The following is a 44,949-nucleotide window of genomic DNA, read 5'->3' as shown; positions in this document are numbered from 1 at the left end:
CGCTGCTGAGGATCCTGAATTCGAAACCTTCTACACGAAGAACATTCTTCTGAATGAAGGTCTGCGTGCCTGGATGGCACCGGCTGACCAGCCGCATGAAAACTTCGTCTTCCCTGAAGAGGTTCTGCCCCGTGGTAACGCCCTCTGAGCCCTAAGTCAATCAGGCAGTTCCAGAGGATCAATTCAAATTTGGCGTCCTTCGGGGCGCCTTTTTTGTTGGGTCCCCAACTGTTGCCGATCTCTCAGGTTTTCTTCTAAGATCAATGGGTTGTGTCAGCAGTGCCGTGGGGCGAGGCTTCGGAGTTTTCTCCCTTGTTTCGCTCCGAAGGCGTCACCGGCTGGCGTTATCCCCCAAGGGAGGAGGTGCTTGTGAGCCAAAGTTCCATGTGCAAGGGTCTGTTGATCGCGGAGAATGCCGTCTGATGCCAGGCAGCTTGATCTGAGTTCATTCGGTTCCGCGCCAGAGCGGACCCGACGATGCCCCCATTCAGCAATCGGCTGAATGGGGGCATCGTTCATTCTGGAGACAGGTTATTGATTGAAGAGCAGTCTTTCTATGGAGAAAGACTGTTCATTTTCGAGCGGGTTCTTTGTTCAAGGGAATTCACTTTTTGGATTCCCGCTCCAGCTTGAATGATCCCACCAGGCGAGCAAGGCGCTCCTGGGCATCGGCATGATCCACCGCGCCTCTGGCCATTAACACGATGCCCCCATCAACATCGACAACCCCATAGCTGGGCGAAAGATCGGGGATCATTTCAAGGATGCGCCCCAGCTCTTTGCGATCACCATCAGACACCCTGAGATTCCTGTTGAGCATCTCAAGATCTGCAGCAATCCAGTCAACCTCCTTGGGCTTCCCTTGCCTGTCGAGATAGCGCCAACTGCGGGGAAAACGCACCAGCACCTCCCGCTCAGCAAGCAAAGGAACCAGCGGGGTGGTGGCTGAAACGGTTGCCGTTGGAGGGATCTGCTGGAGTACGCGCCGGGCCGCCTGGCCATGGGCCCAGAGCTGGGCTGGGTTGGAGTAAATCCAGGGCTGCACGCTGTCGGGAATGACGAACGAGAGGCTGCGATTGGGGTTGCTGCTGATCGTCAGCAGGATCGAAAGCCCGATTGCCCCGATCCAAACGGCACGAAACTTCGGTCGACGGAAGGTGTCCTGATGGTGCTCCCACCAGAGCACGGCCCCTGCAAACAAGCCCGGGACCACCAGCAGCGCGTAGCGCACATTGATGGCCAGTGGTGGTGGCTTCCCGTCTGCCAGCAGCAAACCTAGAAATGGCAACCCCATCAGCAGCCAGCTGTCCAGGGAGATCACGGGAATGAACAGCAGCGGCAGACTCTGGGCGAGCAGGTAGCGAAGCGTGTGCCCAGGTTCGCTGAACAGTTCCTTGATCAGCGCCATTGGCGTTGAAAGGATCCTTCCCGCCACCTCCAGGCTGCTGGCGCGATCCTGATCACCGAGGAAGTGGCCGAAGTTCTCCACCATGAACCGGCGTGAATTGTCTTCGCTGAACAGAGGCATCAACACATTGGTGACGATCAGGACCCAGCTGACCCCCACCCCACCAATCAGGATCGCCAAAGGCCACTCTTCCCTGCGTCGTCGCAGCAGCATCCACAGACTCACCCCCACCAGCAGCACGCCGGTGTCCTCCCGGATCAACGGAATCAGCAGGGTGCAGAGCGCCACCAGCCACCAGCTCCGTCGCCGCAATCCCCAGATCAGCAGAAAAAAGGCCAGGGGCAACTGGCAGAGATCCGTGAAGTTGCCCCAGGTGGGGCCGAGTACGGCATTGGCTCCGAAAAAGGAGCAGGCCAGCAGAGCGGCCAGCCGATCGTTGTTGCTCCCCAGGATCTCGAGGGCAAACCGATGCAGCGCCAGACCTGCCGCCGTCATCAGCCCCACCTGAACCAGGGGCAAGGCTGCCGCTCCCAGCAGACCCACCAAGGGAGCCCAGAGCAGCAGCACCGGGGTGAAGTGTTGCCCCAGGCGGTGATAGCCCAGGCCAGGCAACTGGCCGTCGTGGACCACGCTGGCAGAAAGCTGGGAGGAGAGGGTGCTCTCGAAGGGGTGGCCCCGCAGGCTGTTCCAGAGCACCTGCAGAAAGATGCCCTGGTCGTAGGAAGCGGCGAGAACCTGGAGGCGCCATGCCTGCAGAGCCAGGCCAACCACGGCAAAAAGCACGGCGGCAGCCAGAACCGCGCGGCTCCAGGAGCGTCGTTCAGGGGCGAGGGTCATCGGATTGAGACGCGAGTGTGCAGCGCCAGAGGCGCCAGTCCTGCTCGCCCAGCCCGCTCAGGCGGCAGCGGACGCCGGGCTGGAGAAGCATGGGCGGAGGGGGGGCGGAGGCTTTCTCAATGAACAGGAACGGGCTCGGAGAACCGGGGCTTGCCCGGGACGGCAACCGTTCGATTGGCCGTTGGGCATACCAGCTCAGGCTTGGACGTCGCCCGGATTGTCCGGCCATGTAGATCGGCATCGGGCGATGGTCCGGCTCGGTCGCCGCACCCCTGACCAGGCTGGCCACGGGGCGAACGTCGTCATATTCGTTCAACTCCCAGTTCCAGAGGGAACTATGGAAGAGCAGCAGCAGGGAGAGGCACCAGCCCGCGAGCAGCAGGACCAGGCCGCGGCGGCGCTGCCGTTCGGCCGGGCGCAGCAGCAGCAGCCCTCCCCCCAGCAGCCCCACGCCCGCCGGCAGAACAAGAAGACTGATCCCACTCGGCAGTCCGGTCCGGGCTGTTGCGGCCGCCAGGGCCAGCAGGATCAGGCCGCCACCCAGCCAGGACCACAGGATTGGAACGAGCTGGAGAGGCGGACGGGTCTCCCGAGCCTGCAGCATCTGCGCCAGCAGCGGCCCGCAGAGCAGGGCGAACGGCAGCCAGAGCGGGTGGCTGTACCAGGGGAGCTGGGTGCGCAGCGGCAGGATCGACCCGGCGATCACCAGCTGCAGCACCAGGCACCAGCGCCCCCAGCTGCGGTGGCGCTGCCGCCAGGCGATCACCACCGCCAGGGGCCAGAGCGGCAGCCAGGGCCAGCCACCTTCCAGCACCTCGATCACCGGCACCCGCCAGCCCAGCTGGCTGCCTTCGCCCGCATCCAGCAGCACCCGCGTCACCCCGTCGCCGCCCCAGAGCCAGAGCGCATCGCTGCCGCGCCTGAGTGCATGCCAGCCGTGCCAGGCCAGCCCGGGCAGCAGGCCCACGCCAAGGGCCGCCAGCAGCGGCGCCAGCGAACGGCGCGGCCGCTCCGGATCGAGCACCAGGGCGGCCAGGCCGGCGGCCAGCACCGGCAACAGGATCGGGGCCTTCAACATCAGCAGCGCACTGCCCGCCAGGCCGGCGACCAGCCCCCAGCGCCAACCCGCTCCAGTGCGGCCGGAACGGCTGAGCAACAGTGCCCACCAGAGCAGCCCCATGGCGGTGAGCTGCGCGCCGTCCAGCATCGCCAGCCGCCCGTGGCGCGCCACCGGCAGCAGGGTGAGCAGGATCGCCGCGGTCGCCAGGGCGGCGCGGTTGTCGCCTGGCCGCAGTTGAAGCTGCACCAGGGCCCCCACCGGCACCACCAGGGAGGAAAGCACTGCCGGCACCAGCCGCACCACCCATTCCGGCGGTAGCGCCTCCGCCGGCGCCTGGCTGAGCTGGCGCCAGACGGCGATGGCGGCAGCGATCAGCACATGCAGCCCGGGCGGCTTGTTGAGGTAGGGGCTGCCCCAGATCGTGGGCAGCCAGCCTTCCGGCAGCCCCCTGTTGGCGATCTCCAGCGACACCCGCGCCACGATCCCCTCATCCCAGTCGCGCAGGGGCAGGTTGCCCAGACCCACGACAGCCAGCACCACGGCGGCCAGCCAGAGCAGCAGCAGGCCCCGCCAGGGAATGGCGCGGGGCGGGGTCTGGGGGTGCAGGGCGGTCATGGGCTCAGCCTGCCGGCCGCTCGGCCCCGGGAGCCAGCGGAATCACGAAACCGGGCCCGCTCTGGCAGCCCGGTGGCTGGTCGCAGACCCAGCGTTTCAAGCGCGTTTTGGCCTCGCCTTCGGGGAAGGGCGCATAGCTTTCGATCACCGCATAACTGCCGGCCAGGGCATCGGCGCCGTCGGCTCGCCAGGCCGCCGCATCACGCCGCATCAGCCGCTTGGGACTCACAAGCCATCCCTTGCGGTTGGCGAGATAAAGAACAGTGGGGTCGGAACCGCTCATCACCACGACTCTGGCCCCGGGCGGTGTGCGCGCCTGGATCTGCTGCGCCAGCTCCCACACCGGGGATCCGGCCACCCGCTCCCGACTCCAGTAATCCACAGCCAGCACCGTGAGGCTCACCACGACCAGCAGCGTGAGCAGTGCCCAGGCCCCCTGCCGCCCCCAGACATCGGCCTGGCGCCGCAGCCGCACCCAGCCCAGGCCCATCAGTGGGCAGGCGAACAGCATCAGCGGCAGTTGGTAATACTCATGCACCACGCTGGATTCAGGCGCCAGAGCTCCGGCCAGCAGCACGGCCACCAGCCCCACCGGCAGCACGTGCGCCTGTGGCCCCGGCAGGGCGTCGGGGGGGGCAGCGGCGCCTCGATTGGCAGCGGCGTCGCCATTCCCGCGCGGCAGCAGGCCGAGCACCAGCAACGGCACCCCCAGCACCGCCAGGTTGCGCACGGCCACCCTCAGGCCAAGGCCGAGCCAGTAGCCAGGCGCGAACAGGTCGGCCCAGCTGTAACGGTTGGCCTCGCCGCCCCAGAAGCCGAAGCTGAGGCCGCTGGCCTGCCCCAGTTTGTGGGCATGCCAGTACCAGGCCGCCGTCACCACCACCGCCGACAGGGCAAACACCCAGCTGCCTGATCGCCGGAGGATCCTCCACTGGTGGGCCTGGCCCCATAGCCATAGCAACGGCAGGCCCAGCCATACGAACGGCAGAACTTTGATCAGACAGGCGGCGGTGAAGGCCAGCCAGGAGATTCCCAGGGCTGCCAGCCTGCCGGTGCGCAGCCAGGCCAGAAAGCGCTCCAGGGCCAGAGCCGCCAGCAGCATCAGCGCCGCCTCCGGCTGCACCGTGCGCCCGTAGAACACCGAAATCGGCAGCACCGCATAGAACAGCCCGCCCCACCAGCCGGCCCGCTCCCCCACCAGCTGGCGGCCGATCCGCACCACCAGCACGATCGTGAGCAGGCTGCAGAGCACGGAGAGGCCCCGCGCCAGCCACTCCTGCACCCCGAACAGGCGGTAGAGCAGAGCAACGCTGTAGGGATACAAGGGAAATTCCGCTTCCACCACGCCGCTGCCGGCGCCGCCCCAGTCGATCTGGGGCGTGAGCAGGTTCATGCCCTGCTCGGCGAAGTTGCGAGCCATCGCCGCCGTGTCCGCCTGCCTCCAGCTGTGGATCCCGAGGACCGGGGCCTGGATCTGGATCAGCCGCAACCCGGCACCCACCAGCAGGGGAAGCCACAACGGCAGGGCCGCGCCGGGCTTGGAAGGGGAAGCTGGCGCCGCAGGGGCCATCAGCAGAGTTCTGGCGTGGGCAGGAGGCTACCGGCCCTCTTTGGCGCCGGCCTCGATGCGCGCCTCCACCGAGGCGATCGCCGCCTCGACGGCGGCGCGGGTGCCAGGGATGCGGCGCAGATCGCCGCCGAGGACGCCGGCCACATGGATCAGCCCGTCCAGCACCGGTTCGTCGTGGTGCAGGCGCGCCGCCTCGGCCACCGCCGCCGCCTGCCAGGGGCGCCAATCGGCCAGCAGCACCACGGAGCGGTAGGCGCTCGGCCATGGGTTGGCCGGTTCCACCGCCTCCAGCTGTTTGAACCAGCCTTCCGCCGCGGCCGGCCGGTTGAGCAGCACGTCCAGCAGCGCCAGTGCCCAGAGCGCCTCGCGGTCGTTGGGGTTGGCGCTGAGGCGGGCCTCCGCCCAGCGGCGCACACGTGCTTGGTAAAGGAAATGCCCGTCCAGCTGGTGTTCCGGTCCGATCGCGTCGAACACGGCACCCAGGCCGGCCGGGCCCTGCTCCAGGCCGCGGGCGAGTGTGATGAAGCGGCGATCGAACGGCACGGCCGCGGGCGCAGCGGCGCGACGTTGCCAGAGTTCGAGCTGGCGGCCCTTGGTCCACGGCCAGCTGCCCACGCGCTCGAAGCGGCCATCGCTGCGCACGCTGCGGCTCAGCTGCCTGGATTCCTTGCGCTTCGTGCCCTGGTCGCCGCTGGCCAGCAGTAGCCATTGGGCCTGCTGCAGCACCAGGGCATGCTCCCGTTTCTGCTTCCCGCTTTCCCGCCCGAGGATCTGCCCGCCCCCCAGGCGTCCGAAGGTGCTCACGTTGTGCTGGTTGACCTCAGCGGTGCTGGGGATCACAAGCACGGTGGTGGGAGCTGTGCCCACGCGTTGACGCACCGCCTCGATCGCCTCAGGCACCGGGGACTCCGCGCGCCGCTCCAGCTCGCCGACACGCTCTGAGGCGGTGGTGGCACCCGTTCCCAGCAGGCCCACCCCCAGCAGCACGGCCCCCAGCCAGGGTCCGAAGCGGGCACGGGCCGCCTGCAGCAGCACCCACCAACCCCGTGCCAGCAGCAGCACCAGCAGCGGCAGCACCGGCGCGATGTAACGCGGATCCTTGTTCGGGCTGAGGCTGGTGACCAACCAGCCGGCGAGGGCGCAACCCAGCAGCCACCCCCAGCCGGAGCCCGTGCCACCGGATTCCGTAGGCGGCCCTGAGTCCTGATCGGGCGGCTCAGCAGCAGCACCAGTAGCAGCATCAGCACGGCGTCTGCGCTGACAAAGGGACAGTGCCCCTCCGGCTGCACCGACAGCGAGCATCGGCGCACCGAGCTGGGCCGGGAAGAGCCTGGGATACCAGAAGAGGCTGGCCAGGCTCAGGGGCGATGGATCCCCTTCGGCGGCGCCCGATTCGATCACCGCCCGGTTGGTCCCGCCGAGGGTGGTGATCCAGTTGTGCTTCAGCCAGGGCAGGGCCACGGTCAGCACCAGGGCCAGGGCGGCCAGGGTCTGCAGGCGGCGCTGCGGCTGGCCCAGCCCGGCGCCCGCCGCCCACAGGCATGGCAGCAGCAGCACCAGCAGGGCGCTCTGCTTCACCAGCACCGCAGTGGCTACCGCCGCTGCCGCCACCAGCGCCTGGCTCCAGCGTCCGCCCCTCGGGGCGGGGGCGTACCAGCACCCCAGCCGCCAGAGGGCAAGCATGGCGGTGGCGGTGAGTGGAAGGTCGAGGGTGAAATCCACCCGCAGCGCTGCCAGGGCCGGCGCCAGGCACATGAGCGCGGTGGCCAGCAGGCCGAAGCGCGGCCCGCCCAGCTGCCGGCCCCAGCACGCCACCACCACCAGCAACAGCAGCTGCCAGATAGCAAGCGCCCAGCTGGCCTGATCGGGGCTGTCGCCGCTGAAGGCCATCACGCTGCCATTGACCAGGCTGGCCAGCGGGGGAATCTTCGGGGAGAGATCGAGCAGGGCGCTCCACCCTTGCCAGCCGCCGCCGGCCAGCAGTCCCAGGGCCCGGCCATGGTCCACGGCGCTGTTGAGGTATTCGGCCTGATCCCAGGCAGGAAGCCGCTGGTCGAGCTGCAGCCAGAGCCGGTCGGCGAAGGTGGCCGCCAGCCAGATCAGGCCCAGACCCAGCCACCACGGCCAGGGGCGAGACGAACGGGAAGCCAGGGTCTTCGGGCCGGGCCCCTCACTCTGGACCGGCCGCTGCTCGCCCGATGGCGGCCTGGCAAGCCATGGCGCTCACTGTCCATTGTCATTTCTGTCACATCCGGCCTGGTGGCTGCTTGAACTGCCGTGAAGATGTGGTCGGCGCATTGCGCCCCTTTTGTGTGAGGACACAATGAAACTGTTCCAGCAACTGCTGCTGGCACCTGCCGCTCTGGGGCTTCTCTCCCCGATGGCCGTGTCTGCTGCAGAGCTCAACCTCGACGGCGTCAACCAGTACGCCTCTGAGGAGCAAGTCACCAGCATCAACCAGTTCTCCGACGTTCAGCCCACTGAGTGGGCCTACCAGGCGCTCTCGAACCTGATCGAGCGCTACGGCTGCGTCGCTGGCTATCCCGACGGCACCTTCCGCGGCAAGAAAGCCCTCAGCCGCTGGGAAGCCGCTGCTCTGCTCAACGCCTGCCTCGACCGCATCACCGAGGTGACCGACGAGCTGCGCCGCCTGCTCAAGGAATTCGAAGCTGAACTGGCCGTGCTCAAGGGCCGGGTTGATGGCCTCGAAGCCAAAGTGGGCGAGCTGGAAGCCAGCCAGTTCTCCACCACCACCAAGCTGAACGGTAAGGCCACCTTCGTCGTCGGCGCCAACTCCTACAGCGGCTCCAACAACGGTCTTGTTGACTCAGCCCGCGCTCTGCAAGGCGCCACGGCCTTCAACTACGACATCCAGCTCAACTTCGATACCAGCTTCACCGGCAAGGATCTGCTGCGCACCCGCCTGCGCGCCGGCAACTTTGCTGATGGCCCTTGGTTTGGCGGCCCGGTTGTCGGTCTGAACGCCCTTGAGGCTGGTTTTGAAGAGAACTGCGGCTCCGGCGCTGACTGCGGCGACGTGGTCGCGATCAACCGCCTCTTCTACCAATTCCCCATCGGCACCGGCTTCACCGCCACCGTTGGTGGCCGTGTCCGTCAGGACGACATGCTGGCCGTCTGGCCCAGCGTGTACCCCGCTGACACCGTTCTCGACATCTTCACCTACGCCGGTGCTCCCGGTGCCTACAGCCTGAACCTGGGTGCAGGTGCCGGTCTGTGGTGGAAGAGCGGTGGCTGGACCATCAGCGCCAACTACGTCTCTGCCAACGGTGACTCGGGCAACCCGAGCGAAGGTGGCATCGGCACCTCTGGCGCGGCCCAAACGGGTACTGCCCAGATTGCTTACACCCAGCCCAACTGGGGCCTGGCTGTGGCCTACGTCTACACCACGCCTGAGGGTGGTCAGGCTGGCCTCTACAGCGGCAATGGCACCCCTCTGGCCGTCACCGGCTTCGGGCTCTCCACCTCGGTGAGCTCGGTGGGCATCAGCGGTTACTGGCAGCCCTCCAACTCCGGCTGGATCCCCTCGATCAGCGCCGGTTGGGGCATCAACGGCCACAGCGCTGACTCTGCTTCCGCTGGTTCTCTCGAGAGTGTGATCGACGGTGCTCAGACTCAGTCTTGGTACGTCGGTCTTCAGTGGAGCGATGTGTTCATCAAGGGCAACTCCCTCGGCATGGCCGTTGGTCAGCCCACCTTCCTCACGAAGTCGGGCGACGACGACACCCTTTCACCCAATGACGGCAACTATGCCTGGGAGTGGTGGTACAAGTTCCAGGTCACCGATAACATCAGCGTGACTCCTGCGATCTACTACCTGAGCGCTCCTCTCGGCCAAGATCAGAAGTTCAACAACGAATCGTTCAGCAACTTCGGCGGTATCGTCAAGACCACCTTCAAGTTCTGATTCTGCCTTCCTTCACTTGAATCCTCTCCTCTGAGCCCCTCACACATTGCTCAGGCGACTACGTCGATTCAAGTGAACCTTGACGAAGCATTCAGTTCTTTCGCCCCGCCATCTGGTGGGGCTTTTTGTTGGCTGGATTCCAGACTGGGCCCCACTTCAGGGGAGGCATGGAATGTCGCCTGGGATACATGCTCGGGTAGCTCAAGCCGGGCTATCCGCGTTGTTATTTCATACAATTTGCAGGCTTCACTACAGAAGCATCCCCTCAATTGGTGTGAGGACTCTCATGAATCGCATTCAGCACTTGTTGCTGGCTCCTGCCGCTCTTGGCCTGCTCGCCCCCGTGGCGGCTTCGGCCTCAGAACTGAACATGGATGGCGTCAATCGCTATGCCAATGTCAAGGAACAAGTCACCAGCATCAATCAGTTTTCTGATGTTCAGCCCACCGAGTGGGCCTATCAGGCGCTCTCGAACCTGATCGAGCGCTACGGCTGCGTCGCTGGCTATCCCGACGGCACCTTCCGCGGCAAGCAGGCCCTCAGCCGCTGGGAAGCCGCCGCTCTGCTCAACGCCTGCCTCGATCGCATCACCGAGGTGACCGACGAGCTGCGCCGCCTGCTCAAGGAATTCGAAGCCGAACTGGCCGTGCTCAAGGGCCGGGTGGATGGCCTCGAAGCCAAGGTGGGTGAGCTGGAAGCTACCCAGTTCTCCACCACCACCAAGCTCCAGGGTCAAGCCACCTTCGTGCTGGGTGCTGTCAACGCCGGTGGCAACAGCACGAGTGGGCGCTTCAGGACATCCTCAATCACCAGTGGCAATGACAGCGAGAACTACAACGCTCGCTTCGGTGCCACCACCTTCAACTATGACGTTCGCCTGAACTTCATCACCAGCTTCACGGGGAAAGATCAGCTCTATACCCGCCTGCGCTCCGGCAACTTCAACAACGCCTTTAATGGCAACGGTGTCAACCTCACCGCTCTGGACATCGCCAGCAACGGCTTTGGCCAGACGAGCTGCACCGGCAACCGGAACTGCTCTGATGTGGTTGGCATCGACCGTCTCTGGTATCGCTTCCCTGTTGGTCGCGACGTAGCGATCACCGTTGGTCCCAAGGCCCGGAACACCGAAATGCTGGCGGTCACTCCGTCGGTGTACGGCAAGGGCGACAAGATCCTTGATCTCTTCACCCTCCACGGCGCTCCCGGCGTCTACAACAAGGCCACTGGTGCCGCTGCAGGTATCACCTGGCGGCAGAACGTTCCCAAGGGCAAAGGCCGCTTCAGCGCCGGCGCCAGCTATGTGGCGCAGCAGGGAGATTCGGGCACTTCGTTCGATGGCAACCCCTTCAGCTGCTCCAGCGATGAAGGTGGCATCGGCACCGATTGCGCCCGCGGCAACTTCCTCGCCCAGCTGAACTACACCACCCCACAGTGGAACATCTCAGCGGCCTACCGCTACGGCCAAGCGGCCACCAACTTCCGTCGCGGCACCAACTTCGCCGCTTCCAACAGCTGGTTCCTGGCCAACGGTGATTCCAACAGCGTGGCAGTCAACGCCTATTGGCAGCCCAAGAAGAGCGGTTTCATCCCCTCCATCAGCATTGGTTGGGGTCTCAACAGCCTCTCCGGCAACGAGACCCAAGCCAGCGGCGTTGAGTTCGCTTCCCCCTTCGTGAGCGAGTCGCAAAGCTGGTTCGTCGGCCTGGAATGGTCTGATGTGTTCGCCAAGGGCAACGCCGCCGGTATGGCCGTGGGCCAGCCGGTGTTCGCCACCCAGCTGAAGTCCGGCACCACCAAGGGCCTTGAAACCACCCCGAACGACGGCAACTACGTCTGGGAATGGTGGTACAAGTTCCAGGTGACCGACAACATCTCCGTCACCCCGGCGATCTTCTACCTCAGCCGCCCGCTCGGCCAGCAAACCGGCGCCGACCAGACCTTCAACGTGTTCGGCGGCCTCGTGCAGACCACCTTCCGTTTCTGAAGACCGGCACTCGGTTCAACCTGCCCTCACACACCACCTCACGGCCTCCCGGAAACGGGGGGCCTTTTTTCGCGTTTCCGCCCTCGGCGTGGAGATGATGGCTCCGCTACCGGGCTGTTGGATGGCCGCTTCCCCCACCTCCGCTAACCCTTATGCCGTGCTCGGCGTTGGCGTTCAGGCCAGCGCGGCGGAGATCAAGGCGGCTTATCGCCAGTTGGTGAAGCAGCACCATCCCGATGCGGGAGGCGATGCGGCCACGATCGTGGCGCTCAATGCCGCCTGGGAGGTGCTGGGAGACCATGAGCGTCGCCGGCTTTACGACAGCACTCACAGCCCGGCCCTCGGGGATGGAGGGCCGCCGCCAGCGCGAGGTGCGCGTGTGCAGACCCCAGCCGCAGGCAGCAGGGGCGCGGCCCGTGACGGGGAGTTGCTGGTGTGGCTGCAACGGGTGTATGCGCCGATCGATCGTCTGCTGGGGCAGGTGATCCTGGCCTTCCCGGCTGAGCTGCGCGCCCTCGCGGCCGATCCCTACGACGACGTGCTGATGGAGGCGTTCTGCGCCTTCCTGGAGCAAAGCAAGGCCAAGCTCGACAGAGTACAGACGCTCTACAGGTCCATGGCCTGCCCGTCGGCGGCCAAGGGTTTTGGCCTCAGCCTCTACCACTGCCTGAGCCAGGTGGAAGATGCCTTGGCGGAACTGGAGCGCTACACGCTCGGCTACGTGGACAGCTACCTCCACGACGGTCGCGAGATGCTACGGGAGGCCAAGCAACGTCGCTCCCTCATGAAGGAGGAGCGGCGCCGGCTGGATCTCTGAACCGGCTGGATCTCTGAAACGGTTCAGCAGGCTTCGAGCTGATCGAGCCGCAGCCACACGTCGGGAACAGGCAGGCGCCAGCGCAGTTGGGCGTAATCGCCTTTCACGGCGAGCACTTCGCCGGGACCCTCGAACAGGTAGGCCGGTGGCTGGGGATCGCTGGCCGCCGCTTCCAGGCTGCTGGCATAGCGCGCCGCGCTCACCTTGACCAGGCTGCCTTTCTTGATCGGTGCGGGCTTCGTCGGTGCGGGTGCAGTGTCAGCCATCACGACAGTGATCGATGCGCGCAGGTTAGTGCCCCTCTTCGGTCGCCTTTGCCACCGGTGCCAGCCCTACCGTTGATCAACGTGCGTCCTCCCTGCTGTGCGGCTGTTTCTGCTCGGATGTACCGGCTTCATCGGTCGTGAACTGGTGCCCCTGCTGCAGCGGGAAGGGCACAGCTGCACGCTGCTCAGCCGTCAGCCGGCCAGCTCTTGCGCCAGTGGCCTAGGGCCTCCGGATGTGGCCCGGCTGCAGGGGGATCCTGCTGAGCCGGCCACCTGGAGGCGCCCCGAAGTAATCGAGGCTCTGGCGGTTGCCGAAGGGGTGGTGAACCTGGCCGGTGAGCCGATCGCCGACCACCGCTGGACGCCACAACACCGCCAGCGTCTGCTCGACAGCAGGCTGGTGACCACCACAGAGCTGGTTGAGGCCATGGGCCATCTGGGCACCCCGCCCCGCGTGCTGGTGAACGGTTCAGCCGTGGGCTACTACGGCAGCAGCCCGAGCGGAAGTTTCACCGAAGCCTCACCACCGGCGGCTGATTTCCTCGGCCAGCTCTGCGCCCAGTGGGAGGCAGCGGCTGATCGAGCCGCAGTGGGCATCCGCGTGGTGAAGCTGCGCATCGGCATCGTGCTCGGCGCTGACGGCGGCGCCCTCGGCAAGATGCTGCCGGTGTTCCGCACCGGCTTCGGGGGGCCCGTGGGTTCGGGCCGCCAATGGATGAGCTGGATCGAGCGCACCGACCTCTGCCGGTTGATCGCCGCCGCCCTGGTGGACCCGGCCTATGTGGGGGCTTACAACGCCGTGGCGCCCACGCCGGTGACCATGCAGTCCTTCGCCACCAGCCTCGGGGACGTGCTGGGTCGCCCGAGCCTGCTGCCGGTGCCGGCCCCGGTTCTGCAGCTCATGCTCGGCGATGGCGCCAAGGTGGTGCTGGAGGGCCAGCATGTGGTGCCCGAACGCCTGCAGCAGCAGGGATTCAGCTTCCACTATCCGGATGTTGCCGCTGCGCTCGCCGCTGCCACCAGCCCAGGATCCCGCTGAGCACGGCCGCCGCCATCAGCAGCCCGATCGCCGGGGTGAACAGGGGCTCCCACAGCTGCTGAAACAGCTTCAGGGGGGCGTCGACGCTGCGGCTGTGCAGGGCGATCGCCAGGCCGAACCACACCGCTCCGGCGATCACCAGAAACACATTGGCCACCAGGAGGCTGTCGAGCCAGCCCTTCAGGCGAACGCTCAGGGATTGCGGCTCAGACATCGCTTAACACCGCATGGATCTCTCGGGCCATCCTGGCAGCGCCCCCGGGACCCCCGATACGTTCGTGGCCATTGCGGCGACAGCGTTCTGAAAAGGCAGGATCCGCAAGGGCGGAGAGCAGGCCGGTGGCCAGTTCCGCCGTGCCGGCCAGGCTGTCTTCCGAACCGGGCTCGCCATCGCTGCAGGCCAGTGACGAGCCCAGCAGCCGGCGTTGCGCCTCGGCGAAGCTGACCGTGAATTGCGGTCCGTGGCCCACCAGCTGCAGCACCGGTTTGCCCAGACCCACGGCCTGTTCGGCTGCCGTGCCTGTCATCGAGAGCAGCAGATCGCTCTGCTGAACCACCGCCGCGAAGCCCCCCCACACCAGGTGCAGCACGAGCGGGCCCCGTTCCAGCCGATCGCCCTGCAGGGTCCACCCCAGCGGGGCGGCGCAGCGGCCCACCAGCTCCCGGTGAAGATCCTTCACCAGCGCCGCCACCAGCTCCAGCCGCTGCTGTTGCTGCCAGGACGGCGGCAGCCGCACCAGCACCTTCAACATGAGCTCCAGATTGCGCAGCGCTTCCGGCAGCCGGCTTCCAGGTAGAAGCCCCAGCAGCCTGGCCCCGGGGCTGCAGTGCGGCTCCAACGGCTGCAGCGGGGGCGCCGGCTCCCGCGCCCGGTCCAGGAATGGATTGCCAAGAAAGTGCACCGGGCGGCCCAGCTGGGCCGTGAGGTCAGTGGCGGTGAGGCTGTCGCGGCTGTACACCCGCTGGAAGCGGCCGCTGCGCATGCACCAGCCGCAGGGCCAAGGCAGGCGCAGACGCCCTTCGTAATGGCTGGAGTAGGCCACCAGATAGGTGACCACCGGCCGGCAGCTCAGCCAGGCTGCCACCACCGGCAGCACATCGCCGATCACCACGACCAGATCGAAGTGCCGCGCCTGGCAGAGGAAAAGGGCAAGGCGCCTGAGCACGTAGCTCACCTGCCCCTGCAGCAATTCCGTGAGGCGGCCCGCCAGGCTTGTGTAGCCCAGCCCGCCGGTGCTGTAGGTGCGGGTGCGGCCCAGCACCTGTATCCCCGCCTGCCGGTAAGCGTTCCCGTGGCCCACCAGGGGCAGCGCCGCCACTTCGGCCCCATGCGCCACCAGTTCCTGGCCGATCAGGCTGCCGCTGAGATCTTCCCCATGCCCATTGCTGATCAGCAGGACGCGTTTCGGGAGCATGGCTGGGGCCGGCACCGTCCCGATCACCCCTTCAGCCAGGCGCTGACTTTCTCCAGAGAAGTCCAGCCGGGACGACGCCGCAGGCCATCGGTGATCGATTCCTGCAGCTCCTCACCCAGCTCCGGCGCCACCGCCGTGACCCTGAGCACCATGTCGATGTGCTCGCGCACGCCTTTGGCGCCGGTTTCGAGCATGGCGACTGAGAGGTTCACGCGTGACTGTGGATCCTGCGGGTTGAGCTTCACGGCCGTACGCGCCGACCGCAGCGCCGCCACGGGCTGATCGTCGAGCAGCTGCAGCCAGGCCAGGCAGGTCCACCCTGCGGCCAGCCGTGGGGCGGCGGCCGTGATCGCCTGGAACTCGGGGATCAGATCGGCGGGCTCGGCACCTTCCTGATAGCGGCGGATGGCCTGCTCGAAGGCGGATTCGGTGGAAGCGTCCGTGGCCATCGTGGACACTGCGGCGAGGTAGAGCCCCTCAGATTCCCACGGCATGGAGCAGTAGCTCAGCCCCGCAGGAGGCCTGCAGGTCGTGGTGCCGGAGGTCGGTTCCGTGTGCTGTGGTCAGGCCGTGCCATCAAGCCGCTGGCTCAGACCGCGAAGGAGCTGCCGCAGCCACAGGTCTGGCTGGCGTTGGGGTTCGTGAAGTTGAAGCCACCACCGATCAGAGCGGAGCTGAAATCCAGCTGCATGCCATAGATGTACAGAAGGCTCTTTGGATCACACACCACGCGGAAGCTGGGGGCTCCATTGGGTTCGTAGGTATACACCTCATCGTCGGCGCGGATGCCGGCGGCTTCGATGAAATCCATGGTGTAGCTCATGCCGCTGCAGCCACCGGAGCGCACGCCTACCCGCAGCAGCTTCTCCTCACCCTGTTGCCGCATCAACGTGGCCAGCTGCAGCATGGCCGGGGCGGTGATCAGGATCCCCTTGCCATCGCGGCCGGTGTGGGTGAGGGGAGCGGCTGGGGCCGCTGGGGTGGAGCTGCTCATGGGCGGAGCCTGGGGGAAAGGGAAACGTCGTGCGATCACTCTATGGAGGGTGGCCGGTTTTCGAAGCCCCGTCCCGCTGACGCCCGGGCCGCCGCAGCCCTGGCGGGAGCGGCCATCCGAACGCCGCCGCCCACTCCGGCTCCATAGAGTCGCCGGGTACGGGAGGTCAAGGGTGCGGGTCGCCATCGTGGGTTCGGGTCTGGCCGGTCTGGCGGCTGCAGTGGATCTCTGCGACGCCGGCCACCAGGTGGACCTCTACGAGGCGCGGGCTTTCGTGGGCGGCAAGGTGGGCAGCTGGGAAGACGCGGGCGGCAACCACATCGAGATGGGGCTGCACGTGTTCTTCTTCAACTACGCCAACCTCTTCGCCTTGATGCGCAAGGTGGGGGCCTTCGAGAACCTGCTGCCCAAGGAGCACACCCATCTGTTCGTCAACAAGGGCGGCGACCTCCGCGCGCTCGATTTCCGTTTCCCCGTAGGGGCTCCCTTCAACGGCCTCAAGGCCTTCTTCACCACACCGCAGCTCGACTGGATCGACAAGCTGCGCAATGCCCTGGCCCTTGGCACCAGCCCGATCGTGCGGGGCCTGGTGGATCCCGACGGCGCCATGGGTGTGATCCGGGCGCTGGATCGCATGAGCTTCCGCGACTGGTTCGTCGGCCATGGCGGCAGCCCGAAGAGCATCGAGCGGATGTGGGATCCGATCGCCTACGCGCTCGGTTTCATCGACTGCGCCTCGATCTCGGCCCGGTGCATGCTCACCATCTTTCTGATGTTCGCCACCCGCACCGAGGCCTCCAAGCTCAACCTGCTGAAGGGCTCGCCGCACCGTTGGCTGCATCAGCCGATCCTCGACTACATCGTTGCCCGCGGCGCCAGGCTCCACCTGCGTCACCGGGTGCTGGAGCTCTGCACCAGCGACGGAGCCAACGCTGAGGGGCAGAACAGCCCTGCCACGGCGGCGCCGCAGGTCACGGGTCTGCGGTTGGGCACGCCCGAGGGAGAGATCCACGTGGAAGCCGATGCCTACCTGGCCGCCTGCGATGTGCCGGGCATCCAGAAACTGCTGCCCAGCGCCTGGCGCCGCTACGAGCAGTTCGACAACATCTACAGGCTGGAGGCCGTGCCGGTGGCCACCGTGCAGCTGCGCTACGACGGCTGGGTGACCGAACTGGGGGACGGCGAAGCCCAGACTGCCGCCCGCTCCGATCTTCAGCACCCCAGCGGGCTGAACAACCTGCTGTACACCGCAGACGCCGATTTCAGCTGCTTCGCCGATCTTGCCCTGGCCAGCCCTGCCGACTACCGCCGCGAAGGCCAGGGCTCCCTGCTGCAGTGCGTGCTCACTCCGGGAGATCCCTGGATCGCCAAGAGCAACGAGACGATCGTGGCGGCCGTCGATGCCCAGGTGCGGGAGTTGTTTCCGTCCGCCAGCCAACTCACGCTGCTGTGGAGCAATGTGGTCAAACTGGCCCAATCGCTCTACCGGGAGGCTCCTGGCATGGAACCGTTCAGGCCTGAGCAACGCACGCCGGTGAGCAACTTCTTCCTGGCCGGCAGCTACACCAAGCAGGATTACATCGATTCGATGGAGGGGGCCACCATGAGCGGTCGCCTGGCGGCCGGGGTGATTCTTGGTCAGCCGGTGGCTATGGCGTCCATCGGCGCGGCGGCCTGACGATCATGGGCCGTTGGCTGGAGCACAGCGTCACCACGGAGATCAAGGCCCCGGTGCAGCGGGTCTGGGAGGTATGGAGTGATTTGGAGGCCATGCCCCGCTGGATGCGCTGGATCGAGTCGGTGGTCACCCTCGACGATCCGGACATCACCGATTGGACCCTGGCAGCCCAGGGCTTCCGCTTCCACTGGAAGGCCCGCATCTCCCAGCGTGTCGAGGCCCAGCAACTGCACTGGGAATCGGTGGGGGGGCTTCCCACAAAAGGCGCCGTTCGCTTTTATCCTCAGGGCGATTCGCTCACTGTCGTCAGACTGACGGTGAGCTACGAACTCCCTGGGGTGCTCGCACCACTGATGGAGCCTTCCATCCTTGGTGGCATCGTCACCAAGGAATTGCAGGCCAATCTCGATCGCTTCAGGGATCTTGTTGAGCGTGGAAACGATGGCCAGTCCTGATCAGCTTTCCGCTTCCGGTCCCTGCTTCGGGGCTTGCCGTTTGTCCAATAAGCCTGGGAAGACGTTCCTGGCTTCGGCAGCCCTGCTGCTGCTTTCCAGCTTGATGGGGTGCGGCGGCGCGCCCGAGGCGAGTGCACCGCCTCCGCCGCCTCCCGCCCCGGCACCAGCGGCCCAACCCGCCGCGGCCGCAGCCGCCCCTGGTGCTGCGCCTGCTCCCACGGCGGGAGCAGGCGTGCTCGCCGGCCTCACCCCCCTGCCCAGCAGGCAACAGGTGCTGGCGGCTGCTCCAGCCGATCGCGCTGATCCCTTCGCCCCGGTGATCCGGCCCCGGCCCACGGGAGCGGCCGCTGCTGCCGGCGGTGATCCCTCCCGGCCGGCCGCTCCGGCGCCCCTGCGCCTTCCCGATGATTTTCGCTTCAGCGGTGTGATTGCCATTTCGGGTGTGCCCCAGGCCCTGGTTCAGCGCTCTGAACAGAGCGGCACCGTGGTGGTCGGTGACCAAGGCGGTCGCTCCACGCGCCTGCTTCCCAACGGCTGGGTTGTCACCTCCATCGATGTCCAGAACGGCAGCCTGCGCATGCGGCAGGGCAAGCAGACGATCAGCGCAGCGCTCAGGCCCTCCTGAACGGTCCGCTGATCCCCGCCACGCAGGCGCGCACCAGCCCCTGAAGGTCATGGGGGTCAGCTTCCGCATCGACCCGGCCCAGCAGCTCCAGGCAGCGGGCACTGGTCTGGGGACCGATCGAGATCAGGGCGACCCCCACCAGAACCTCCCGCCACGCGTCGCCGAAGCTGTGCTGCAGCAGCGCGCAGGTGTGCTGGACGGTCTTGCCGCTGCTGAACGTGAGGGCATCCACCTGGCCGGCCCGCAGGGCGGCTGCCGTCGCCAGGGGCAGTTCCTGCGGACAGCGCGATTCGTAGGCCGGCACCTCGACCACGCGGGCGCCGGCGGCGGCGAAGGCGTCGCCCAGGATGGTCCGGCCGCCGCTCTGCACCCGGGGCAGCAGCAGCCGCAAGCCCCAGCCTGAAACGGGGAAATGCTCGATCAGGCTGTCGGCCACGAAGGCCGGCGGCACGAAATCGGCCGGGGTACCGAGCCGTTCCAGCCGGCTGGCTGTTGAGGCCCCCACGGCGGCGATCTTCACGCCCCGGGGCCGGTCCGCCAGGTTGCTGCCGATCCGCTCCAGCCGCGCCTCCACCGCCTCCACGCCGTTGGCACTGGAGAACACCAGCCAATGGAAGTCTTCGAGTTCGGCCAGGGCGTCGTCCAGGGGGCCCCAACTGTCCGGTGGGCCGATCACCAGCGCCGGCAGGTCGAACACCCGGGCGCCGGCTGCCTCGAACAACCGGCGCGCTTCTCCCAGCTGGCTGGCCGCGCGGGTGACGACCACGCAGCGCTGCTGCAGCGGCGGCGACGTCATGGGCGGTGGTGTCAGCGGCTCCGGCACGGCTCAGCCCTCCAGCTTCACGATGGCGCCGGCCTGCTGGCGCAGCCGGTCGGCTTCTTCAGCGCGGCCCTGCTGGCGCAACAGGCTGATGGCTGTGCGGAAACTGCCGCGCGCCGCCTCGATGTTGCCACCCAGCAGCTGGGCGGCTGCCAGGTTCTGGTGGGTTTCGGCGTGGTCAGGGGCGAGCTGGCGGGCCGCCTCGTAGGCCTCGAGGGCACCGGCGATGTCTCCCTGGCGCCGGCGGACCAGACCAAGGTTGTACCAACCCAGCGCCACCTCGGGACACAGTCGCACCGCCGCGTCACAGAGACGGTTGGCCTCCTCCAGCGCACCGCGTTGCACCAGAAGGGCAGCAAGGTTCAGCCGCGCCGCCAGGCTGAGGCGGGGGTTGAGGCCGAGGGCCAGGGCCTCCTGGTAGAGCTGCTCGGACCGCGCCGGTGTGGTGCTGGCGTGGCCGATGCCCAGATGCAGCAGCAGCTCGTAGCGCTCTACGCGGGCCGAGGCGGGGCAGTGGGCGAGGGCCGCCTCCAGCAGGGCGAGGCCCCGCTCCCGGTTCCCTTCACTGATCTCCAGGCCGCCCAGTTTGGCGCTGGCATAGGGATCGTTGGGCGTCGCGATCAGCTCCTGCTCCATCGCCTGGCGCAGGCGCTCCGCCTTGCGGCCGGCCAGCAGCAGATCGGGGCGGTAGCCGTCATGCACCAGGCAGGGCTGGGAGCAATCGGCGATGCGCCAGTGGGGTTCGGCCGTCAGCACCGCCGCCACGCTGTCGTCGACCATCGCGTGATACGCCTTGCTCCAGCGGATGCCTGGATGGCGGCGGAACAGGCGGCTCACGTTCGAATAGGGCGACTGCCGGGCGCCCCGCTCGTAGCGCAGCAGGTTGATCAGCAGCACGTCCGGCTGGGCCATCAGCGCCTTGAGGGCCGGCCGCGCTTCCGGCAGCAGCTGCTCATCGGCGTCCAGCACCAGCACCCAGTCGCCCTGCACCAGTTCAAGGGCCGCGTTGCGCGCCGGAGCGAAGTCGCCCGGCCAGGGCAGCGCATGCACGGTCGCCCCCTGCTGCCGGGCGATGGCCACCGTGTCGTCGCTGGAGCCGGTGTCCACCACCACTATCTCCTGCACGAAGCCCGCCACCGAGTCGAGGCAGGCCGCCAGCCGCTCGGCCTCGTCCCGCACGATCATCGACAGGCTGAGCATGGGAGCGGCTCGGGTCTGGGTGCGAGGCTAGTGCCCCTCCCTTACGGGTTCAGTCGGTGAAGCCCCCCTCCAGGGCGCTTCGCGGCAGGCCCAACTGCTCCAGCAGCTGGGCCTGGGCCAGGGGCATCTGGGCCAGGCTCAAGCCGGCCGGGAGGTCGGGCGGCAGCAGGGGCTGCAGAGTTTCCCAGAGGTAGGGGCTGCCGTAGACCGCCAGGCCGGCCAGGCGGGAGGCCGCCAGCAGTTGCCGCACCACGGCGGCCCAGTTTTCCTCGCCGCCTGCGCTGCCCCGGAAGGGATTGCCCCGCACGAACAGCTGGAGCAGCACCGGCCCCTGGGGCAGCCGCTCGATCGCCAGCGGCGCTTCCGGGTCGGCGCGCCAGGGACTCGGGGCGCGGCCATCGATCAGCACCGGCGCGTAGCCCTTGCCCAGCGGGCGCTGCAGCGCCGGCGCCAGTACGGGCAGGAAGGGATTGGCCAGGGCGCTGTCGACCCGGATCAGGTTGACACCGGGCCCCGGCGGCAGGCCGCTGGGCCCCTGGCTGCCGGTGCTGAGCTGCACCAGCTCTCGGCTGAGCTCCAGATCCTCTGCCGTTTCCAGATGAGCCACCGCGTGGGCGAGCTGGAGCAGGGGCCTGGCTGCCATCGGGTTGTCAGCGGCTGTGACCGGCGGGCGCAGGCGGGCCAGCGCGGCGTCACGCCGGTGCAGGCTCTGGGTGAGCCGCGTCAGGCCGATCCGGCCGCTGCTGAGGGCCGCCACCAGCGCATCGATCGCGGTGTGGGCATCGGCCGGCATGAGTAGCAGGTCGGCTCCGGCTTCAAAGGCCAGCACCGCCGCTTCCCCCGCTCCCCAGCGCGCCGCGATCGCCTCCATCACCAGGGCGTCGGTCACCACCAGACCACCGAAGCCGAGATCCACGCGCAGCAGGCCCTCGAGCACCGGGGCCGAGAGAGTGCCAGGGCGTTCGGGGTCCAGGTCGCTCAGCTGGAGGTGCGCGGTCATCACCGCGCCCACACCGGCGGCGATGGCGGCGCGGAAGGGCGGCAGCTCGATCGCCTCCAACCGCTGGCGGTCGTGGGGGAGCACCGGCAGAGCCAGGTGCGAATCCACAAGGGTGTCGCCGTGGCCGGGGAAGTGCTTGGCACAGCAGAGCACTCCTTCCGCCTGCGCCGCCCCCACAAAGGCGGCGGCCAGGGCTCCTGCCGTGGCGGGATCCTCCCCCCAGGCCCGCACGTTGATCACCGGATTGGCGGGATTGTTGTTGACATCGCAGACGGGGGCCAGCAGCCAGTTCAGGCCCAGGGCGCGCGCCTGGCGGGCTGTGCAGCGGCCATAGCGGCCAGCCAGCAGCAGCGCCTGCTCCGGGGCGCTGGCGAACAGGCGACCGAGTGCCAGCGGAGGAACCAGCCAGGTGGCGCCCTCGAACCGCTGCCCCACCCCCTCTTCCACATCGGCGCAGAGCAGGAGGGGATGGCGGGCCCAGCCGCTTAGCTGCTCTGTGCGCAGGCGCAGTTCCGCGGCGCTGCCGCCCAGCAGGATCACGCCGCCCACACCGGCGGCAAGCAGGTCCTTCAGCTCGCCGTTGGGAAGCTCCCAGCGGGGATAGCGGCGCTGGCCGTCGCTGAGATGGCCGCTGCCGCGCACCACCAGCAGGCGGGCGACCTGCTCCCGCAGGCCGGGGGAAGGGGCCTCAGTCACCCCGGTCGTCGGCGTCGCTGCCGCCGGACACCGCATCGCCGCTGATCGGTTCCTGATCGCTGCCTGGGGGCACCTCGCCCCGCCGCTCCCGTTCGCGTCCCAGTTCATTGAGCAGACCGAGCACCGTGGTGCCCCGCTCCAGGCCCCGGTCGAGATGGAACACCACCTCAGGCGTGCGGCGCATCTTCAGGCGACGGCCCAGCTCGCCTTTCACATAGGCGCTGGCGGAGCGCAGGCCCTCCATGGCTTGTTCGCGATCGGCGTCGCTGCCGTAGATGCTCACGAAGATCTTGCAGTGCTGAAGATCGCCGGCCACGTCCACATTGGTGACGCTCACCATGCCCAGCGACACCCGCTCGTCCTTGATGCCGTTCACGAGCAGCTCGCTGATCTCACGCCGGATCAGAGCTGCGACCCGCTCGACCCGTCGGGTCTGTGCCATTGCTAAGCCAGTGGTGCTGAGCCAACCATCGCACGCAGCACCAGCGAAAGGCTCACCAGCCCACTCACCAGCGCCCCCACCAGCGCCACGGCGGTGACCGGGTTGCTGCGCCGCCGGGCCAGCGGTTCAAGCACCGAGTTGAACACCCCGAGGCTGAAGGCGATCAGATAACGCGGGTAGCGCGTGACGTTGAGGAAGAACTCTTTCATGGGGCAGGCCTTGGAACGATGGTGAGGAGCAGGGGGCGCGGGGTGCGGGGCAGTGAGGCGCGGGCCTGGGCCTGGCTCAGGGGGGGTGCTGAAGCCGAAGCCGACGCACCCATCTGCACGCGGGTCTCGTTTCGATGGCTACTCTGCCGCCACCGGGTCAGGGCCGCCGATGCTGGAACTTCACCAGTTCAGACATTCCGCCTTCTGCGAGAAGGTGCGGCTGATTCTGGCCGCCAAACGGCTGGACTACACCGTGGTCGAGGTCACGCCGGGCTTCGGCCAGCTGGCCCTGTTCCGCCTCTCTGGCCAGCGCCAGGTTCCGGTGCTGGTGGACGGCACTGAGGTGATTGCCGATTCCTCCGCGATCGCTCTGCATCTGGAGGCCCACTACCCCACGCCCTCACTGCTGCCGGTAGACCCCCGCGCCCGCGCCCAGGTGCTGCTGCTCGAAGACTGGGCCGATACGGCGCTGGCGGCCGGAGGCCGCATGGCCCTCCTGCAGGCGATGGGCACCGACAGCGTGGTGCGCGGCGCCCTGTTGCCCGACGCCACCCCGGCCCCCCTGCGCTCCCTGCTGGGTGCCCTGCCGGCGGATCTGTTCGCCGGCGTCGGCGAGGTGATGGGCCGCTCGGAGCGCCAGCAACTGCAGACCAACCTTGAGCAACTGGCGGCGCTGGTGAGCCGCCACCCTTACCTGATCGGCGATCAGCTCTCGCTGGCCGATCTGGCGGTGGCGGCCCAGTTGTCGTTGCTGCTGTTTCCCGCCAGCGCCGGTGCGCCGCTGGCGGGCCGCGGCGTCGCCGGTGTGGCGGACCATCCCCTGCTGGAGGGGCTGTTCCGCTGGCGTGACGCCATCTACGCCGAGGTGGGTCGGCAGCCTGAACCGGTCAACTCACCTGACCCTCAGACGCCGGCAGCGGCGTCGTAGGAATCCGCTGCAGATCCAGGCTGAAGCGGTGGGTGCTGAGCGGCACGGCCGCCAGCCCGTCCTCCGGCGAGGGGTAGGTGGCCTGCCACTGCAGCGCGCGTAAGCGGCCTGGCTGATCGAACCCTGCGCTGCTCGCGGTGCCGCTGGGCCCAGGACCTGACGGGAGCGCAGCCAGCTCGTAGCGGGTGAGGGTTTCCACCCGGCTGATCCGGGTGCCGCCGGGGCCATGCACCACCTGCAGGGCCAGCTCATCGGCGATGAAAGGGTCGCCAGCTGCCGCCTCGGTCCGCCGCCCCACCACCGTGGATTCCAGTGACAGATCGCCTTGCAGAGTGGCGAGCTGCCGGTTGGGGTTGGCCGGGTCGTTGGCCACGGTCAGCAACTGGGGTCCCAGCAGCGCCTTGCCCACCTGGGCGGCATTGAAGGCCCGATCCCCCACCAGCTCGCCGCGCCGGTTGCGCGCGAAGCGCACCCGATACGTCAGTGGAGCAATGCTGCCGGGCGCCACCTCCTCGCTGCGCACCTCCCAGGTGCCTTCAAAGACGTCGGGGTACACCAGGTCGCGGCGGCCGGGGCGCGGCAACGGCGCCGGCAGGCTCCACTCGGGCCAGTCGGCCAGCCGTTCCGCCAGCACTCCACCCCCGGCAGGGTTCAAACCCGTCCCCGCGTCCAGCCCCAAGGCAGCAACCGGGGGCCAGATCGCCAGCAGCACCGCCAGGATGGGGCCCATCAGTGCGGCTGCCATGTCCGATCCCCTGCTGCGCGAACTCGATCATTACGTGGTGCTGGAGCCGTCCGCTGCGGAAACCTGTCTCACGGCCGCTGAAACGCTGCGTTGGCTGGAGACCACCCTGGCCGCCATGGCCACACCACCGGCCGAGCTCGCCCACCTGCCCAGTGATGCGGCCCGCGCCCAGCGCCTGCTCGACACCGCCTGCGAGCTGGAGGTGGAGCCGGGCGTGGCTGTGCAATGGTTCGCGGTGCGGCTGGAGGCACCCAGCCGCCCGGACTGAGTCCCCCGGGTTCAGGAGGCCGGATCTGACGGACCCTCAGGTGCTTCCGGCGGCTGCGGCGGCTCCTTGAGCACAGCGGGAAGGGCCGCCAGCAGCTGGTCGGCCACGGTCTGCGGCGCGCGGCCGTCCTGCAGCACCTGCAGATCGGCCTCGGCATAGAGCGGCCGGCGCTGCTGCAGCAACTCCCGCAGCCGAGCGCTCGGATCCACGCTCTGCATCAGCGGGCGGGGGGTGGGATCGGCGGCGAGCCTCTCCAGCAGCAGTCCTTCAGGGGCATCGAGCCACACCACCACGCCTTGCCGCAGCTGTCCCCAGTTGGCCGGCCGTGTCACCACCCCACCGCCGGTGGCCACCACCAGCGAGTGCCAGCTGGCGATGCTGCCGAGCACCTGCGTTTCCAGCTGTCTGAACCCTTCTTCTCCATCGGTTTCGAACACCGCGGCGATCGAGCGTCCGGCCGCTGCCTCGATCACCTGGTCGGCGTCGATGAAGCGGTAGCCGAGCGCTTCGGCCAGGGGCCGGCCGACGGAACTCTTGCCCGCCCCCATCATCCCGATCAGGTAGATGTTCATGCCGCTGAGCCGTTTCCTCAGGGCCTGGTGCGGATGCGCAGGGGAGGCGGACATGGTGAGGAGTTGGAACGATGCAGGGAGGAGATCCCTAGGATGACTCCTGAGGCTTTCCGGTGATGACGGCACCTGCCACCAGATCCCAGCGCCATGGCCGCGGCCGCGGCTGCGTGATCACCCGCAGGGCCACCTTCAGTGCCAGCCATCTGTATTCGCTGCCTGAACTCACGCCCGAGCAGAACCAGGAGCGCTTCGGCCGCTGCAGCCTGGCTCCCGGCCATGGCCACAACTACGAATTGATCGTGGCGATGGCTGGCCCGCTCGATGGTGACGGCATGGTGCTCAACCTCTCCGAGGTGAAGCACGCCATCCGGCGTGAGGTCACCGATGCGCTCGATTTCCGGTTCCTCAACGCGTGCTGGCCGGAGTTCGATCTGCGCCGGCCCGAGGGCCGCCTGCCCACCACCGAAGCCCTCTGCCAGGTGATCTGGCAGCGGCTGGCTCCCCACCTCCCCGTGGTGGGTCTGCGCCTCTACGAGCAATCCAACCTCTGGGCCGATGTCCTCGGCGATTCCATGGAAGCCTTCCTCTCGATCCGCACCCACTTCGCCGCAGCCCACCGTCTGGCCCGGCCCGAGCTCTCGATGGCTGAAAACGAAGCCATCTACGGCAAGTGCGCCCGCCCGCACGGCCATGGCCACAACTACCTGCTCGACATCACCGTGCGCGGCGCGATCGATCCCCGCACCGGCATGGTCTGCGATCTGGCCGAGCTGCAGCGGTTGGTGAATGACCTGGTGGTCGAGCCCTTCGACCACACCTTCCTCAACAAGGATGTGCCCCATTTCGCCGACTGCGTGCCCACCGCCGAGAACATCGCGCTGCACATCGCCGATCTGCTGAGCGCTCCCGTTTCCGCCACCGGTGCCACGCTCCACAAGGTGCGGCTGCAGGAGAGCCCCAACAACGCTGCCGAGGTCTATGCCGAGGTGCCGCAGCTGGAGATGCGCCCGCTGGCGCTCGAAGCCCTCGCCTGCGCCTGAGCCACTCCGCCGCCACCCTCCCGCTGCCCCAGCTGCGGTTGGTGCTGGCAATCAGCCTTGATGGCCGCCTGGCTCCCGCCGGGGGCGGTGCTGCCCAGCTCGGCGGTTCCGGCGATCGCGCTGTGCTGGAAGAGTCCCTCGGCTGGGCTGATGGCTGCCTGATTGGAGCCCGCACCTTGCGTGTGCACGGCAGCACCTGTCTGATCCGCGAGCCCGGCTTGCTGGCCCGGCGCGCCGCCCAGGGCCGTTCACCGCAGCCGCTGGCCGTGGTGGTGAGCCGCAGCGGCCAGCTCGAGCCCTCGTTGCCGTTTTTCAGCCAGCCGCTGAGCCGTTGGCTGCTGCAGGCCGCCGGCCCAGCTCAGCCGCTGGCGCCGTTGCCTGCCGGCTTTGAGCGCCGTCTGCAGCTGCGCCACTGGCCCGCCTGTCTGGCGGAGCTGCGCGCCCTGGGGCTGGAGCGTCTGGTGTTGCTCGGGGGTGCCGAACTGGCGGGAGCCTTGCTGGCTGCCCAGTTGGTGGACGAGCTGCACCTCACCCTGTGCCCGCTCCTGCTGGGCGGGACCCACAGCTGGCTGCCGGCGGCGGCGCCCGGCGCGGCTTCGGCCTGGGAGCTGTTGGAGCACCGCGACCTCGGTGGCGGGGAACTGCTGTTGCGCTACCGGCGCACAGCTCCCCTGGCCTCCCATCAGGGGGAACCCTGAGAGCTGAAGCGGCGCCCGAGATCCTCCAGCGACACATCCTTCAGGCTTTCGGGCGGCAGGCCCAGCAGCCTGGCGGCGCAGCGCTTCGCCACCACCTCGCTGTCGTCGCCGAAGCGGCCTCCCACCATTTCGGTGATCACCCCCAGGGTACGACCGGTGGCTTCTGATTCCCGGATCAGGCAGGTGCTCACGGGCCCTGCCAGCTGGCGGCAGGGTTGGCGCAGGCTCTGCTCCAGCCTGGCCTCGCCCCCTGCGCCCAGGCGCACACACAAATCGGCCAGCCGGTTCTCCAGCTGGGGACGCATCAGCAGCAGCAGGGGCTGCAGCAGGCTCGCCTGCGCCGGCTGGCCGCTGCCGGCGGTGGCAACGAGCAGGCCCAGCCCCAACAGCCTGGCCAGGGGATGACCCTTGATGGTTCGGTGGCGCACCGTCATCCGGCTCCTGTGGTTAGTTTTGCGTCCGGCGCGATGCACGAGCGTGGTCCGGCGGCATGGCTGAACTTGAGACCCGCTGGCACCCCTCCACGGCCGGGCTCAGCGAAATCCAGTGGCAGGAACTCTGCGGCGCTGCCGGGATCCCCTTCTTCAGCTGGCGCTGGCTGCATGGTCTGGAGGCCTCCGGCAGCATCGTTCCCCGTCAAGGATGGCAACCCTGCCATCTGGGGGTGTGGCGCGGCGACGCGCTGGTGGCCCTGGCGCCGCTCTACCTGAAGGGCCACAGCTACGGGGAGTTCGTTTTCGACCAATCCTTCGCGCAGCTCGCAGGACAGATGGGCCTGCGCTACTACCCCAAGCTGGTGGGGATGAGCCCGGTGAGCCCGGTGCAGGGGTACCGCTTTCACATGGCCCCCGGCGAAGACGAGGCCGCGCTCACCCGCCTGATGCTCGAGGAGATCGATCACTTCTGCCGGGAGCAGCGGCTGTTGAGCTGCAACCTGCTGTACGTCGATCCGAGCTGGCAACCGCTGGCGGAGGCCGCGGGCTGGGCCACCTGGCTCAACCAGCAGAGCCTCTGGAGCAACCCCGGTTTCGCCAGCTTCGACGACTATCTGCTCGGCTTCAATGCCAACCAGCGGCGCAACATCCGCCGTGAGCGCCGCGCCGTGGCAGACGCCGGCCTCACGGTGAGCCCACTGGTGGGAGAGGAGATCCCGGCGGTGATGCTGGAGCGCATGCATGGCTTCTATGAGCAGCACTGCGCCCGCTGGGGGGCCTGGGGCAGCAAATACCTCACCGAGGAGTTCTTCTGCTACGCCGCCGAACACCTCCGCCACGACCTTGTCCTGTTCAGCGCCCACCGCGGCGATCCGCTGGTGCCGGTGGCGATGTCCCTGTGCGTCCGCAGCCAGGAAGGGCTGTGGGGCCGCTACTGGGGCAGCAACGAGGAGATCGAGAACCTGCACTTCGATGTCTGCTACTACGCCCCGATCGAGTGGGCGATCGGTCAGGGTCTGCGCTGGTTCGATCCCGGTGCGGGCGGCAGCCACAAGCGCCGCCGCGGCTTCGTGGCTCAGCCGCGGGCCAGCCTGCACCGCTGGAGCGACCCCCGCTTCGACCGCCTCGTGCGCCAGTGGCTGCCGCAGGCCAACGCCCAGCTGCTGGAGGAGATCGAAGCCGTCAACGCGGAGCTGCCGTTCTGTCGGCGGGAGTTGCCCCTGGCAGCGGCCTGATTCCTACGATCAGCCGATGAACACTCTCCTCAGCGAGCGTGACAGCCTCGATGACCGGCTGTCGCAGCGCTCCATCGCCCTCGATCCCGCCGGCTACTTCCTGATCAAGGTGGATGCCGTGGCTGGTGAGTTGGTGGCCGAGCACTACAGCAACGGCATCGATGATCGCGGCCTCGCCACCGACCCCGACACCGGTGAGGTGCTGAGCTGCCGCGGCAACGGGTCGCGCACGCCAGTGGCCACCTACCGGGGCCGGAGCGCCAAGGAACTCGGCATCCGGCTCACTGAAAGCACGGAACCGTTGCCGCTCAGTCGCCTCGACCACGCCCTCTATATCGGGCGCGAACTGCAGAAGGCGGAAGCCTGCCTCCGCAGCGGGCTTCCGTATGTTCAGGATTGAAGCCCTGGGGGGGAAGCCTGCCGGAGTTCAGGCGGGCTGCAGCTCCTTCTCCACGCTGGTGGCGGGAGGGAGTTCGGGCGGCAGTGTCTTGAGCTGCTCTTGGATCTCCATCGTCACAACGCTGCGATATTCCAGGAAGTGCTCGTTGTGGGCCAGCACCACCAGGAACTGCTCAAGCTGGCTCGGATTGCGACGGGCGATGTCGAGCATGTAGCGCCAGAAGCGGGTGCGGGTGTTGCGCCTGATGCCTTGCCTCCACACCACGATGCTCAGGGCGCGCACGTCACTCATGGCGGGAAGTTTGGGCAACCCTGTCGACGGTCGCAGGAACTGATGCCAGCGCGGCGCCCCTACCTTGAGGTAGTAGCTGTGCACCCGGTCCATGTAGGCATTGGGCTCGTAGAGCGCGCAGAACGCATCGACGTATTCATTGGCGATGTCACGGATCGGCCGGGTGGGCACGAAGTTGAGCAGGTTTGTCTGGTTCACGCCCTTGGCGGCGGCTTTGTCCTGAATCAGACGGCCTTCCTTCTCCAGCCGGTGCCATAGCCCGGTGTTCGGCAGGGCCTGGAGCATGCCCATCATCGCGGCGGGGATACCGGTGCGAGTCACGAACTCCACGATGCGCTGGCCGGCGCCGGTCTTTTCACCATCGAAACCGATGATGAAGCCAGCCATCACCCGGATGCCATACGAGGTGATCCTGTCGACGGACTCCTCCAGAGAACTCCGGGTGTTCTGGAGTTTTCGCGCCGTTTCAAGGCTGGCTTCGTCCGGTGTTTCGATGCCCAGGAACACGCTGTCGAAGCGGCTCTCCGCCATCATCTGCATCATCTCCTCGTCGGAGGCGAGATCGACAGAGGCTTCAGTGGCAAAGCTGAAGGGGTAGTCATGTTCGATCTGCCACTGCTTGAGTGCAGGCAGCAACAATTTGGCATTGCGTTTGTTGCCGATGAAGTTGTCATCCACCAGGAAGATCGAACGCCGCCAGCCCAGGTCGTAGAGGAACTGAAGTTCGGCGATCAGTTGTTCCGGGGTCTTGGTGCGTGGCTTGCGCCCATACAGCACGATGATGTCGCAGAACTCGCATTGGAATGGGCAGCCCCGCGAGAACTGCACCGACATGGAGTCGTAAGCATCCAGCTCAAGCAGGTCAAAGCGCGGGATCGGCGTGCCGGTCACATCCGGCTTCTCGCCGTTGGAGCTGAACCGGCCACTGGAGGCGCCGCTTTCGATCGCCTCGATGAACATCGGCAGGGTGATCTCCCCCTCGTCAAGCACCTTGAAGTCGGCGAGATCGAGCTCAGGTGCGTCGGGTGTGGAGCTGGCGAAGGGGCCGCCCACGGCCACCGGCAGGCCCCGCTGCTTGGCTTTGGCAATCTGGGTGGCCATGTCGGCCTTCTGCACGATCATCCCCGAGATGATCACCAGCTCGGCCCAGGCCCACTCAGCCTCGGTCACCTCGCGCACGTTGCGGTCGGCCAGCTTGAACTCCCAGTGCTGCGGCAACAGGGCCGCCACAGTCACCATGCCGAGTGGGGGAAGCAGAACCTTCCGATTGACGAGCTCGAGGATCTTCTCGTAGCTCCAGAAGGTCTTGGGAAATTCCGGGTAGATGAGCAGGGCGCGCATGCCGTTCCGGGTGAGGGGGAGACACGAAACCCACGCCGCTGGAGGCGGCAGGGAACTGCCGTGAGTAGCAGCCACCCTAGGGGCTCCTCAAGGAAGAAGGCTTGTTCTGCTCTAATGGGTGGACGATTTCGCATCCATCGCCATGGGCATTGCGCTGTATCTGGGTCTCGTGGCTGGTGGTCTGGTCACCGCCTTCGCGCTTACCACCGTGCTGCGCGGCATCAAGCTGATCTGAGGCGACACCACAGCCTTCAGCAGCTCAAGGCAGTCAGCGGCTCTGAGGCCCCTCAGGCCTCCTGGAGCAGCAGCCGTCCCCGACCTCGGGCCAGTTCCAGCACGGCAAGTGTGAGTCCCACCGACCCCATCAGGGCGAATGTGGCGGGCAGTCCCACCCGCAGGCTGAGGGCCGCGGCCAGCAGACCGCTGAGGCCCCCACCCCCAAGAAAGGCGATCTGAGCCAGCCCGGCCATGCGGCCGCGCAGCACCACCGGGGCTGCCACCTGCGTGATCAGGCTGCTCCCTGCCAGCAGGCAGGCGGTACCGGCACCGATCAGGAAGGTGGTGAGCAGGTGGAAGCCGCTGCCCAGCGGCGCGGCCATCAGCAATTGGCCTAGGGCCGTGAGCAGTGTGGCGCCACCCAGCAGCAGGGAAGGGCGGCGGCTGAGCCAGGCGCTGTGGCGCTGCAGCAGCAATCCTCCGCAGATGCTGCCGGCCGCCAGCACGCTGGTGAACAGGCCGAGCTCCTGGGGGCTTGGCCCCAGCACCTCTGCGGCGATCAATGGGGCCAGCCCCGGATGGAAGAACACCGCCAGGCAGGCCAGCCCGGTGAACACCAGCACGTGGCGCAGCGGCGACCCGCACTCCCGCCAGGCAGTTCCCAGGCTGGAGCCCGAACCACCGCCACTGCGCTGCTCCGCGTCCCGGTGCGGTGCCAGCAACCACACCACCGTGGCGATCGGCAGCAGATAGGAGGCGGCATCGATCGTGAGCGTGGCCGTCGGACCACTCAGGGCGAGCAACATGCCTCCCACCGGTGGACCCACCAGCTTCCCCACGTTGAAGACCACCGCGAAACTGGCCAGATAGGGGGCCAGCTGCTGGGGCTCCTCCACCAGCAGGGCGCAGTACTTCTGGCGCGCCGTGAGCTCAAAGGCGCTGGCGAGCCCCACCACGAGCGTGCTCAGCATCAACAGTGCCACCTGGGCTGTGCCGGTGAGCAGGGGAATGGTGATCGCCCCGAGGGCAGCGCCGCCCACCAGCCCCCACTGGGACAGCACCAGGATCCGCTCACTGCCGAGGCGGTCGGTGAGCACCCCGGCCGGGCCGCTCACCAGCAGGCTGGGCAGGGCCAGCGCCGCGAAATTGACGGCCAGCAGCAAGGGGTTGCGTGTGCCGTCCATCAGGATCCAGGCCTTGGCCGTGATGCCGGCGAAGGATCCGGCCGTGCTCAACCCTGAAGCGATCAGGAAGGTGGTGCGTTGATGCCGCCGGATCCAGCTCTTCAATCGCTGCTGCCGCGCGAGGCTCGGGCCTGAAGCACCATTGCCGCCGAGCCCACCACTTCCCCATCCAGGTCGTAGGGATGGGCCGCGGTGATCCGCACGGGCACCATCTGGCCCGGGGAGGCGGTCAGGCCGCCCTCGCCCGGCTTCACCCGCACATCGCCATCCACATCGGGCGCGAAGCGGGCGCAACGCCCGATCAGTTCGCCGGTGGCAGGGTTCTCCTGCTCGATCAGCACATCGACGATCCGCCCCACCCAGGCGCCGTTGCGTTCGGCGGCGATCGGCTGCTGCGCTTCCATCAGCCGGTTGCGGCGCTCCTGGGCCACGGCGGCGGGCACGGCATCGGGCAGATCGGCGGCCGCCGTTCCCTCCTCGGGCGAAAAGGTGAACACCCCCACGTGATCGAAGCGCTGCGTGGTCACGAAGTGGAGCAGGTGCTCGAAGTGCTCCTCGGTTTCGCCTGGGAAGCCCACGATGAAGGTGGTGCGCAGCACCGCCTCGGGCAGCAGCTCGCGGATGCGATCCAGCAGGTCGCCGTTCACATTCGTCTGCCAGGGGCGGTTCATGGCTCGGAGCACGTCCGGATGGCTGTGCTGCAGGGGGAGATCCAGGTAGGGCAGCACGTTGGCCACGTCCCGGTAGGCGGCGAGCACCGGGGGCGTCAGGCCCGTGGGGTAGGCGTAGTGCACGCGGATCCAGGGAATCTCCACCTCGCCGAGGGCGCGCAGCAGCTCCGCCAGCTGCGGACGCCCGTAGAGGTCGAGGCCGTAATTGGTGGTGATCTGGCTGATCAGGATCAGCTCCTTCACCCCCTGAGCCGCCAGTTGCTGCGCTTCCGCCACGATCGACTCGATCGTGCGGGAGCGCTGATCGCCGCGCAGCTTGGGAATGATGCAGAAGGCGCAGCGGTAGTCGCAGCCTTCGGCCACCTTCAGGTAAGCCACCGCCTCTGAGGTGGTGCGATATCGGGGCAGGTGCTCATCGGCCACAAAGGTGGGGGTGGCACTCACCCGGTTCACCCGTTCGCCTGCCTCCACCCGCCGCAGCACCTCCACGATGTGCTGATAGTCGCCGGTGCCCACGATCGCCCTGGCTTCCGGCAGGGCATCCAGCAGTTCCTCCTGGAAGTGCTGGGCCAGACAGCCCGCGATGATCAGCTCCTTGCCCTGCTCAGCCAGCTCCACCAAGGTGCGTACTGATTCCTCCCGGGCGTCCTGGATGAAGCTGCAGGTGTTCACCACCACCACCGAGGCCTCGCTCTCATCGGCGCTGACGCCATAGCCGGCTTCTGCCAGCAGGCCGAGCATGTGCTCGGTGTCCACCCGGTTCTTTTCGCAGCCGAGGTGCGCGAAGGCCACGGTGGGCGGACGGCTGGCCTCGACAGGAGCGCCGGCCGGCGAATCCGGAGCGAGGGAAGGGGCGGAACCGACCAGCGAGGAATCGATGCCGGCCCTGACGGCGGCTTGGCGCATGGGGGAGGGAAGACCGGGGCCGTCGAAGGGCCAATGGAACACCCTATGGGAGAAGAGCCGTTCCCCGGCACACGCCCCGCGCTCAGATGGGCGGGTGGTGACCTCCAGCCCGCCGGTGGGCGCCCCGAAACGGAAGCTGCCACAATCGCTGAAGCGTGCGTCAGTTCTTTGACCCCCTCCCGTCTTACCAGCCGACTCACTAGCCGTCGCCGCGGTGAAGCCGGCAGCCGCTGGGCGCGGGTGGCCATTGCCGTGCTGGCCACGGTCGGTGTGATTGATACCGGTGCCATCACCCTCAAGCGCTGGGGCCTGATCGGCCCCCTCAGCTGTCCTGGTGGTGGGGATGGCTGCGACAAGGTGCTCAGCAGCGTCTGGGGCAGCCTGTTCGGCCAACCCCTCTCCCTGTTCGGTTTTCTGGCCTACGCGGCCTTGCTGCTGCTGGCCGTGGTGCCGCTGGTGGTGCGCGGCGAGCGTGGCAGCGACCTGCAGAGTCGCAGCTGGTGGGGCCTGTTCCTGCTGAGCGGCGCCATGTCGGTGTTCAGCCTGGTGCTGATGGGCCTGCTGATCTTCAAGATCCAGGCCTTCTGTTTCTTCTGCGTGCTTTCCGCGCTGCTGAGTGTTTCAGCCTTGGTGCTCAGCCTGATCGGTGGTGATTGGGAGGATCCTGGCCAGCTGGTGTTCCGCGGTGTGCTGGTGCTGCTGGTGGTGGGTCTGGCGGGCCTCGGCTGGGCCGCCTCAGTCGACCGTCCGGCTGCCCTCAGCACCCAGGGCATGCCCCCCGAAGTGGTCAGGCCCAGCACGGCGGCCACGATCGCCCTCGCCAAGCACCTGAAGGCGGAGGGAGCGGTGATGTATTCGGCCTACTGGTGCCCCCACTGCCACGAGCAGAAGGAGCTGTTCGGAAAGGAGGCGACCAAATCGCTCACCATCATTGAGTGCGCCCCCGATGGCGCCAACAGCCAGACCGCCCTCTGCAAGGAGAAGAATGTGCAGGGCTTCCCCTCCTGGGAGATCCGCGGCCAGATCACATCCGGCGTGAAGCCGCTCGCCGGCCTTGCCAATGCCTCTGGCTACACCGGACCGACTGACTTTTGATCCTAACTTCTGAGCGGTGGCTCCGCCCACCAACTGCTGAGCTGTCCCCAAAGCAAAGCTCCCCTTGCTGTCCCTGAAGCTCGAGGTGCTGAGGCCAGGGGCTGAACAGCTAGGAGCCAAAGGCCAGGGCCTTCGCCAGTGGCGCCGTGCTGATCGTCTGCCCCTGCTGCTGCACGGTGTGGCGTTGCCAGAAGGGTTGGGAGCCGGGGCAATCGGTGCGGAAATGCCCCCCCCTGCTTTCGGTGCGAAAGAGGGCGGCCTCCATCAACAGCTCTCCCAGTTCCAGCTGCCGCAGCAGATCCTGCAGCGGTCGGATCAGCCCCAGCTGGTCAGCGGGAAGTTCCAGCTGATCTGAAGGCGCCAGCTGCGCCACCTCGGCCAGCAGAGCCAGCCTCTCCATCGCGCTGCGTTGCTCCTGGATCGCCGCCAGGCCCTGACGCAGGGCCGTACCGCGTCGCTCAACGCCGGCCACCCGCCAGCAGTGGCGTCGCAGCGACGCCACCTGAGCGGCAATCGTTTCAGCGCTCACACTGCGGCTTAGCTCGGGGCTCACGCCGGCGGGCCCGGCCCCGTTGCCCCCGAAGCTTCCCACAGATCCGGAGAACAACATCGCCCCAGGAGCTCCACTTCGTGCAGTAACAGGGCGCGGTGCCGTGAAGGTGTCGTTCAGCTGGATCCGGCTCAACTGGCGGGCGAACACAAGACATTCCATCAGCGAGTTGCTCGCGAGTCGGTTGGCCCCATGCACCCCCGTACAGGCCACTTCCCCCACGGCATACAGGCCAGTAAGGCTGGTGGCGGCGTTGAGGTCAGTGCTGACGCCTCCCATCCAGTAGTGGGCCGCAGGTGCGATCGGGATCGGTGTATCGGCCGGTTCAAGGCCCAGTTGGCGGCAACGGGCCAGGATCGTGGGGAACTGCTTCTCCATCCGTGCGCCGCCGATGGGGCGCAGATCGAGCCAGAGATGGTCCACACCTTGCTCGTGCATCGTGCGCACCAGCGCCCGGCTGACCTGGTCGCGAGGCGCCAGATCCCCGCCCGCCAGGGCGCGCACCGGGCTGCGGCCCTGCCTGTCGAGCAGCTTGGCGCCTTCACCCCGCACGGCCTCAGAGATCAGGAAGTGAGGAGCGCCGGGGAGCATCAGCGCCGTGGGGTGGAACTGAACGAACTCCAGGTCACGCACCTGGGCTCCCGCCCTCCAGGCCATGCCCACGCCGTCGCCGGTGGCCTGGCTGGGATTGGTGGTTTTCTCGAACAGATGTCCGCCGCCGCCACTGGCCAACACCACGGCCCCAGCACGCAGCCAGCGCACCTGGTCGCCCTCCAGCACCTGCAGCCCCTGGCAACGGCCGGCTTCGACCCAGAGCTGCAGCGCCATCACCCCCTGGCAACGCACCAGCAGGGCACGCCGCTCAACCGCTCGCTCCAACGCATCCACCAGGGCGCCGCCGGTACGGTCCTGGGCGTGCAGCACGCGGCGATGGCTGTGGGCTGCTTCAAGTGTTGTGCTGAGGCTGGCGCCATCCCGATCGAAATCCATCCCCAGCTGGAGCAAGCGTTCCACGCAGCGGGGGGCTTCATGAACGAGCAACTCCACGGCCGCAGGATCACAGAGCCCTGCACCGGCCTTGAGTGTGTCCTCCCGGTGGCTGGCAAAGCTGTCCTCGGGGCGTGTCACGGCGGCGATACCCCCCTGCGCCCAGCGGCTTGCAGAGCGCGGGCCCCGCTCTTTGCTGAGCAGCAGCACCCTCAGTTCACTCGGCAGCTCCAGGCAGGCCATCAGGCCGGCAGCGCCCCCGCCGACCACCACCACATCCCAGGTGGTCGCCAGCGGTGGCTGGAAAGACGACGGCCTGGGGGTCGATGCAGTCAACGGAACGACAAAAAAGCCGCCGGATGAACCCCGGCGGCCAGATGGGAATCAGAAGAGAGCTGGATCAGCGGTAGACACCATTGTTGATGCGGTCAAAGCCTTCGTTGAGGGCAATGGAAGGAGGAGTGATTGTGAAGTTATCGCGGTACTTCTCAAACAGCTCCTTCTGGCGCTCCGTGAGGTCAAGGCTGAGCACGTCGTCAATGGATTCGTAAGGGCCGCCCAGCACGATCTTGCCGGCCAGCGTGGGGTACATCCCAGGGAATTGCTGGAAGCTACGGACCGGAGAGTTGTTGAGGTCCACCTTCCCGACGGCAGCGGCGATCTTGTCGTCCGCCACGTTGCGCGGGGCATCAGCGAAGGCCGCAGGGGGCAGAGCCATGGCCATCAGCAGGCCCGCAAGAAGCACACCACTCATCAGCCAGGCAACCACCCGTTTCATCGAAAATCTCCTTTTGAGGCAGCCGGTCGGCACCGCGGCAACGCTACAGCGGCCCACTGCGATCCCTGCACCGCAGCCCCCTGGCTTTTGCAGTTCTTCAATCGGCCCATGAACGGGCGGGAGGCTTCGCTCCAGATCAGAGCTCCCTGGCCTTGGCCCTGCTTGAAAGGCCCAGCCGGAGCCGCTCAGCAGGTGGGATCAGATCAGTCCGCTCAGGTGCGGGCTCAACAGCGCTGCACCCAGGAAAAGCCCATCAACCGCGAGGGTGGTGATCAAGGCGGCTGCCGCCACCCGACCACTGGCTCCCTGCGGCCACCAGCGCCGCCCAAGCAGGATCAGCCCGGTGGCGATCGTGGCGATTTCGATCAGCGCCAGCGGCTGCAACACGAGCTCCGCGGCTTTGCGCAGCAGCTCGGGGGCCTGCTCGGCTGGTGCCTGAAGCACCTGGGGCCAGAGGGGCATCACGCCCGTGAGCAGCATGGCGCCATCCGTGCAGGCCGTTCCCAGCAGGGAGGCGAGGTAGAAAGCCCCGGCGCTGCGCCAGCGGGTCGAGAGTCCGGCCCAGGCGATCGGCACAGCGAAGGCTTCGACCGGCAGATGCCAGGCCGGGTGCAGACGGAACCACCCCCAGAACAGACAACCAGCCAGCCAGCTGCCGCTGAAGCCCACCAGCACGCCGCCCAGTTCGCGCCACTGGCCCTGGCCGCGCCAACCGAGCAACAGCCCGGCGCTCAGCAGCACGGTTGTGAAGGCGGTGGCGCTGGTGGGATGCAACCGCACCCATGGCGCCTGCAAAAACACCGGCAGGGCCACGAGCATCCCCACGGCGACCGGCAGGAGCCAGCCCAGCTCGCGCGTGGCAGGGGCGTGCTTCGCTGGCCAGGTGGCCCCCGATGACAGTGGTACAGCCAGAACCACCTCGGGGGATCGCTCCAGGGTTGAGACGCGGGCAAGGTAGAGCGAAACCCCGGGCACCTGCACGTATGAAGAAAGGTTGCCAACCTTAGGGGATTGCTGGGTGGCTGGCGGGAGCCGCCCGCCATAAGGTCACGTCATGTCCTGACGACCGTCCCCATGCCTCCTGTCCTTCCGTCCCAGGCACCGGGACTGCTGGAGGCCTGCTGGCAGGCCCTTGTGCTGGGCGTGGTCCAGGGACTGACCGAATTCCTGCCGATCAGCAGCACCGCCCACCTCAAGGTCGTGCCCGTGCTGCTGGGTTGGGGTGATCCCGGCGTCGCCGTCACGGCCGTGATCCAGCTCGGCAGCATTACCGCCGTGGTGCTCTACTTTCGCCGCGATCTGCTGGATGTGGCGGTGGGGATGTCCCGGGCCTTCCGCCATGGGCAATGGCGTGATCCGTCCGCCCGACTTGGACTGGCCATGGCCGTTGGAACCTTGCCGATCGTGGCGGCCGGCAGCGCCATCAAGCGCTTCTGGAGCGGCTACGAAACCTCCGTGCTGCGCAGCATCCCCTCGATTGCGATCGTCTCGATCGTGATGGCGCTGTTGCTGGCCTGTGCCGAAGTGGTCGGCCGTCGCCGCAAGGAACTGCCCCAGGTGCGTCCCGTTGATGGCCTGGTGGTCGGGCTTGCCCAGATGCTCGCCATCATCCCCGGCGTGTCCCGATCCGGCAGCACCCTCACGGCCTCGCTGTTCGATGGCTGGCAGCGCCCTGCCGCCGCGCGCTTCTCGTTTTTGCTCGGCATACCGGCGATCACCCTGGCCGGGCTGGTGGAGCTGAAGTCGGCGTTTGCCGCCAGCGCCTCGCTGGGCCCTCTGCCTTTGCTGGTCGGAATCCTCTCGGCGGCGGTGGTGTCCTGGCTGGCGATCGCCTGGTTGCTCCGTTTCCTTCAGGCCCACAGCACCTGGGTGTTCGTGGCCTACCGGCTCGTTTTCGGCGTCGCACTGCTGGTCTGGGCTCGTCAGGCAGCCCCGGCCTTGCTCAATTGAAGGCAGCTGGCAGGAGCGTTGCTGCACAGAGCAGCCCCGCGTGCCCAGCAGGGCCCTTGCGACCAGGCCCACCAGCCCCGCCTGCTGGGTTCCACACTGGAGCCTGATGCCCACCGCCCGATGTGGAACGAACCATCCGCCGGCCTGGCGTTGGCCGATGCCACCCCGGGCCGTCAGCCCCAGCCCGCCGTTGTGGCCACTGTGGAGCCCGGTTCGATCGGCGAAGACCTGGGCTTCCAACCCGGTGATCGGCTGCTGAGCATCAATGGAGTGCGTCCACGCGACCTGATCGATCTGCAGGTACTGGTGGGCGAAGAGGAGCTGGTGCTTGAAGTGGAGGATCCTGGCGGCGAGCGTCATCGGGTGGAGCTGGAGAAGGAGGCTGATGAGGGGCTTGGGCTCGGCTTCACCGAGGCGCTGTTTGATGGCCTGCGGCAGTGCAACAACCACTGCCCCTTCTGCTTCATCGACCAGCAGCCGCCGGGGCGTCGCGGCAGCCTCTACCTCAAGGACGACGATTACCGCCTCAGCTTTCTCTACGGCTCCTACCTCACCCTCACCAACCTCACTGCTGCCGATTGGGAGCGGATCGAACAGCAGCGGCTGTCGCCGTTGTTCGTCTCCGTCCACGCCACCGATCCGGCTCTGCGCAGCCGCCTGTTGGTGAATCCACGTGCGGGCTTGCTGCTGGAACAGCTCGTCTGGTTCGCCGAACGTCGCCTCCAGATCCATGCCCAGGTGGTCGTCTGCCCTGGCCTGAACGATGGCCCTGCCCTCGAGCGCACCCTCAAGGATCTGGCGGGGTTTGCGTCGGGGTCCTGGCCTGCCGTGCTCTCTGCCGCAGTCGTGCCTGTTGGCCTCACCCGCTTCCGCCCCAGTGGTGATGGCCTCAGGCCTGTTGATCCTGCCTGTGCCGGGAGGGTGATCGCCTTGGTGGAGCGCCTGCAGCAGGGTTTCCAGCAGCAGCTCGACACTCGTTTCGCCTGGCTGTCCGATGAGTGGTACCTGATGGCAGGTCAGCCGCTGCCGGAGCGCCTCAACTACGAGGATCTGCCGCAGCAGGAAAACGGCGTCGGCAGCATTCGCGCCTTCCTCGAAGCGCTGGATCGGGCCACCACCTCCCTGCCGAAGCGCCTCGCCGTTCCACGGCGTGTCAGTTGGGTGGTGGGTGGACTTGTGGCCGGTGCGCTCTCGCCTGTGGTGGAGCGGCTCAACGCAGTGCAGGGGTTGACGTTGCAGTTGTTCGGCCTGCCCAGCCCCTACTGGGGGCAGGATCTGGTGGTCACCGGCCTGCTAACGGGTTCTGATTTGTTGGCGGGGCTGGCCGGGGCGGATCTCGGCGACATGCTTCTGCTACCCGGGGTGATGCTGCGGCAGGGAGAGCCGGTGTTCCTCGACGACCTCCCCCTTTGTGTGATCAAAGACCGTCTGGGGGTGCCGATCCGGGTCGTGGATGGGGCAGATGATTTCGTGTCTGCCTGCGTCGGCGCTCTTGCCCATCCTCCTTAAACTCAGCTGGTTATCAGGTCTCACGACGCGTGCGCCCCTCCCTCCTTGCTTCGTGTGCTCTGGCAGGGATGGTGTTCCTTCCGCTGGGCGCCCGTCCATCGCTCGCACAGAGCACCCCAGTCCTTTCTTCTGGCCCAGACACCACTGCTCAGAAACCCACCACCACCGCTGAGCCAAGCTCCAAGGCTGCGGGCACTGCTCCGTCTCCTGCCCAGCCTTCCACTGCCGGCTCTGGCGCCCTGCCCACGGCTACCGAGTTGAAGGGGGAGCGCCCGCGGTCCGATCCCTCGGTGCTTGCACCGGCGGCTCGCCAGTTGCCCGAAGCGCTGCAACCGTTGGTTGCCCCGCCGCCGCTTGCACTCCCGGATCTTCCTTCCCAAGTGAGAATCCAGCAGCTCCGTCCATTGGGCCTGCAGGAGGTGGAAACCCTGGCAGAGGTGAACAACCCCAACCTCAAGGCAGTGGCGTCACAGGTTGAGCAGGCGCAGTCCAATCTCAGGGCTCAGATATCGGCCTGGTATCCCACAATCAACCTCACCACCCAGAACAACTTCCCGTCACTCCGTAATAGCTACAGCTTCCAGAACTCCGCCACCGGACTGTTTGCTCCTACCGGTGCCACCATTGGTGCTCGGATCGGTGCCTCGATGAATATCGGCATCAATTGGGATCTGATCAATCCGCAGCGGGTTCCCCAGATTTCCGCAGCACGCGATTCCTTCGAGAAAGCGCAGAACCAATACCTGATTGCTCTACGAGATCTTCGTTTGCAGGCTGCCCAGGCTTATTTCGACCTTCAGCTCACCGACGAGGGTGTGAGGATCGGTCAGGAGTCTGTGCGGGCCTCCCTCGTCAGCCTTAAGGATGCTCGTGCACGGTTCCAAGCGGGTGTCTCTACCAAGCTGGATGTGCTTCAGGCTGAAACCCAGCTTGCCCGCGACCAGCAGCTACTCACCAACCAGTTGTCCTCCCAGGCGATTGCCCGCCGCAGCCTGGCCGCTCTGCTCGACCTCCCTCAAGACATCACCCCGACGGCCAAGGAGCCTGCGCGGGTTCTTGCCACCTGGATTCCCTCGTTGCAGGAGAGCATCGTGGCGGCTTTTGCGTTCCGCGAGGAGCTCGATCAAGTGTTGCTCGACATCTCGATTGCGAACAGCAATGCCAACGCTTCCCTCGGCTCAACGCAGCCATTCTTAAGCATCGTCAATAACTTTGGCTGGGATCGCAGCAATGGTCAGACCAACGTCCCGGAGGGTCAGTCTATCAACTTCGACAATTTTTCTTACTCCATTGACAACGCCATTGGTCTGAATCTTCGCTGGACGCTCTTCGATGGCGGACGCGCTGCCGCCGAGTTCCGTCAGCAGAAGCAGGCTGCAGAGCAGAACCGCTTCAATTTCGCCAGCCGGAGGGATGCCATCCGCTTTGAGGTGGAAACCAGTTTCTATCAGCTGCTGCAGAACAACCGCGACATCACCACCACGTCCCGGGAGGTGATCTCTTCCCGTGAAGCGCTGCGGTTGGCCAGGCTGCGGTTTCAAGCCGGCGTCACCACCCAGCGGGAAGTGGTCGACAGCCAGCGCGACCTCACCCAGGCGGAGGTGAGGTACGCCACCGCCGTCACCGACTACAACAAGCGCTTGGCGGAACTGCGCCGTCGTACGGGCCTTGATCAGGTGGCCTTCTGCAAGCCTCCGGCATTAACAGCGGTCAAGCCGGCCGTCGATCCCGCCACCCAGATTCCAATCGATCCCCAGCCGCTCCAACCTGCCTGTCAGGCGGAGGTCCGAGGACCCGGTGGTGCAGGACCGCTTTCCCCCTGATCGCCACTTCCCTTTTGGCTGACTTGGTTCCGTTGATAGGGTCACGGTGTCGTCGCCGACCACCCGGATGACCCAAGCAGCGACGGCGCCGCCAGGCCTTTCGTTCGTCACCACCATTCGGTTGGGTCTGTTCCAGGGATCGCTCGGTTTTCTCGCGGTTGTGTTTGCCGGTCTGCTGAACCGGATCATGCTCAGCGAACTGGGCTTCCCCGGTTTGTTGGTGGGCGGAGCACTGGCTTTCGAGCAGTTCGTTGCCCCGTCGCGCATCCTTTTCGGCCAGATTTCCGATCGCCACGCCATCGCCGGCCGGCATCGCACGCCTTACATCTGGGCGGGCAGCGCTTGTTTCTGCGCTCTGGCGGTGTTGGTGGTTCCCTTGATCTTCCGCCTGGCGGAGGCCATGGACAGCGCTGACGGCCAGGGGGTTCTGCTGGGGGTGGTGCTGTTGTGCGGGCTGTTTGCCTTCTATGGGCTGGCGGTGTCGATGGCCACCACCCCGTATCTCGCCCTGGTGATCGACCGCACCCAGGAGCAGGAACGCCCCCGGGCCGTGAGCATCATCTGGTGCATGCTCACCATCGGCATTGTGATCGGTGCCATTGCCATTTCGTTGAGCCTCCGCGGCCTCGATGGCATCACAGATCGGGCCACCCTCGAAACGGTTCTCAGGCCATTCATGCTGCGATCGGCCGGGCTGGTGTTCCTGCTCACGCTCGTGGCCACCTGGGGGATCGAGCCCGCCCGGGCTGGTGAATCACTGAGCAGCGCCGCCGATCGCGACGACGCCATCACCCTGTCGCGGGCCTGGCGTCTGATCCGATCAAGCGCGCAGGTGGCGATCTTCTTCACCTTCCTGATTCTTTTCACCCTGGCCCTGTTCCTCCAGGACCCGATCCTGGAGAGCTATGGAGCTGATGTGTTCGGCATGCCCATCGCCGCCACCGCGTCGCTCAATGCGCTCTGGGGGTCCGGCACATTGGTGGGTCTGATCCTGGCCGGTTTGTGGATCGTGCCGCGTCTAGGCAAATTCGCGGCGGCCCGCCTTGGCTGTCGACTGATCCTGATCTCCTTATTGCTCCTGCTGCTGGCCGGCTTCACCGCCCGTGTGGCAGTTCTGCAAGGGCTGATGATCCTGTTCGGCCTGGCTTCCGGCATCGGAACCAACAGTGCGCTCTGCCTGATGCTTGATCTCACCCTGCCCGAGGCGGCCGGCACTTTTGTCGGGGTGTGGGGCCTGGCCCAGGCATTGTCCCGGGCCATCGCCAAGTTGCTCGGTGGTGGCCTGCTCGACCTTGGTCGAGCACTCTTCCCTTTGCAGGGACCCTTCCCCCCCTTCGCTCTTGTGCTGGGCATCGAGGCACTGGTCGCACTGGCTGCCTTGCTGATGCTCAGCCGCGTCAATCTGCACCGGTTCCGCGAGGACACCAGCCGCAGCCTCACCCAGGTGCTTGCCATGGAGCTCGGATGACCTTTGCCCACGCGTTGCCGGCGGATGCGCTGCGGCTCAACTCCCTGCTTGATGCGGTGGCAGAGCGGCAACGCAACGATTTTGGCCACATGGCATTCGAAGCCAAGGCCGATGGCAGCTTGATCACCGCCTGCGATCGCTGGAGTGACGAGACCCTGGTGCAGGGCCTGGCTGAGCTCTATCCCGGCGAAGGGGTGCTGAGCGAGGAGGGGAGGCATCTTGTCCCTGCCACAGAGGCGTTCTGGGTGGTGGATCCCCTTGATGGCACCACCAACTTCGCGGCGGGCATCCCTTACTGGGCCATTTCGATGGCCCGCTTCGAGGCAGGGGTTCCCGTGTTGGCCCTCCTTGATGTCCCTCCGCTGCGACAACGCATCGTGGCGGTGCGGGGCCAGGGAGCGTGGCGTAACGGCAAACGTCTCTTGCCGCCGTCCACCCAGCAGCTGCAGACCGGTTGTGCGTCCCTGTGCAGCCGGTCGATCGGCGTGCTGCAGAAGCTCCCCGACCGCAGGTTTCCCGGCAAGATCCGCCTGCTCGGTGTGGCCAGCTTGAACCTCGTCAGCGTGGCAATGGGCCAGACCGTCTCAGCTCTGGAGGCCACGCCCAAGATCTGGGATCTGGCCGCGGCCTGGCTTGTGCTTACAGAGCTGGGCTGCTCTCTGCAGTGGCTGCAACGCAGTCCCACCCCTCTAGTAGCTGGCGAAAGCCTTGCGAGCACAGACTTTCCCGTGCTTGCGGCGAGCAATAGCGAGCAGCTGGCACGCTTCGCGCCATGGGCGGAGGCATTGGTTGAAGCGGGGGG

43 protein-coding genes and 1 pseudogene are annotated in these 44,949 nt (G+C 67.0%); 21 read left to right on the top strand and 23 right to left on the bottom strand.

The features are described from left to right. Positions 1-148, top strand: a pseudogene (locus KQ303_RS09930) (photosystem II D2 protein (photosystem q(a) protein)); the annotation flags it as partial. Positions 149-604: 456 nt separating this feature from the next. Here the strand turns inward: KQ303_RS09930 and KQ303_RS09925 are convergent. Genes KQ303_RS09925 through KQ303_RS09910 form a run of 4 tightly spaced genes read right to left on the bottom strand, consistent with a single transcriptional unit; the run spans position 605 to position 7,497 of the window. After that, a complete protein-coding gene (locus tag KQ303_RS09925) occupies positions 605-2,245 on the bottom strand; it encodes a DUF2079 domain-containing protein (protein WP_259730137.1) in 1,641 nt (546 codons plus the stop codon). Continuing rightward, on the bottom strand, positions 2,229-3,920 hold the full coding sequence (locus KQ303_RS09920) for a glycosyltransferase family 39 protein (protein WP_259730136.1): 1,692 nt from the start codon (positions 3,918-3,920) through the stop codon (positions 2,229-2,231). Before KQ303_RS09920 ends, KQ303_RS09925 begins: the two co-directional genes overlap by 17 nt. A 4-nt stretch (positions 3,921-3,924) precedes the next feature. Next, positions 3,925-5,490, bottom strand: coding sequence for a glycosyltransferase family 39 protein (locus tag KQ303_RS09915; RefSeq protein WP_259730135.1), 1,566 nt, complete (start codon positions 5,488-5,490; stop codon positions 3,925-3,927). Positions 5,491-5,517: 27 nt separating this feature from the next. Continuing rightward, positions 5,518-7,497, bottom strand: a complete 1,980-nt coding sequence (locus tag KQ303_RS09910; RefSeq protein WP_399233418.1) for an ArnT family glycosyltransferase — start codon at positions 7,495-7,497, stop codon at positions 5,518-5,520. 316 nt (positions 7,498-7,813) lie between these two features. Here KQ303_RS09910 and KQ303_RS09905 point away from each other — a divergent pair, with 316 nt between their 5' ends. The 3 genes from KQ303_RS09905 to KQ303_RS09895 all read left to right on the top strand — a co-directional run bounded on the left by KQ303_RS09905 (position 7,814) and on the right by KQ303_RS09895 (position 12,219). Next, positions 7,814-9,415: an iron uptake porin gene (locus KQ303_RS09905; RefSeq protein WP_259730134.1), complete on the top strand. Its 1,602-nt coding sequence runs from the start codon at positions 7,814-7,816 to the stop codon at positions 9,413-9,415. A 286-nt stretch (positions 9,416-9,701) separates the two neighbouring features. Next, entirely contained in the window at positions 9,702-11,402 is a 1,701-nt protein-coding gene (locus KQ303_RS09900; protein ID WP_259730133.1) for an iron uptake porin, read from the top strand. 121 nt (positions 11,403-11,523) lie between these two features. Further along, positions 11,524-12,219 carry a J domain-containing protein gene (locus tag KQ303_RS09895; protein WP_259730132.1) on the top strand — a complete coding sequence of 232 codons (696 nt, stop codon included), beginning with the start codon at positions 11,524-11,526 and terminating at the stop codon, positions 12,217-12,219. 23 nt (positions 12,220-12,242) lie between these two features. On the opposite strand, the gene ndhO is transcribed toward KQ303_RS09895, so the two are convergent. Continuing rightward, entirely contained in the window at positions 12,243-12,485 is a 243-nt protein-coding gene (ndhO, locus tag KQ303_RS09890; protein WP_094514834.1) for an NAD(P)H-quinone oxidoreductase subunit O, read from the bottom strand. Between the two features lie 97 nt (positions 12,486-12,582). Here ndhO and KQ303_RS09885 point away from each other — a divergent pair, with 97 nt between their 5' ends. Further along, the gene (locus KQ303_RS09885) at positions 12,583-13,524 is read left to right on the top strand and encodes a TIGR01777 family oxidoreductase (RefSeq protein ID WP_259730131.1); all 942 of its coding nucleotides are present in this window, start codon (positions 12,583-12,585) and stop codon (positions 13,522-13,524) included. On the opposite strand, the gene KQ303_RS09880 is transcribed toward KQ303_RS09885, so the two are convergent. The 4 genes from KQ303_RS09880 to KQ303_RS09865 all read right to left on the bottom strand — a co-directional run bounded on the left by KQ303_RS09880 (position 13,460) and on the right by KQ303_RS09865 (position 15,933). After that, entirely contained in the window at positions 13,460-13,738 is a 279-nt protein-coding gene (locus KQ303_RS09880; RefSeq protein ID WP_259730130.1) for a hypothetical protein, read from the bottom strand. The genes KQ303_RS09885 and KQ303_RS09880 overlap by 65 nt on opposite strands. Continuing rightward, positions 13,731-14,939: a lipid-A-disaccharide synthase-related protein gene (locus tag KQ303_RS09875; RefSeq protein ID WP_259730129.1), complete on the bottom strand. Its 1,209-nt coding sequence runs from the start codon at positions 14,937-14,939 to the stop codon at positions 13,731-13,733. Before KQ303_RS09875 ends, KQ303_RS09880 begins: the two co-directional genes overlap by 8 nt. A 23-nt stretch (positions 14,940-14,962) precedes the next feature. Then, positions 14,963-15,433, bottom strand: coding sequence for a hypothetical protein (locus KQ303_RS09870; protein WP_259730128.1), 471 nt, complete (start codon positions 15,431-15,433; stop codon positions 14,963-14,965). A gap of 95 nt (positions 15,434-15,528) precedes the next feature. Continuing rightward, positions 15,529-15,933, bottom strand: a complete 405-nt coding sequence (locus KQ303_RS09865) for an iron-sulfur cluster assembly accessory protein (protein WP_094514822.1) — start codon at positions 15,931-15,933, stop codon at positions 15,529-15,531. 172 nt (positions 15,934-16,105) lie between these two features. Here KQ303_RS09865 and zds point away from each other — a divergent pair, with 172 nt between their 5' ends. From zds to KQ303_RS09850, 3 genes are all read left to right on the top strand, one after another. Next, positions 16,106-17,611: a 9,9'-di-cis-zeta-carotene desaturase gene (gene zds / locus KQ303_RS09860; protein ID WP_094514819.1), complete on the top strand. Its 1,506-nt coding sequence runs from the start codon at positions 16,106-16,108 to the stop codon at positions 17,609-17,611. Positions 17,612-17,616: 5 nt separating this feature from the next. Next, positions 17,617-18,066 carry an SRPBCC family protein gene (locus KQ303_RS09855; protein WP_255101460.1) on the top strand — a complete coding sequence of 150 codons (450 nt, stop codon included), beginning with the start codon at positions 17,617-17,619 and terminating at the stop codon, positions 18,064-18,066. A 103-nt stretch (positions 18,067-18,169) separates the two neighbouring features. After that, positions 18,170-18,691, top strand: coding sequence for a hypothetical protein (locus tag KQ303_RS09850; protein WP_259730127.1), 522 nt, complete (start codon positions 18,170-18,172; stop codon positions 18,689-18,691). On the opposite strand, the gene KQ303_RS09845 is transcribed toward KQ303_RS09850, so the two are convergent. The 5 genes from KQ303_RS09845 to KQ303_RS09825 are packed head-to-tail and all read right to left on the bottom strand — an operon-like array spanning position 18,678 to position 23,058. Next, the gene (locus KQ303_RS09845; RefSeq protein ID WP_259730126.1) at positions 18,678-19,487 is read right to left on the bottom strand and encodes a uroporphyrinogen-III synthase; all 810 of its coding nucleotides are present in this window, start codon (positions 19,485-19,487) and stop codon (positions 18,678-18,680) included. The genes KQ303_RS09850 and KQ303_RS09845 overlap by 14 nt on opposite strands. Before the next feature lie 30 nt (positions 19,488-19,517). Continuing rightward, positions 19,518-20,711: a glycosyltransferase gene (locus tag KQ303_RS09840; protein ID WP_259730125.1), complete on the bottom strand. Its 1,194-nt coding sequence runs from the start codon at positions 20,709-20,711 to the stop codon at positions 19,518-19,520. Positions 20,712-20,760: 49 nt separating this feature from the next. Next, positions 20,761-22,443 carry a glycoside hydrolase family 3 N-terminal domain-containing protein gene (locus KQ303_RS09835; RefSeq protein ID WP_399233409.1) on the bottom strand — a complete coding sequence of 561 codons (1,683 nt, stop codon included), beginning with the start codon at positions 22,441-22,443 and terminating at the stop codon, positions 20,761-20,763. Further along, positions 22,400-22,849, bottom strand: a complete 450-nt coding sequence (gene rbfA, locus KQ303_RS09830; RefSeq protein ID WP_259730123.1) for a 30S ribosome-binding factor RbfA — start codon at positions 22,847-22,849, stop codon at positions 22,400-22,402. The genes KQ303_RS09835 and rbfA overlap by 44 nt, the downstream gene beginning before the upstream one ends. A gap of 2 nt (positions 22,850-22,851) precedes the next feature. Further along, positions 22,852-23,058: a DUF751 family protein gene (locus KQ303_RS09825; protein ID WP_094514805.1), complete on the bottom strand. Its 207-nt coding sequence runs from the start codon at positions 23,056-23,058 to the stop codon at positions 22,852-22,854. 169 nt (positions 23,059-23,227) lie between these two features. Here KQ303_RS09825 and KQ303_RS09820 point away from each other — a divergent pair, with 169 nt between their 5' ends. Continuing rightward, positions 23,228-23,986: a glutathione S-transferase family protein gene (locus tag KQ303_RS09820; RefSeq protein WP_259730122.1), complete on the top strand. Its 759-nt coding sequence runs from the start codon at positions 23,228-23,230 to the stop codon at positions 23,984-23,986. Here the strand turns inward: KQ303_RS09820 and KQ303_RS09815 are convergent. Next, positions 23,946-24,731 carry a DUF6816 family protein gene (locus KQ303_RS09815; protein WP_259730121.1) on the bottom strand — a complete coding sequence of 262 codons (786 nt, stop codon included), beginning with the start codon at positions 24,729-24,731 and terminating at the stop codon, positions 23,946-23,948. The genes KQ303_RS09820 and KQ303_RS09815 overlap by 41 nt on opposite strands. Here KQ303_RS09815 and KQ303_RS09810 point away from each other — a divergent pair. After that, positions 24,730-24,999: a chlororespiratory reduction protein 7 gene (locus tag KQ303_RS09810; protein WP_094514798.1), complete on the top strand. Its 270-nt coding sequence runs from the start codon at positions 24,730-24,732 to the stop codon at positions 24,997-24,999. The genes KQ303_RS09815 and KQ303_RS09810 overlap by 2 nt on opposite strands. An 11-nt stretch (positions 25,000-25,010) precedes the next feature. On the opposite strand, the gene KQ303_RS09805 is transcribed toward KQ303_RS09810, so the two are convergent. Then, complete coding sequence (locus tag KQ303_RS09805) at positions 25,011-25,625, bottom strand: shikimate kinase (RefSeq protein ID WP_259730120.1); 615 nt, start codon at positions 25,623-25,625, stop codon at positions 25,011-25,013. A gap of 62 nt (positions 25,626-25,687) precedes the next feature. Here KQ303_RS09805 and KQ303_RS09800 point away from each other — a divergent pair, with 62 nt between their 5' ends. Both KQ303_RS09800 and KQ303_RS09795 read left to right on the top strand, forming a co-directional pair. Next, a complete protein-coding gene (locus tag KQ303_RS09800) occupies positions 25,688-26,611 on the top strand; it encodes a 6-carboxytetrahydropterin synthase (protein ID WP_255101450.1) in 924 nt (307 codons plus the stop codon). A 38-nt stretch (positions 26,612-26,649) separates the two neighbouring features. Continuing rightward, positions 26,650-27,309 (top strand): dihydrofolate reductase family protein, encoded by a 660-nt coding sequence (locus KQ303_RS09795; protein ID WP_259730119.1) that lies wholly within the window; start codon positions 26,650-26,652, stop codon positions 27,307-27,309. Here KQ303_RS09795 and KQ303_RS09790 read toward each other — a convergent pair. Further along, positions 27,294-27,743, bottom strand: a complete 450-nt coding sequence (locus tag KQ303_RS09790; RefSeq protein WP_259730118.1) for a hypothetical protein — start codon at positions 27,741-27,743, stop codon at positions 27,294-27,296. The two genes, KQ303_RS09795 and KQ303_RS09790, sit on opposite strands and share 16 nt — an antisense overlap. Before the next feature lie 56 nt (positions 27,744-27,799). Between KQ303_RS09790 and KQ303_RS09785 the strand changes: the two genes are divergently transcribed. Together KQ303_RS09785 and KQ303_RS09780 are read left to right on the top strand one after the other, a co-directional pair. Further along, positions 27,800-28,978, top strand: coding sequence for a GNAT family N-acetyltransferase (locus KQ303_RS09785; protein ID WP_259730117.1), 1,179 nt, complete (start codon positions 27,800-27,802; stop codon positions 28,976-28,978). 16 nt (positions 28,979-28,994) lie between these two features. Beyond that, positions 28,995-29,378 (top strand): DUF4346 domain-containing protein, encoded by a 384-nt coding sequence (locus tag KQ303_RS09780; protein WP_259730116.1) that lies wholly within the window; start codon positions 28,995-28,997, stop codon positions 29,376-29,378. 27 nt (positions 29,379-29,405) lie between these two features. On the opposite strand, the gene KQ303_RS09775 is transcribed toward KQ303_RS09780, so the two are convergent. Beyond that, complete coding sequence (locus KQ303_RS09775) at positions 29,406-31,010, bottom strand: B12-binding domain-containing radical SAM protein (RefSeq protein ID WP_094514770.1); 1,605 nt, start codon at positions 31,008-31,010, stop codon at positions 29,406-29,408. A 142-nt stretch (positions 31,011-31,152) separates the two neighbouring features. On the opposite strand from KQ303_RS09775, the gene KQ303_RS09770 reads away from it, so the two are divergent. Further along, positions 31,153-31,245, top strand: a complete 93-nt coding sequence (locus tag KQ303_RS09770; protein ID WP_094514767.1) for a cytochrome B6 — start codon at positions 31,153-31,155, stop codon at positions 31,243-31,245. A 52-nt stretch (positions 31,246-31,297) separates the two neighbouring features. Here the strand turns inward: KQ303_RS09770 and KQ303_RS09765 are convergent, their stop codons facing one another. Together KQ303_RS09765 and rimO are read right to left on the bottom strand one after the other, a co-directional pair. Further along, on the bottom strand, positions 31,298-32,515 hold the full coding sequence (locus KQ303_RS09765) for an MFS transporter (RefSeq protein WP_259730115.1): 1,218 nt from the start codon (positions 32,513-32,515) through the stop codon (positions 31,298-31,300). Then, entirely contained in the window at positions 32,512-33,987 is a 1,476-nt protein-coding gene (gene rimO / locus KQ303_RS09760) for a 30S ribosomal protein S12 methylthiotransferase RimO (RefSeq protein ID WP_259730114.1), read from the bottom strand. Before rimO ends, KQ303_RS09765 begins: the two co-directional genes overlap by 4 nt. 168 nt (positions 33,988-34,155) lie before the next feature. Between rimO and KQ303_RS09755 the strand changes: the two genes are divergently transcribed. Further along, entirely contained in the window at positions 34,156-35,082 is a 927-nt protein-coding gene (locus tag KQ303_RS09755) for a vitamin K epoxide reductase family protein (RefSeq protein WP_259730113.1), read from the top strand. A gap of 109 nt (positions 35,083-35,191) precedes the next feature. Here the strand turns inward: KQ303_RS09755 and nadB are convergent, their stop codons facing one another. The 3 genes from nadB to KQ303_RS09740 form a co-directional block, all read right to left on the bottom strand. Next, positions 35,192-36,862 carry an L-aspartate oxidase gene (nadB, locus tag KQ303_RS09750; RefSeq protein WP_399233423.1) on the bottom strand — a complete coding sequence of 557 codons (1,671 nt, stop codon included), beginning with the start codon at positions 36,860-36,862 and terminating at the stop codon, positions 35,192-35,194. Positions 36,863-37,019: 157 nt separating this feature from the next. Continuing rightward, entirely contained in the window at positions 37,020-37,397 is a 378-nt protein-coding gene (psbU, locus tag KQ303_RS09745; protein WP_094514757.1) for a photosystem II complex extrinsic protein PsbU, read from the bottom strand. A gap of 198 nt (positions 37,398-37,595) precedes the next feature. Next, positions 37,596-38,216 (bottom strand): DUF3120 domain-containing protein, encoded by a 621-nt coding sequence (locus tag KQ303_RS09740; protein WP_259730138.1) that lies wholly within the window; start codon positions 38,214-38,216, stop codon positions 37,596-37,598. 255 nt (positions 38,217-38,471) lie between these two features. Between KQ303_RS09740 and KQ303_RS09735 the strand changes: the two genes are divergently transcribed. The 5 genes from KQ303_RS09735 to KQ303_RS09715 form a co-directional block, all read left to right on the top strand. Next, on the top strand, positions 38,472-39,347 hold the full coding sequence (locus tag KQ303_RS09735; protein WP_255101437.1) for an undecaprenyl-diphosphate phosphatase: 876 nt from the start codon (positions 38,472-38,474) through the stop codon (positions 39,345-39,347). 120 nt (positions 39,348-39,467) lie between these two features. Then, positions 39,468-40,856, top strand: coding sequence for a TIGR03279 family radical SAM protein (locus KQ303_RS09730; RefSeq protein ID WP_259730111.1), 1,389 nt, complete (start codon positions 39,468-39,470; stop codon positions 40,854-40,856). Positions 40,857-40,924: 68 nt separating this feature from the next. Next, the gene (locus KQ303_RS09725) at positions 40,925-42,679 is read left to right on the top strand and encodes a TolC family protein (RefSeq protein WP_399233397.1); all 1,755 of its coding nucleotides are present in this window, start codon (positions 40,925-40,927) and stop codon (positions 42,677-42,679) included. A gap of 67 nt (positions 42,680-42,746) precedes the next feature. Continuing rightward, positions 42,747-44,147 (top strand): BCD family MFS transporter, encoded by a 1,401-nt coding sequence (locus KQ303_RS09720; protein WP_259730109.1) that lies wholly within the window; start codon positions 42,747-42,749, stop codon positions 44,145-44,147. Then, positions 44,144-44,949: inositol monophosphatase family protein (locus KQ303_RS09715; protein ID WP_259730108.1), on the top strand; the 806-nt coding region annotated here is incomplete at its 3' end. The genes KQ303_RS09720 and KQ303_RS09715, both read left to right, overlap by 4 nt.

Source organism: Synechococcus sp. CS-1333 (genome assembly GCF_025128015.1).
Classification (GTDB): domain Bacteria; phylum Cyanobacteriota; class Cyanobacteriia; order PCC-6307; family Cyanobiaceae; genus MW101C3.
Note: the sequence above shows the minus strand (reverse complement) of the source record. Positions and strands in the feature narration are given on the sequence as shown.

What these genes read in the sequence shown, in the direction of transcription:
- KQ303_RS09790 (WP_259730118.1), bottom strand. Translation starts at nt 27,743, where the DNA reads ATGACGGTGCGCCACCGAACCATCAAGGGTCATCCCCTGGCCAGGCTG.
- KQ303_RS09870 (WP_259730128.1), bottom strand. Translation starts at nt 15,433, where the DNA reads ATGCCGTGGGAATCTGAGGGGCTCTACCTCGCCGCAGTGTCCACGATG.
- rbfA (WP_259730123.1), bottom strand. Translation starts at nt 22,849, where the DNA reads ATGGCACAGACCCGACGGGTCGAGCGGGTCGCAGCTCTGATCCGGCGT.
- KQ303_RS09785 (WP_259730117.1), top strand. Translation starts at nt 27,800, where the DNA reads ATGGCTGAACTTGAGACCCGCTGGCACCCCTCCACGGCCGGGCTCAGC.
- KQ303_RS09780 (WP_259730116.1), top strand. Translation starts at nt 28,995, where the DNA reads ATGAACACTCTCCTCAGCGAGCGTGACAGCCTCGATGACCGGCTGTCG.
- KQ303_RS09775 (WP_094514770.1), bottom strand. Translation starts at nt 31,010, where the DNA reads ATGCGCGCCCTGCTCATCTACCCGGAATTTCCCAAGACCTTCTGGAGC.
- KQ303_RS09725 (WP_399233397.1), top strand. Translation starts at nt 40,925, where the DNA reads ATGGTGTTCCTTCCGCTGGGCGCCCGTCCATCGCTCGCACAGAGCACC.
- KQ303_RS09865 (WP_094514822.1), bottom strand. Translation starts at nt 15,933, where the DNA reads ATGAGCAGCTCCACCCCAGCGGCCCCAGCCGCTCCCCTCACCCACACC.
- KQ303_RS09915 (WP_259730135.1), bottom strand. Translation starts at nt 5,490, where the DNA reads ATGGCCCCTGCGGCGCCAGCTTCCCCTTCCAAGCCCGGCGCGGCCCTG.
- KQ303_RS09720 (WP_259730109.1), top strand. Translation starts at nt 42,747, where the DNA reads ATGACCCAAGCAGCGACGGCGCCGCCAGGCCTTTCGTTCGTCACCACC.
- KQ303_RS09875 (WP_259730129.1), bottom strand. Translation starts at nt 14,939, where the DNA reads ATGCTCCCGAAACGCGTCCTGCTGATCAGCAATGGGCATGGGGAAGAT.
- KQ303_RS09835 (WP_399233409.1), bottom strand. Translation starts at nt 22,443, where the DNA reads ATGCGGTGTCCGGCGGCAGCGACGCCGACGACCGGGGTGACTGAGGCC.
- KQ303_RS09920 (WP_259730136.1), bottom strand. Translation starts at nt 3,920, where the DNA reads ATGACCGCCCTGCACCCCCAGACCCCGCCCCGCGCCATTCCCTGGCGG.
- KQ303_RS09730 (WP_259730111.1), top strand. Translation starts at nt 39,468, where the DNA reads ATGTGGAACGAACCATCCGCCGGCCTGGCGTTGGCCGATGCCACCCCG.
- KQ303_RS09900 (WP_259730133.1), top strand. Translation starts at nt 9,702, where the DNA reads ATGAATCGCATTCAGCACTTGTTGCTGGCTCCTGCCGCTCTTGGCCTG.
- KQ303_RS09800 (WP_255101450.1), top strand. Translation starts at nt 25,688, where the DNA reads ATGACGGCACCTGCCACCAGATCCCAGCGCCATGGCCGCGGCCGCGGC.
- KQ303_RS09810 (WP_094514798.1), top strand. Translation starts at nt 24,730, where the DNA reads ATGTCCGATCCCCTGCTGCGCGAACTCGATCATTACGTGGTGCTGGAG.
- KQ303_RS09845 (WP_259730126.1), bottom strand. Translation starts at nt 19,487, where the DNA reads ATGACGTCGCCGCCGCTGCAGCAGCGCTGCGTGGTCGTCACCCGCGCG.
- KQ303_RS09840 (WP_259730125.1), bottom strand. Translation starts at nt 20,711, where the DNA reads ATGCTCAGCCTGTCGATGATCGTGCGGGACGAGGCCGAGCGGCTGGCG.
- KQ303_RS09905 (WP_259730134.1), top strand. Translation starts at nt 7,814, where the DNA reads ATGAAACTGTTCCAGCAACTGCTGCTGGCACCTGCCGCTCTGGGGCTT.
- KQ303_RS09805 (WP_259730120.1), bottom strand. Translation starts at nt 25,625, where the DNA reads ATGTCCGCCTCCCCTGCGCATCCGCACCAGGCCCTGAGGAAACGGCTC.
- KQ303_RS09895 (WP_259730132.1), top strand. Translation starts at nt 11,524, where the DNA reads ATGGCCGCTTCCCCCACCTCCGCTAACCCTTATGCCGTGCTCGGCGTT.
- KQ303_RS09820 (WP_259730122.1), top strand. Translation starts at nt 23,228, where the DNA reads ATGCTGGAACTTCACCAGTTCAGACATTCCGCCTTCTGCGAGAAGGTG.
- rimO (WP_259730114.1), bottom strand. Translation starts at nt 33,987, where the DNA reads ATGCGCCAAGCCGCCGTCAGGGCCGGCATCGATTCCTCGCTGGTCGGT.
- KQ303_RS09925 (WP_259730137.1), bottom strand. Translation starts at nt 2,245, where the DNA reads ATGACCCTCGCCCCTGAACGACGCTCCTGGAGCCGCGCGGTTCTGGCT.
- psbU (WP_094514757.1), bottom strand. Translation starts at nt 37,397, where the DNA reads ATGAAACGGGTGGTTGCCTGGCTGATGAGTGGTGTGCTTCTTGCGGGC.
- KQ303_RS09740 (WP_259730138.1), bottom strand. Translation starts at nt 38,216, where the DNA reads ATGCTCGTGGCCCTGCCGGTGTTTTTGCAGGCGCCATGGGTGCGGTTG.
- KQ303_RS09825 (WP_094514805.1), bottom strand. Translation starts at nt 23,058, where the DNA reads ATGAAAGAGTTCTTCCTCAACGTCACGCGCTACCCGCGTTATCTGATC.
- ndhO (WP_094514834.1), bottom strand. Translation starts at nt 12,485, where the DNA reads ATGGCTGACACTGCACCCGCACCGACGAAGCCCGCACCGATCAAGAAA.
- KQ303_RS09880 (WP_259730130.1), bottom strand. Translation starts at nt 13,738, where the DNA reads ATGTCTGAGCCGCAATCCCTGAGCGTTCGCCTGAAGGGCTGGCTCGAC.
- KQ303_RS09815 (WP_259730121.1), bottom strand. Translation starts at nt 24,731, where the DNA reads ATGGCAGCCGCACTGATGGGCCCCATCCTGGCGGTGCTGCTGGCGATC.
- KQ303_RS09735 (WP_255101437.1), top strand. Translation starts at nt 38,472, where the DNA reads ATGCCTCCTGTCCTTCCGTCCCAGGCACCGGGACTGCTGGAGGCCTGC.
- nadB (WP_399233423.1), bottom strand. Translation starts at nt 36,862, where the DNA reads ATGGCCTGCCTGGAGCTGCCGAGTGAACTGAGGGTGCTGCTGCTCAGC.
- KQ303_RS09770 (WP_094514767.1), top strand. Translation starts at nt 31,153, where the DNA reads ATGGGCATTGCGCTGTATCTGGGTCTCGTGGCTGGTGGTCTGGTCACC.
- KQ303_RS09850 (WP_259730127.1), top strand. Translation starts at nt 18,170, where the DNA reads ATGGGGTGCGGCGGCGCGCCCGAGGCGAGTGCACCGCCTCCGCCGCCT.
- KQ303_RS09855 (WP_255101460.1), top strand. Translation starts at nt 17,617, where the DNA reads ATGGGCCGTTGGCTGGAGCACAGCGTCACCACGGAGATCAAGGCCCCG.